Consider the following 55,536-nt stretch of genomic DNA (forward strand, 5'->3'; position numbering starts at 1 on the left):
AGGGTTGCGTTGCAGAGCACGCTGCGGCCCCAGCGTCGCGCAACAATGCGCAGTTGGGGTAATGGGTCCTGGCTTTCGCCAGGACGACGCTGGCGATGACTCGATTCAAGATTTCAAACAGTGCGGTGTCATCACCCGCGAAAGCCGAAAGCGGGTGATCCAGTATTCCAGAGGCAGCAGTGCTTGAGCAGAGAGGCCGCGGCGTACTGGATCGCCCGGTCGAGTCGGGCGATGACAGCTGCGGATGGGGACGGCAATCGGTGAGGGACGTACCGGCGAAAGGGTTCCCTCTCCCCTTGCGGGAGAGGGTTAGGGAGAGGGGTGCCACACGACGTGCTCTCTCCGTATCTGTCAAAGTGACGAGCCAACAAGTTGCGAGTGCGATGCACTCATAGATCATCGTGCCCGGGGCCACCCCTCTCCCCACCCTCTCGCACCCGCAAGTCGGGCCTGCCCGACTTGCGCAAACTTATGACGCGCAACCGGGGTAGACCCCGGTTGCGTGGGAGAGGGAGCCTGTGCAGCGTGCTCACCTTACTGTTCGCTCAGCAGGATGCGAAATCGTCCCCCTCCCCCGCTTGACCTGGCCCCTGCGGCCGCCTCCATAGAGGCGCGGTCAGACGACGCGAGGTGATTCGATGAATGCTCCTGCTGCCCGTTTCCTCAGCCCGTCCGAAGCTGCAAGGCAGCTCGGCATCTCGGCCAAAGCGCTGCGCCTCTACGAGGAGCGCGGCCTGATCGCGCCCGGCCGCACGCCGGCGGGATGGCGCGCCTATGGTCCGGTCGAGATGGCCCGCTGCGCCGAGATCGTCGAGTTGCGCGCGCTCGGCCTCAGCGTCGGCGAAGTGGCGCGGATCCTGAACGGCGACGCCGCCATCCTCGGCCGCGTGCTGGCCGCGCACGAGGCCACGCTCGAAACACGCATCCGCCAATGCGGCGACAGCATCGCCCGGGTGCGTCGGCTGCGCACCGACCTCGGCTGCGGCAAAATGCCCGCGACGCGCGACCTCATCGGTGCGGTCAGGGCGCGGCCGGCAATCGGCGTCGCATTCGACCTGCCATGGCCGTGGGGCGGCGAGCGCTTCGAGCTGCGCGATATCAAATCGCTGAACTACATCGTCGGCCCGCTCGGCAGCGGCAAGACGCGCCTCGCGCAGCGGCTCGCAGAAGCGCTGCCCGGCGCCAGCTTCGTCGGACTGGACCGTGCCGCCGACGGCGGTGCGGCCGTTCGCGCGCGGCTCGATGCCGACCCGGCGCACAAGGCGCGGGTCGAGGCGAGCCTTGTCGTCCTGCTGGCAGATGGCGCCGTGGACTCTGCCGCGCTCACCACCCTGCTCGCCGTTCTCGAGGCCGACGACGGCGCCATCCCAGTGATCGACATGCTCGAGCAAGGGCTCGATGCGGCCAGCCAGGAGGCGGTGATCGCGCATCTGCGCCGTCGTGGACCGGAGGCGCGGCCGCTGTTCTTCCTGACGCGCTCCAGCGCGATCCTGGATCTCGACGCCGTCGGCGACGATGAAGCGATCATCCTGTGCCCGGCCAATCACAGCCTGCCGATCTGCGTCCGGCCCATTCCCGGCGCGGCGGGCTATGAAGCGGTTGCGACCTGCCTCGCCTCGCCGGAGGTGCGCGCGCGCACCGAAGGCATGGTAGCGTGGCTGCCATCCTGACTTCTCGTATTGGTTGTATTATCATTACATGACAATGCACGACGCAGGTCAGATGCACTTCGGAAAAGTGTGCTATAAGCACACGCGATGACCGAGCTTCCCCGTACCCAGGCCTTGCGTTGCTTCATCACGGTTGCCCGTGAGGGCACTGTATCGCGCGCTGCAGCGATGCTGAAACTGACCCAGCCGGCGGTCAGCCTGCAACTCAAGGCGCTCGAGGAAAGCACCGGACTGCAGCTGTTCAACCGCACACCCAGCGGCTTCACGCTAACCGAGGCCGGCGCCGCGCTGCTGCCGCTGGCGCACCGGGCGGTGGCGGCGGCATCCGACTTCAAGGCGATGGCGGATTCGCTGAACGAGGCGCAGCGCGGCACGCTGCGCGTCGGCACCATCCTCGACCCGGAATTCACCCGGCTCGGACCGTTCGTGCGCAGCCTTGCGATGTCCTCGCAACGCACCGAGGTCTTCCTGCGCCATGGCGTCAGCGACGACGTGCTGGCGCAGATCGGCAGGGGCGAACTCGACGTCGGTTATTATGTCGACGCCACGCCGCAGGAGCAGCTCATCCATCACAGCTTCACTGAACGGACCATTGCCGACGGCCGCTACCAGCTGGCGCCGCTGCTCTGCTACGACTACCGCGTGATCGCGCCGATCGGCTGGCGGGACCGCGTCATCGGCAAGGGCTGGGCGGAGCTCGCCGAGCTGCCCTGGCTCGCAACACCGCCGCATTCCGGTCACCGGCGGCTGCTCGACGACATTTTCCGGCCGCTCGGCGCCTTGCCAAAGCGCGTCGGCTACACCGACCAGGAAGAGGCAATGATCGACTTCGTCGAATCCGGCCTCTGCCTCAGCCTCGCGCGCGACAGCGTGCTGGCGCCGCGGATGGCGCGCCCGCATCAGTTCGTGGTCGCCGACAAGGTGAAGCTGACCTGCGATCTCTCCTTCGTCAGCCTCGCCGCCCGCCGCCAGGAGCCGGTGATCGCCCACGCCTTCGCCAGCGTGCGCGCGGTGTGGAATATCAAGCCGGCGATCGCCGGTGCCGGACCGACGCGGACGCGGAAGGTCGCGAAGAACGTGTAGGCGTCGCAGCGCCGCGACCCAAACCGCACGACCTAGAGACAAACCGGAAAAAGCTTTCCCGTTACGGACGCGACCTTTCCATCTGCCGTCTGGTCGATCGTAATGAAGTATCGCTCGTTACAGGGTCCCGCATGGCGACTCCACAGAAGTTCGGCCGAGTTCGGTCGATCCGGCGGTGCCATCTGAAAGCCCGCTTCGATGGCTTGGGCAATCGCGCCTTTCGCATCGGAGCCGACCGGAAATGCCTTTTCTGCAAATTGAGAGAAGGCGCGCTTCAACTCGTCGTAAGAAACTCGGCCTTTTGGAAGGTCCTTCTCCATGAAGGCTGGATAAGCCTCATATCGCGTCAATTGGTAAGCAAATAAATATGTACCGGCACCGATCAAAACGACCACAGCGCCGAACAATGCGCCCAGAACAATCAGAACGCGCCTCAACGAAGCATCTCCCCTCCATCCCGTGATGCAGGCTAGCACACATCCAACTGCGTAAAATTGCCATTCGGTGCGAGTTCGCTGCGGTGTGACCACGCTCAGGATACAATCAGCAACGTGGCGACCGCTCATGGGTCGGGCAAGACCTAGGCGGCAACGACCAGCGGACGCGTCATGTCCGCCATCGCGGGCACCAGCGACGGCGCCTCGCAATCCTGCAGGGACAGTTCATCCATGAGCTCTCGCAGCCTCGGCGGCAGATCGGCGTAATCGCCGCGCAGCACATAGCGCAGTCTCTCGCCAATCTCGTCGCAGATGGCGCGCGCGTGCTCGGGCGCGATCGAATGAGGTTCACGCATCGGCATCGACTGCGTGGACGTGGACTGCTTGCAAAGGCCGCGAGCCGTTAGACGGCATTTCCGCGTACGCGGATCCCGCATGCGCACATGCGATCAAAGCCAGGATCCGAACGATGCTGAACATGGTTCGTACTCCCTTTTCCCGTCCATCAGTAGCAGGAGGTCGTTGCCGCCCGATTAGGGAAACTGGTTCTCACGGCCTTTAGGGAAGTGGTAAACGCGACGTTTCAGGACGGGTTTGCAACGCGGCAATTCCGGCGATCGATCCGGCGCCCCAATCGAGTGTCCCCAATCAGGGGGACAGACGCATCCGGCGGAATCGATATGATGCGCACCCGGACACCGGTCGGCTATCATCGTCCGCACATTGAACAAAAAGACCTTGCTGGGAGGATTTGCAATGAAGCTGGCTGTGGCCGGACTCTGGCTACTCGCGGGCGCGATGCTGGTTGCGCCGGATGCACGTGCCGACATCAAGGTCGGTGTCGTGGTGTCGGGATCCGGACCGGGCTCGGCGCTCGGCCAGCCGCAGATGCGCACCATCGCTGCGCTGCCGAAGGAGATCGGCGGCGAGAAGGTCACCTATATTGCGCTCGACGACGAGTCCGATCCGACCAAAGGCACGCAGAACGCCCGCCGCCTCGTGATCCAGGACGGCGTCGACATCCTGATCGGCTCCTCGCTCACCCCCGTGACCATGCCGATGCTCGACGTCGCCTTCGAGGCGAAGACGCCGATCATCTCGCTCGCCGCGGCGACCGCGATCGTGCAGCCGATGGACGAGCGCCGCCGCTGGGCATTCAAGGTGGTGCCCAACGACGATCTGATGGCGGCGGCGATCCTGAAATACATCGCGAAGTCCGGCATCAAGACGCTCGGCTATATCGGCGTCTCCGACGGCTACGGCGAAGGCTACTACAAGGAGGTGTCGCGGCTGGCCCCTCAGCTCGGGATTACCGTCACGACCCATGAGGTCTATGCGCGCTCGGACACCAGCGCGATGGGCCAGGCGCTGAAGGTGATCGCGACCAACCCGGACGCGGTGTTCATCGCCTCCGCCGGCACGCCGGCCGTGCTGCCGCAGGAAGCGCTGCGCAGCAGAGGTTATGCCGGCAAGATCTTCCAGACCCACGGCGTCGCGTCGGAGGAATTCATCAAGCTCGGCGGCGCTAATGTCGAGGGCGCTGTCTTCACCGGCGAGGCCTTCACCATCGCCGACGATCTGCCGGCGAGCGATCCGTTCCGCCAGGCGCGCGACGAGTTCGTATCGGCCTACGAGAAGGCCAACGGGCAAAAGCCGAACATCTTCGGCGCGCATCTGTGGGACGCGGTCACGCTGTTCAAGCGGGCGGCGGCGAACGCGCTGAAGACCGCAAAGCCCGGCACGCCGGAATTCCGCGCCGCGCTGCGCGACGAGCTGGAGCGCGGCAAGGACGTCTATCTGAACAACGGCCTTTCGACCATGAGCCCGACCGACCACAACGGCTATGACGAGCGCTCCGCGTTCCTGATCAAGGTCGAGGGCGGCAAATTCCGGCTGGTGAAGTAGCGGTTCGGCCGTCAGCTACTGCTGGAATGGCATCGGAGGTTCACCTCTCCCTTGGGAGAGGTCGATTTGCGCAGCAAATCGGGTGAGGGGTTGCGGTCTATCGAGAGACTAAGAGCCCTCACCCGGATTGCTTCGCAATCCGACCTCTCCCCGACGGGGAGAGGTGAATCGAAACCGCGGCAAGCCGACGCAACCAAATCAACCGCTTTAGTCGCCGCCCCATCGCCACCGCGGCGGCTCGCCCTTCCACCAGCACACGGCGGTGAGCAGGACGCCCAGCACGACGACACAGCCGATGAAGCGAGCCGGCGCGTGCGGGAGGGTGATCGCGGCGGCGACGACGACCAGCGCCACGAAGCCTACGAGAACCGCCCAGCCCTGCCAGTTGTTCGGAGGTCCCCAGCCCCAGCCGTAGCGCTTGGCGGGAAACCAGTATCTGTCGTCACGCGGCATGGGATTGCTCCAGCGTCGAAACCCCTTCGCCTCACGTCTTGCCCGATGCGCACACGCCCTTCAGCGCCTGCCATTCGGCGGCCGACAGCAGTGGCTTGCCGATCGTCAGAGTGTCGGCGTCCGCCCTGCCCATGCGTTCGAGACGGTCCTCGGTCAACGGATGGCTGGCGACGAGCGAGAGCCCCTTGCCGCCTTCCTTGCCGGTGACGCGGAACATCAGTTCGCCCATCGGCTTCGCCGGGCGGCCGAGCTTGTGCATGGTCTCGATCGCGAACGTATCGGCGTTGGTCTCGGCGTCGCGCGAATAGGACGAGGTCACCAGCGAGCGCGAGGCGAAGATCAGCGCGCCGGAGCCGGTGATGTCGCCGAACAACAGGCCGATCAGGAACGAGGTGCCGCCATTGTGGATCAGCTCGCGCATGCTGTCGCGCTGGCGGAGATGGCCGAGCTCATGGGCCAGGACGCCGGCGATCTCGTCGGGACTCTCGGCCTTCTCCAGCAGTCCCTCGAACAGATAGACCTTGCCGCCCGGCAGCGCGAAGGCGTTCGGCACCGGCGTTGCCAGCACGCCCGACTGCACCGAATTGTCGAGGCCAGCGGTTTCCCGCAGCTTGCCGACCAGCTTCTCGAAAGCCGCTTGTCCGGCCGCGTTGCTGCACGGCTTGCCGTCGAACACCACCTTGACCTGCGCTTCGGCGACATCGCCGAGGCGGCGCTCGAATGAGTCCGGCACCAGCGGCGTCAGCCGCTCGGCGGCGAGCGGCACGCCGAACAGCACCACCAGCACGATCGACACCGCGGCCGCGAGCGACCAGCCGACGATGCCGGCGACGCCCTTGCGGTTCGGCCGGTCCTGCTCGAGCCTGTCGCAGCGCGCGACCAGCGCGGCGATCAGTTGCGCGTCGCGGATCTCGAGCCGCGCCAACGGCGGCGCCGTCAGGCAGCTCAGCCGCAGCAGGCCGGACGGGCTGTCGGCACGGCGGATGTCGGCAAAGGCCCAGCGCGCAAGCAGTTCGCCGTCTTGCCTGATCTCCAGCGCATCGGACAGTCGGAGCGCGACGGCGCGGCGGCGGCTCGATGCGCCATCGAAGAACACCGCGCCCGGGACCGGCGACGCCGCGGAATTGGCCTGGTCGAGATCGGATTCCATGACGCTAGAATCCCGCGACGTCGAGGCCGTCGGCAAAACCTTCGCCGAGCGCATTGGCAAGATCGCCGCGCGCGGTGACGTTGGCGGCGGCGCCGATGTTGTGCACGATGGTCGTCGACAGCACCCGGACCCAGAGATCGCGCATCAGATAGACCCGCATCACGACGTTCATCGCGAGCGCAAGGGCGAGATAGCCGATGCCGAGCAGGACCATCAGCGGAATGCTCTTGGCGAACGCCTCGGTCTTGAAGAAGGTCTCGATCGAGGAGCCGTCGATGCTGGCCGCCAGGAAGATGCAGAGCACGAGATAGGCCAGGAACACGGTGCCGAGCAGCATTGCCCAGCCGATCACCTTCCAGTACAGGCCGATCAGCGCGCTGCGCGGCATGGTGGACTCCAGCCTGACCTCGCCGAAGCGGATGCCCGACAGCCACCAGCGCCACTCGATCGCCTTGAACGCGGCATAGGCGAACGGGCCGAAGATCGTCACCATCGCGAACGGCATCAACAGCCAGAGCCACCAGCCGCGCTTGAAGAATTCCCAGCCGCGGCCCTCGAACGAGCCTTGCAGATCGCCGTAATAGGAATGCTGCATCTTGTAGCGTTCGAGCGCGGCCTCGCGCCACGGCAGCGCAAAGCCAAACGTGATCACGACCAGGAAGCCCCACAGCGAGGCCTTCAGCGCATAGATCCAGCCCGAGCCGCTCATCCAGAAGCGGACGCCGCGCCACACCGTGCGGGTCAGCCGGTAGCGCCGCGCGCGGTAGATCGCGAACTGACCGAACACATAGAAGAAGGCGACCAGCGGAAACGAGGAGAAAGTCTGGCCGTGCTCGGCCTCGATGGCGAGCAGGGCGTAGCCGAGATAGACCGGCACCAGGATCGCGAGCGCGACCAGAAAGCCGATCAGGAGCTCCTTGCCGCGGCCGGTATATTCAGCCCCATCGCCGTCGATCAGGGTGTTCGACCAGAGGTGACGGCGGATGTCGGTGGTGAGCCAGAACCGGTAGAAGCCGACCGTGACGAGCTCGAGCCCGGCGCCGCGCGCGACCAGGCGGAAGAACTCCTTCCGGTTGCCTGAAAACGCCACCGGCATCGGCGGCGGAACCGGTTGCGGCGGCGGCTGCGGTGGCCCCGGCGGGGTCCAGCTCATGTCGTTCACGGAACAGCTCCAGGACAAGACAATCTCTGCGCACAAAAGCACAGGTTTGTCGCTGCGAGTGTGATCCAGGTTTCACACGGGGTCGAGAGCCGGGGGCGGTTTTTGGCCGGGCGCGGTTGGCTATGCCTTAACAGGGCTGCCGGAAACGGCGCGGTCTTTCCTGCCCCATTGCCGGTCGAGCGTGAGCTTCGAACCCGGGGAGGCAATCGCATGACTTACGAATCAGGCGATGAAGGAACGCGCCGCCGCACGCGAGGGAAGATGGCGATGAACAAGTGGATGTTGTCGGCATGGATGTTGGCGCTCACGGCAGCTCCCGCTGCGGCCGCCGATATACGCCTCGACTCCTACCGCAATCCGAAGAGCGAGAACTATCGCATCTTCAATTATATGTACCTGGATGGCGCAAGGGGCGGCATGATGGCTTCCAATGCCTGGCTCAAACGCCATGGCGGCCAGATGCTGTTCTGCATGCCCGGCGACCTCGCACTGACCACCGAGCAAACCGAAGCGATCATGCTCAAGTCAGCCGAGAAGCGGGCGGCGAAAGGCGATGTGGCGATCGCTTCGCTGCTGCTGTGGGGCATGCAGGACACCTACCCCTGCGAAAAACCCGACGGCGAAAAGCCCGCCGGCCAATAGCCGCCCCGCACCGATCGCACGACACCATCAGACCAAATCAAACGGCGTTTCAAACGGGCGTGATCACCGCCATGCCCCTCCGTCACCGCGAAAGGCCCGGATTCGGCCGCTTTGGCCGGCTACCAATGCGGCCAAATGCGCGCTGAGGCCCCTTGCGCAAACCGCGGAATGAGAATGTAATTCGGTAAAACATAGCGCGCCGGCGATGCCCCGGCTGCTGCAACGGTTGAGGAGCCGCTCATGCACGGGACCATCGATCTCGTCGATACCACCCATCTGGACGCCGCACGCGAACGCGCCAACACGCTTGCGCTGTCGGACTACGATCCCGGCCATCCCGAGCTGTTCAAGACCGATACCTTCTGGCCGTATTTCGACCGGCTGCGCCGCGAGGATCCGGTGCATTATTGCAAGGACTCGATGTTCGGTCCGTACTGGTCGATCACCCGCTACAACGACATCATGGACATCGAGACCAACCATTCGGTGTTCTCCTCGGCCGCCTCGCTCGGCGGCATCACCATCCGCGACGTGCCGCCGGATCTGCGCCGCGAGAGCTTCATCGCGATGGACCAGCCGCGCCACTCGGCGCAGCGCAAGACCGTGGCGCCGATGTTCACGCCGACGCATCTCGACGAGCTCGCCATCAACATCCGCAAGCGCTCGACCGAATGCCTCGACAATCTGCCGCGCGGCGAGGTGTTCGACTGGGTCGACAAGGTCTCGATCGAACTGACGACGCAGATGCTCGCGGTGCTGTTCGACTTCCCCTGGGAAGACCGCCGCAAGCTGACGCGCTGGTCCGACGTCGCGACCACCCTGCCCGGCGCCGGCGGCCTGGTCGCCACCGAGGACGAGCGGCAGGCCGAGTTGATGGAATGCGCCGGCTATTTCGCGCGGCTCTGGAAGGAGCGCTCCGGCCAGCCGCCGAAGAGCGATCTGCTCTCGATGATGGCGCACAGCGACGCCACGCGGAACATGGATCCGAAGAACTTCCTCGGCAATCTGATCCTGTTGATCGTCGGCGGCAACGACACCACGCGCAACACCCTGTCCGGCAGCATCTACGCACTCAGCAAGCATCCGGAGCAGTACCGCAAGCTCAAGGAAAATCCCGCGCTGATCGACAGTTTCGTGCCCGAGGTGATCCGCTGGCAGACCCCGCTCGCGCATATGCGGCGCACCGCGCTCGCCGACTTCGAATTCCGTGGCCGCCAGATCAAGAAGGGCGACAAGGTCGTGATGTGGTACGTCTCGGGCAACCGCGACGAGGAGGCGATCGAGAAGCCCTACGAGTTCCTGATTGATCGCGCCCGGCCGCGCACCCACATCTCGTTCGGCTTCGGCATCCACCGCTGCGTCGGCCTGCGCCTCGCCGAGCTGCAGCTCAAGATCATCTGGGAGGAGATCCTCAAGCGCTTCGACACCATCGAGGTGGTCGAGGAGCCGCAGCGGGTGTATTCCAGCTTCATCAAGGGCTACGAGACGCTGCCCGTGCGCATTGCCGCCTGACGCGTGACGAAATCAGCAAGTTGAGTTTGAACTGTGACCACGACGAGACTGTACTCCCTCTCCCGCTTGCGGGGGAGGGCTGGGGTGGGGGTGCCACCGCAGAAACAGTCTCTGAGTGGAGAAAGCCCCCACCCGCCGCGCTCTTCGAGCGCAGCGACCTCCCCCGCAAGCGGGAGAGGTAAGAACCGCCGCCGGAGCCAATGAAGATGAACGTCCAGACCGCCATCCGTGCCGACCGGGCCGAGCTGCTGCGCCAGGCGCGCGAGGAAGCCTATGCGACGCCATTGAAGGATTTCCATCCCGGCGCGCCGCGGCTATTCCAGAACGACACGCTGTGGCCGTGGTTCGAGCGGCTGCGCAAGGAAGAGCCGGTACATTACTGCACCAATGCGCCGATCGAGCCGTATTGGTCCGTGGTGAAGTACAATGACATCATGCATGTCGACACCAGCCACGGCATCTTCTCCTCGGATTCCACGCTCGGCGGCATCTCGATCCGCGACGTCCCGCCCGGCTACGACTATCCGAGCTTCATCGCGATGGACCAGCCGAAGCACGCTCACCAGCGCAAGACCGTGTCGCCGATGTTCACGCCCGATCATCTCGACGAGCTGGCGAAGCTGATCCGCCAGCGCTCGGCCAGCGTGCTCGACAATCTGCCGCGCAACGAGACCTTCAATTTCGTCGAGCGCGTCTCGATCGAATTGACCACCCAGATGCTGGCGACGCTGTTCGACTTCCCTTGGGAGGAGCGGCGCAAGCTGACGCGCTGGTCCGACGTCTCCACCGCGCTGCCGAAGAGCGGCATCGTCGACTCGCCGGAACAGCGCCGGCAGGAGATGGACGAGTGCTACGCCTATTTCTCGAAGCTCTGGAACGAGCGCGTCAACTCAGCCCCACGCAACGATCTGCTGTCGATGATGGCGCATAGCGATGCCACGCGGCACATGGATCCCGACAATCTGATGGGCAACATCATCCTGCTGATCGTCGGCGGCAACGACACCACCCGCAACACCATGAGCGGCTCGGTGCTGGCGCTGCACGAGCATCCGGACCAGTTCAGGAAGCTGAAGGAGAACCCCGAGCTGATCGACACCATGGTGCCGGAGGTGATCCGCTGGCAGACGCCGCTGGCGCATATGCGGCGCACCGCCCTCCAGGACACCGAGATCGGCGGCAAGACGATCAGGAAGGGCGACCGCGTCGTGATGTGGTACGTCTCCGGCAACCGTGACGACGAGGTGATCGACCGTCCCGACGAGTTCATCATCGATCGCGCCCGGCCGCGCATCCATCTGTCGTTCGGCTTCGGCATCCACCGCTGCGTCGGCATGCGGCTCGCCGAACTGCAGCTCAAGATCGTCTGGCAGGAGATGCTGAAGCGCTTCGACCGCATCGAGGTGGTCGGCGAGCCGAAGCGGGTCTATTCCAGCTTCGTCCGCGGCATCGAGAACCTGCCGGTTCGGATCCCGGGCTGAATAATCCTTGGCTGCAATTGCGATCGGCCCTATGTCTTGCCGCGTCTTGCAGCTTGGGCCGGTTGACGAACCATGAACCGAAAAGAACGGCGCGCGGCCGGTAAGCAGCGGGACGCGTCCGGAAAGAGCGCACCTGGCTTCGGCTCGGCGGGCGTCAGCATTGCCGACCTCACCGCCGAGGCCAGCCGCTTCTACGGGACGCGCCGCTTCAACGAAGCGCAAGAGATCTGCCGGGACATTCTTGCGCGCGAGCCTGCCCATGTGCAGAGCCTGAACCTGCTCGGCCTGATGGCGCAGGCATCCGGCGATCATCGGGCAGCCGTGAAAACCTTCGCGAAGGCAATCGCTGCGGACGAGGTGAACGCCGCCTGCCACTACAACGCCGGCAATTCATATCAGGCACTGGGCAATCGCGGCAAAGCCGCCGCGCATTTCAGCAAGGCGCTCGCGCTCGGCATGGACGCAAAGGCCGTCGGCTTCATCCTGCAAAGTCCGACCGTCACTCGCTATGTCGGGCGGATTGCCGGCAGGTGGCCGCTACCGGTGACGAACGCCGAATTGTTCGGCACCGAGAGCCTGGCCCCGCTTGCCGCCGACCTGTTCCTGCGCTGCGCGATGGAAGCGACGACGCTGGCGAGCATGCAGCTCGAAGTGCTGCTCGGACATGCACGGGCGGAGCTGCTGCGGCTCGCGAGCGAGCAGGTGCAGCATGAAGCCGACGATGATATCGTTGGCTTTGCATGCGCGCTCGCCCGGCAATGCTTCATCAACGAATATGCGCATGCACAGACCGAGGCGGAAGCCGAACGTGCGGATGCACTGCGCGAACGATTGCTGCAGGAGCTGGCATCCGGCGCCACGATCACGCCGCTCACGCTGGCTGTCGTCGCCGCTTACTTCCCGCTTCATGCCCTGCCGGCAGCGGACGCGCTGCTGCGCCGGGACTGGCCTGCGGCCACAACCGGCCTGTTGCGGGTGCAGCTTCGCGAACCGCGCGAAGAGATGGACGAGCGCCGCGCCATTGCGACGCTCACCCCGATCAAGAACGACGTATCGGTCGAGGTGATGCGCCAGTACGAGGAAAACCCCTATCCGCGCTGGACCGTGAACCCGCTGACGGCATTCGTCGCCGATCGGACGCGGGGAAAGACGGTCGCGACCGCGGAACAGCAGGCTGAGCAGGATATCCTGATCGCCGGTTGCGGCACCGGCTCGCACGCGATCCAGATCGCGCAGGTCTATCCGAATGCACGCCTGCTCGCGGTCGACATCAGCATGACCAGCCTCGCCTATGCGCGCCGCAAGACGCACGAGCTGGGCTTGCGCAACATCGAATACGCACAGGCGGACATCCTGGAATTGGGCGCGATCGGCCGCAGCTTCGAGAGCATCGAGTCGGTCGGCGTGCTGCACCATCTCGCCGAACCTTTTGCCGGCTGGCGCGTGCTGGTCTCGCTGCTGCGGCCCGGCGGCACGATGCGCATCGGGCTGTACAGCGAGCTGGCGCGCCGCGTCATTGTGGAAGCGCGCGCCCGCATCGCAGCGCGCAATTATCGCGCCACCGCCGACGACATCAGGCGGTGCCGGCGGGAGATATTCCGCGAGGCGGAGCAATGGAGACCGCTGATCGGCGCCAAGGACTTCTACAGCATGAGCGGCTGCCGCGACCTGCTGTTCAACGTCATGGAGCACCGCCTCACGATTCCGGAGATCGCGGCGTTCCTGAACGAGCATGGCCTGTCGTTCGGGGGGTTCGAGCCGTTCGACGATCCGGCGGTGCTGGAAAAATTCCGCAAGCAGTTTGCGGGCGCGGCCGACGAGACCAATCTGGAGCAATGGCACCGCTTCGAGATCGATCACCCCGAGACGTTCTGGGACATGTACGTCTTCACGGCGCACAAACGCGCGCACTGACGGCAATGTGCTAGTGGCCGTGCTGGCCCTTGTTGGTCGGCAGCGGGCAATTGGTGCAGACCCGGTCGTCGCACATCCGGCAGATCGTGAAGCGATCCATCTCGGAGGTATCCTGCCTTGCCAGCAGCTCGCGGATCAGCGTTGCGAGCTGCTTCCGTTCGGCCGATGACAGCACATCCAGCAGCGACGTGACGGCCGATATCCGCGATGCCAGCAGCTCGTTGCGGGACGCGGCGCCTGACGGCGTCAGGTGCAAGGCGACCTCGCGGCCGTCCTTGCCGGCCCGGCGCTCGACCAGCCGATCCGACACCAGGCGATCGACCAGCCGGACCGTTCCGGAATGCGACAGGCCGAGGATCCGCCTCAGCTTGTCGTTGGTCATGCCCTGGCCATAGCCGATCACGATCAGCGCCGCGGGCGTCTCGCCGCCGCGGCCGACGACCTCGCGCGCACCCTGCTCGATGCGATCCATGACGGCGAGCGACAGCGCGCCCAGCAGATTGGCGATTCCGTTTTCCATGCCGTCAACAATATGTGCGCTGCGCACAAAAAACAACTTGACCAGATATGTGCGCCGCGCACATATTTAGCCGGCAGAGCGACAACGATAAAAAATAGAGCGCAGCGATGACGACCCGAAGCACCGCATTGGCAAGGCCTGACGCCAGCAGCGAACCCGCCCTGAAATACGTGCAGGCCAACGGCGTGCGGTTTGGCTATCTCGAACAGGGCAGCGGACCGCTGGTCATGTTCATGCACGGCTTTCCCGACAACGCCTGGTCATATCGAAAGCAACTGCAGGCGTTCGCGGATGCCGGGTATCGCGCGGTCGCGCCGTTCCTGCGCGGCTATGCGCCGACCGAGATTCCGGCTGACGGCATCTTCGATCCGATCGCACTGGGCCAGGATCTCGAAGCGCTGATCGCCGCGCTGAGCGACGACGGACAGGCCTGCGTCGTCGGCATGGATTGGGGCGGCACATCGACCTTCCAGGCGCTGGCCACGGCGCCGTCGGCGATCAAGGCGGCGGTGGTCATGAACACCGCGCACCCGATCACAATCCCGAGCCTCAGAAGCGATCCCGATGCCGTTCGATCGGTCTTCCATGTCTATTTCTTTACGGTGCCCGGCGCTCACGCGGCGGTCAACATCGAGGGACTTCCCTTCGTCGACTACCTTTGGAAGCTGTGGTCGCCAACCCTGGAGAACGACGAGCATCTCCGCTCGGTCAAGGCGACGCTCAGCTCTCCCGGCACCATGAAGGCGGCGCTGAAATACTACAACGGCCTGGTCGATGCGGGAGTTGCGGGCCGGCTGCCGATCAACGACATGCATACGCCGACACTGACGATCTATGGCGGCAACGACCCGACAGCGCGCTATTCGATCAAGGAAGAGCCGCTGTTCAAGGGGCCACATCGGCGCGTCGTCCTGCCCGATGTCGGGCACTTCCCGCACCTCGAGCGTGAGGCCGAGGTCACCAGTCTGATCATGGACTGGTTCACGACCCACGCCGCCGCCTGAGCAGGCGCGCCGCAATCAGCGGCTACGCCAACCAAAACGTTTTTCGCATTTGAAGAGGAGTGCTCGCAATGGACGCTACGACACAGCAACACCACGCCGAAACGTTTCGCAGTCTGCACAAACAGGGCGATCCGCTCGTCCTGTTCAACGCCTGGGACGTCGCCACCGCCAAGGCCATCGCGAAGAGTTCGCCTGCGGTGGCGACGAGCAGCGGCGCGGTCGCATCCGCGCTCGGCTATGCCGACGGAGAAAACGCCCCGCTCGACATGGTGGAAGGTCTGGTCGCGCGGATGACCGCTTCGGTGCCAGTTCCGGTATCGATCGATCTGGAGGCAGGATATGGCGACACGCCGGACGCTGCCGCGCATTCAGCGGCGAGGATCCTGAAGGCCGGCGCGATCGGCATCAATCTCGAGGACGGACTTGTCGGCGGAAAACGGCAACTCGTCGATCCCGCGCAGCATGCCGCGAAGATCACGGCCATGCGGAGTGCCGCGCAAAAACTCGGAATTGATCTCTTCATCAATGCGCGAACGGAACCGTTTCTGCTGAAGTTCGGCTCGCCGGAGCAATGCCTGGATGAGGCGGCACGGCGCGCGCAGATCTATGCCGATGCCGGCGCCGACGGAATTTTCGTGCCTGGGCTGACCGACCTCGCGCTGATCGAGAAGTTCGTGCAACTGACGCCGCTCCCGGTCAACATCATGGTGACGCAGGGGGTGCCCGAAATCGGCGATCTCGCCCGCGTCGGTGTGCGCAGGATCAGCCTCGGGCCCTGGCCGATGATGGCGGCGATGCGCGTGATCGGACAGGCCGCCGCAACGGTCGCTGCCAGCAAGCAATACGGCACGTTTCTGCGGCCTGAGATTTGACCGCGACGGCACCATTCTGATCTCGCAACGCCGGGATATACAATTCCGGCATAGCTGCGCGAAAAAGATGCGACGGGAGCCAAATCTCTTCCTGCGCTAAGCCCTTCGGTATGAGGACGCGCCACTGCGCGTCCCGTACCGAGGCCATCATGGACCAGATTGCCGTACACCAGGACAGCGCGACCAGCACCGACTGGCCGGTTGCGATCTACCGCACGCTGAAGAGTTTCGGCGTGGCGCAGGTGTCCTACGTTCCCGATGCCGGTCATTCCAAGCTGATCAAGCTGTCGCATGCCGATGCCGGCATTAAGACCACGGTTCTGACCACCGAGGAGGAAGGCGTGGCGATGGCCGCCGGCGCCTGGCTCGGCGGCGACCGCGCGGTGCTGTTGATGCAATCGAGCGGCGTCGGCAATTGCGTCAACATGCTGTCGCTGATGGCGAGCTGCCGCTTTCCGCTGCTGACCTTGGTGACGATGCGCGGCGAATGGGCCGAATTCAATCCCTGGCAGATCCCGATGGGCCGGGCGACGCCGCAGGCGTTCGAGATCATGGGCACGACGGTGCTGCGCCTCGAGAACCCCGACGACGCCGAGGAAGTGATCTCGGCCGCCGCCTCGCTCGCCTATGACGGCGACCAGCAGGTCGCGGTCTTGATCTCGCAGCGGATGATCGGCCGCAAGAAGTGGACCAAGGAGACGCACTGATGTCAGCAACCGGCACTCTCGATCGCCGCGCCGCCGTGAAGGCATTGCTTGCCGACCGCGGCGACCTGCTCGTGATCTCCGGGCTCGGCTCTTCCTCTTACGACGTGTTCGATGCCGGTGAGCATCCCGGCAATTTCTATCTCTGGGGCGCGATGGGCGGCGCGGCGATGGTCGGGCTCGGCCTTGCGCTGGCGCAGCCGAAACGGCCGGTGCTGGTCGTCACCGGCGACGGCGAGCAGCTGATGGGCATCGGCAGCCTTCTGACGGTCGCAACCAAGCAGCCCGGCAATCTCTCGATCGCAGTGCTCGACAACGGCCATTTCGGCGAGACCGGCATGCAGCCCAGTCACTCCGGCCTCGGCGCAAAGCTCGAAGTGATCGCGAGCGGCGCGGGCATCGGCAATGTCTCCGATATCGCCGACATGGCCGGCATCGAGAATTTCCGTGCCGGCCTGCGCGATCTCGGCGGCGGCCCACGGCTCGCGCGCATTCGGATCGCCGCCGGCGAAGTGGAGCGCGCGCTGCCGCCACGTGACGGCACCTACCTCAAGAATCGCTTCCGCGGCCATCTCGGCTTCAAGGTCAGCTGAAAGCGGACAATGTATCCACCGTCATTGCGAGGAGCGATAGCGACGAAGCAATCCATCTCTCCGCGCGTGTGGACGAATGGATTGCTTCGCGGAGTCTGTCATCCGGCGGCGCTACGCGCCGACCGGGTGGCTCGCAATGACGGAAATGAGTGCAACCGCGCTCAGGCGAGCTGGATATCCCAGAGCCCCTCGGCGCGGCAGGCGGCGACCTCGTCGCGCAGCAATCTTGCGATCAGCGTGATGGCGTTGGAGCCGGGATGCTCGACCGGCGAAGCCAGCGTCAGTTCGCGCCGCGGCGCGGGACGTGCGATCGGCGCGGTCTCCAGCCGGCCCTCCGCGACCTCGCCGCGCACCGAGGACGGCGGCAGCATGGTGTATCCGAGCCCCTCCTCGACCAAACTCGTCAGCACCCGAAACGAATCCGCCTCGAGCTTGACGTCGAGCGTGACCTTCTTCTTCGCCGCCGCATGCTCGATCATGGCGCGGAGCCCGTGCGAATGACTGGGCAGCACCAGGCGCTGCCGCAGCAGCCAGCCGATATCGACCTGCTTCTTCTGCTTCAGCCCGCTGCCACGCGGGCCGACCGCGACGATCGAGTCGCGGCCGAGGCTCTGCACCGCCAGATGCAGGTCGACCGACGGGCCGTAGATCACCGCAAGGTCCATCTCACCGCGATGCAGCCATTCGATCAGATGGCCGCTGTAGCTTTCGACGATGCAGAGCGAGATACCGGGATAACGTTCCACCGTGCGCCGCGCCAGCCGCGCCGAGATCACGCAGCTCACCGTCGGCACCAGCCCGAGCACGACGCGCCCGGACGGCGCGCCACCGGCGGACTGGATGTCGTCGCGGATCTGGTCGATCTGCCGCACGATACCGCCGGTGCGCGCCAGCAGCAGCCGGCCGGCATCGGTCAGCACCATGCCGCGGCCGTTGCGCGTGAACAATTCGGTGCGCAGCTCGTGCTCCAACAGCTTGATCTGCCGGCTCAGCGCCGGCTGCGCGACCCGCAAGGTGTCGGATGCCTTGCTCAGACTCCCGAGTTCCGCGACGCACGCAAAGGTCCTAAGCTGGCGGAAATCCATACTTGCCAATCCTGGAAGGCAGGTTCATACGCTATAACAAAACAGCATAGGGAGTTTACCAGGGCCCCACAACAGCGGGCGTTTGACCTGCAATCTTGTTTTGACGCGTTTTCTTCACGCGAACCGATCCCCACTCCGCTCGAAAACGCTCTGGTGCAACCTCGCGACAAGAAGAACCAATGACCACACACGATCAGCACACCGACGACCACTCAGACATCCGCGACGCCGTCGCAAAACTCTGCGCGCAGTTTCCCGGCGAATACTGGCGCAAGCTCGATCGCCAGATGGCCTATCCGAAGGAGTTCGTCGATGCGCTGACGGAGGCCGGCTATCTCTCGGTGCTGATCCCCGAGGAGTATGGCGGCGCCGGCCTGAAGCTTTCGGCAGCGGCGGCGATCCTGGAAGAGATCCAGCGCGCCGGCTGCAATGGCGGCGGCTGCCACGCCCAGATGTACACGATGGGCACCGTGCTGCGGCACGGCAACGACGCGCAGAAGGCGAAGTATCTGCCGAAGGTCGCGACCGGCGAGCTGCGGCTGCAGGCGTTCGGCGTCACCGAGCCGACCAGCGGTACCGATACCTCGTCGCTGAAGACCTTCGCCCGCCGCGAGGGCGACCATTACGTCGTCAACGGCCAGAAGATCTGGACCAGCCGCGCCGAATATTCCGACCTGATGATCCTGCTGGCGCGCACCACGCCGAAGGAGCAGTCCAAGAAGCGCACCGACGGGCTCTCGGTGTTCATCGTCGACATGCGCGAGGTGAAGGGCAAGGGGCTGGAGATCCGCCCGATCCGCACCATGATGAACCATGCCACGACCGAAGTGTTCTTCACCGACATGAAGGTGCCGGCGGAGAATCTGATCGGCGAGGAGGGCAAGGGTTTCCGCTACATCCTCTCGGGCATGAATGCCGAGCGCATCCTGATCGCGGCCGAATGCGTCGGCGATGCCAAATGGTTCATCGCCAAGGCGACCAACTACGCCAAGGAGCGCAGCGTGTTCGGCCGGCCGATCGGCCAGAACCAGGGCATCCAGTTCCCGATTGCCAAAGCCTACGCCTCGATGCGCGCGGCCGAGCTGATGGTCAAGGAAGCCACCCGCAAATATGAGGCCGGGCTCGACTGCGGCGCCGAGGCCAACATGGCCAAGATGCTGGCGGCGGATGCCTCCTGGGAAGCGGCCAACGCCTGCGTGCAGACCCATGGCGGCTTCGGCTTCGCCGAGGAATACGACGTCGAGCGCAAGTTCCGCGAGACCCGGCTCTACCAGGTGGCGCCGATCTCGACCAATCTGATCCTCTCCTTCGTCGCCGAGCACGTGCTCGGCATGCCCCGCTCCTACTGAGTTCTCAGATCATGCTGCCGCTTGAGGGATTGACCGTCATCGCCGTCGAACAGGCGGTTGCCGCGCCGTTCTGCTCGTCACGCCTCGCCGATGCCGGCGCCCATGTCATCAAGATCGAGCGGCCCGAGGGCGATTTCGCCCGCGGCTACGACGCCGCGGCGAAGGGCCAGAGCAGCTATTTCGTCTGGCTCAACCGCGGCAAGGATTCCGCGGTGGTCGACCTCGCCACCAGGGAAGGCCGCGCAGAACTGGAGCGGCTGATCGCGAGCGCCGACGTGCTGTTGCAGAATTTGAAGCCCGGCTCGATGGACAAGCTCGGCTTCTCGCGCGAGCGGCTGCGCAAGGACTATCCGAAGCTGATCATGTGCACGATCACGGGCTATGGCGACACCGGCCCCTATGCTGATCGCAAGGCCTATGACCTGCTGATCCAGGCCGAGAGCGGCCTCGCCTCGATCACCGGCGGGCCCGAGGGCGCCTCGCGCGTCGGCATGTCGATCGTCGACGTCGCGACCGGCGCCACCGCGCACGCGTCCATTCTCGAGGCGCTGATCGGGCGCAGCCGCACCGGCGAGGGTGCCGACATCCGGATATCGATGTTCGACGTGATGGCCGACTGGCTCACCGTGCCGCTGCTCAATGCCGAGGACGGCAAGTCGCCCAAGCGCATCGGCCTCGCCCATCCCTCGATCGCGCCCTACGGCGTGTTCCGCTCCAAGGACGGCAAGGAGATCCTGATCTCGATCCAGAGCGAGCGCGAATGGAAGACGCTGTGCGCCAAGGTGCTGGGTCAGCCTGGCCTGCCCGACGATCCGCGCTTTGCCAACATGGTCGAGCGCGTGCGCAACCGCACCGTGACCGACCAGATCGTCAGCGACAGTTTTGGCAGGCTGACGCGCGAGGAATTACTGGCGAAGCTTGCCGAGGCCGACATCGCCTTTGCCGAGGTCAACAGCATGGACGATCTCGCCAGGCATCCGCATCTGCGCCGCATCGAGGTCGACACGCCGAACGGCAAGGTCAGCTATCCGGCGCCGGGCGCGATCGTGGTCGGCGAGGACAGGCACTACGGCAAGGTGCCGGCGATCGGCGAGCGCATCAAACGTTCCTAAGCTGTAATGAGATTGCCTCAAATACCAACGACGAATGAGCTGCGCCCCCTCTCCCGCTTGCGGGGGAGGGTTGGGGTGGGGGCTCTCTCCACGAATCCCACCGTGGAGAGACCCCCCACCCGGCGCTGCGCGCCGACCTCCCCCGCAAGCGGGAGAGGTGCACCGAGCCTGCCGGCAGGCTAACTAAGACACCTCTCACTTCGGGCAACACAGTCATGACCGACAAACTCGACCTCGATCATCTCCGCCAATGGATCGGCAAGACCACCGAGGCCTCCGACGTCGTCACCAAATATCTTGTCATGGGGCTGCGCGCGACGCTGTTCCAGGAGATCGGCGAGCCGAAGGCGGGCGATGCCGCGCCGTGGACCACGCATTGGTGCCTGGCGCAGCCGGTGTTTCCGATGTCGCAGCTCGGCCCCGACGGTCATCCGACCCGTGGCGGCTTCCTGCCCCCGGTGCCGTTGCCGCGCCGGATGTGGGCCGGCGGCGAGCTTGAATTCTTGGATAGCTTGCGCATCGGCGATGAAGCCAAGCGCACCTCCAGGATTGCCGACGTCACGGTGAAATCGGGCTCGACCGGCACGCTGTGCTTCGTCTCGGTCAACCATGAGATCACAACCTCGCGCGGGCTTGCCGTCCGCGAGCGGCAGGACATCGTCTATCGCGAGATGACGAGCACACCGACGGCAGCGCCGGCCAAGGCGCCGCCGCCCCCGGTCGCGCAGCATCGCGAGAGCCACGTCTCCGACCCGGTGCTGCTGTTTCGTTATTCGGCGCTGACCTTCAACGGCCACCGCATCCATTATGATCGCGACTACGTCACGAAGGTCGAGGGCTATCCGGGGTTGATCTTCCACGGCCCGCTGCAGGCCTCCTTCATCGTCGAGCTCGCCGCGAAACTCCGTGGCGGCAAACCGCCGAAGAAGCTCACCTACCGCGGCGTGCAGCCGCTGTTCGAGGGCAGCGAGTTCTCGGTCAACGCCAACGACAAGGACGGCGGCATGGAGTTGTGGACCGCGAACGCCGAGGGCCAGCCGACCATGAAGGGCACGGCGAGCTGGTAAGGGACGCACGCCGCTATTCTAATCCCTTGCGAAACCGGCAACAGCCTTGACGATCGGCGAGCGCCAGTTGGCGCTCGTCGTCAGCATCCAGCATTCATAGCGGAAATCCGCGTCCAACGGCAGCTCGACCAGTTCGCCGCGCGCGATCTCCTGCTCGAAGACGAAGCGCGGACCACGGGCGACATGATGGCTTTCGAGCGCCATCCGCTTGATGAGATCGTAATCGTCGGACAGGAACGATTCGAGGTTTTGCCGTTGCTGATCCCCCGACACATCGAGCCAGGCCCGAAAGTCGGGCGTGAGGCCGGCGCTCGCCAGCGACAGCAGTGCGATGTCGGCAGCCGATAGCGGTGCGTGCTTCAGCGCCGGATGGTCCGGGCGCGCCACGACGATGTAACGATCTTCGAACACCTTGACGCGGATGAAATCGTCCTGCGACGTCGCAAGCTGGTGATTACAGAACACCAGATCGAAGGTCCCGGCGCGCAGGGCTCGCATCATCAAGTTCGGCCCGGCATAGCGGGTGACGAATTGCAGCCGGGGAAAGGCCTGCGCCGCATTGCGCAGCACTTTCGGCAGCGGGTGCAACCGCGTCGCAGGCCCGACGCCGATCTTGAGCATTCCCGCTTCGCCCTTTGCCATCTGCTCCAGTTCATGGCCGAGCGTGGCCACGTTCTGCAGCAATGTCGCGGCTTGATCGGCGACGAACTTCCCGAAGGTGGTCGGACGGGCGCTGCTATTGGTCCGCTCGAACAGCTGGATTCCGAGCTTGGCCTCGAGACGGCCGATGCTCTTGCTCAGGGTCGGCTGCGCGATGCCCAGCGCCTTCGCGGCCCCGCTGAAACTTCCGGCACGGCAAATCGCGACAATCTGTTCGAGGTGACGCAAATCCATGCCGCAACCATAGCAGAGGCACGCGGCCAAAGCGCGATGACGATTTAGCCCGATCGCGTCGCGTTTGCGGCTTGCCCCGGCGGTTTGGTCCTGATCAGCATGGCGACCAGTGCGCTCAGCAGGAGTGAGGCTCCGCCGGCGGCGAGAGCCAGCGAGAAGTTGCCGGTATGCGTCTTCACCACACCGAAGAAATAAGGGCCGACCGCGCCGCCGAGATTACCGAACCCGTTGATCAGGCCGATCCCGACGCCCGCGACGGTGGCCGGCAACACTTCGCCCGGCAAGGTCCAGAACGGACCGAAGCGGCCGAGGAATGCACCAGTGGCGAGCGACAGGCAGATCACCGTGACCCAGCTGCCGCCGCCCGTGACCTGCAGGACCAGCAGCGGGACGCCCGCCAGCGCAGTCGCCGCGATCATGTGCCATTTGCGCTCGCGCCGTCGGTCCGAGCTGCTCGCGACCGCGAGCATCATGACGATACCGAGCAACGAGGGGACGGATGCGAACAATCCGACGATCCCGATCGGCAGCCCGGTCTCTTTCAGCACGGTCGGGAACCAGAAATTGACGCCCCATTCGGCCATTAAGGCGAGGAAATTATAGAGAGCGAGCAGCAGTACGCTCGGATGCCAAAGCGTCGAGAGCCAATGGCCCGAGATCTTCTCCACCGTCTCATCGCGCTCGGCCGTGAGCTTTGCCGCCAAATCCACGCGCTCGTGTTCCGGCAACCATCCGGCATCGTCAGGACGATCCTCGATCGCCCACCACCAGACCAGCGACCAGAGCACGCCCGGGATCGCCTCGATCACGAACATCAGGCGCCAATGCGAATAGGTCAGAATCAATCCGGAGATCGGCCCCGCGATCATTGGACCGATCGGGAAGGTGAGGAGGAACAGCGCGTTGGCGCGGGCGCGCTCCGCGCGTGTGAACCAGTTGCGGATCAGCACCAGCGTGCAGGTCAACACGCCGCCTTCGGACAGTCCGAGCGCGAAGCGATTGACGGCCAGCTCGAGCGGCGTTTGCACCAGCGCCGTCGTCAGCGAGATCGAGCTCCACAGCAGCAGCAGGCAAAGCAGGACCCGTTTCGGGCTCCAGGTCGAGGCCAGCCGGCCCGCCGGGATCTGCAGGATGATGTAGCCCCAGAAGAACAACCCGTTCGCAAAACCGAGACCCGAGGGAGTAAGCCCCAGATCGTCCCTGACGAACGGCGCCGCCATCGACAGATTGACGCGATCGACGAAGGCGAGCAGGTACATCACGAAGGCCACGCCGAGGATCCGGACCCAGCGATTGCGCGTTGCCTTGCCGAGAGCGCTCATGCCGTCGGAGCGCGGTGATGCAATGGCCGTGACAACCAGGGGACTTGGCCGGTTGAAACCAGAGGCCGGGCTTTCCCTCACGAGATCAGCCCGCTGGGGACCGGTGTGTACAGCTTCTTGGTCGGCAGGTTTGCCATCACCTGCTCGGGACCGCCCTTGCTCTCGATCAGGAGCCGTTGCGCCTCGTTGGCGCGCCGGTCTTCCGCCTCGGGATCCACGATGCGGCGGAGCTCGGCATCGAGCTCCTTCACGATGTCGGCATATTCGGGCTGTGCGGCCAGGTTGGTGCTTTCCTCCGGGTCGGCTTCCAGATCGAACAATTCCGGCGCGAACCGCACATAGGTGATGAATTTGAACCGGCCCTTGCGCAGCATGTAGGACGCCGACGGTGAGCCGGCCGCATGATATTCGCTGAACGCGATGCGGTCGCGGTCTTCACCCTTGTTGGCGATATCGAACAATGAATGACCGGGGACGCCGTCCGCAGTTGCGGAGAGCCCGACACCGTCGAGCACGGTCGGATAGGCGTCGACGAGCGAAACCGGCGTCGCCGACAGCTTGTTGACCGGCACGCCCTCGCCGGCAACGATCATAGGAATGGCGACCGCCTCCTGGTAGTGGTTCGACTTACCCCAGAACCCGCGCTTGCCCGCGTTCTCACCATGGTCGGAGGTGTAAAGGATACGCGTGGAATCGCGCAGGCCAGCCGCGTCGAGCGCATCCAGCACACGGCCGACCTGGGCATCCATGAAGCTGACGAGGCCAAGATAGGCCGCCAGCGCCCTGCGCTGGTCTTGCGGGTTGGGTGCGCCACCCGCCAGCAGATCCGTCAGCCAGGGATGCGGCTGATATCCGGAGGCAGGCCCGTAGGTGGGATCGGGCATCTGATCGACCGGATAGAGGTCGAAGAACTCCTTCGGCGCCACCAACGGATAATGCGGCGTCACGAAGGATACGAACAACACCCAGGGCTTTTGCGAACCGGCGGCGTCGCGGAGCCATTGCGCGGCGATCTCGGCGACGCGGCGGTCATACTGGGTATATTCGCTTTCGCCGACATCGGCGGCCTCCGCAATCGCGGAGCGCTTGCGCGGTGGGGACACGAAATCCGGGAACTGCTTGCGGATCGACAGCTGGATCATGCCGACACCGCCGGTGATGTGCATCGGAATATGCTGCTTGTCGAAGCCGGTCGGATCCTCCTCGAGCCGGTAGTGCAGCTTGCCGACGGATTCGACGCGCACACCGGCGTTCTGCAGCCTGTGCCCCCAGCTCGGCACCCTGCCGTCATACGCGATGGAATTGTCCCAGTATCCGATATCATGGACGTAACGGCCGGTAGCGAAACTGGCGCGTGCCGGAACGCAGATCGGACAGCTGGTATAGGCATCGACGAACCGCGTGCCACGCGCCGCGAGTGCATCGAGATTGGGGGTCTTGGCGAGCGGGTGACCGGCACACCCCATCATGCGGGCGTTATGCTCGTCGGACATCAGGATGAGCAGATTTTGGGGCTTCAAGCCCGACCTCCCTGGATTTTTGCCGCTCATGCCTGGTCAGCCTGAAGGCAGTTGTTGGCCGGACATTGCCAGAGCCGGCAACCGCGAGGTATCGACAATTCTTCACGATGATCATAGCCGCGGGCTATGGCGACGACGCGTCGCTTCCCCTACTGTGCTATGATCGATCCCTGGGTTTGCAGATCATCATGAGCCGCTTCTGGAGTTCAATCGTCCACAATTTGTCGCCCTATGTGCCGGGCGAGCAGCCGAAAATTGACAACCTCATCAAGCTCAATACCAACGAGAATCCCTACCCGCCCTCGCCGCGCGCGCTGGCCGCGATCGCAGCGACCGCGGATCGCCTGCGGCTCTATCCGGATCCGCGCGCAACCGCCCTGCGCGAGGCGATCGCGACGCGCTACGGCGTCACATCAGACGAGGTGTTCGTCGGCAACGGCTCGGACGAGGTGCTGGCCCACAGCTTCCCGGCGCTGCTGAAGCACGACGCGCCGCTGCTGTTCCCCGACATCACCTACAGCTTCTATCCGGTCTATTGCCGCCTCTATGGCGCGCGATACGAACAGGTGCCGCTCGACGCCGCGATGCGGATTGATCTCGCCGACTACCGGCGGCCGGGCAGCGCCATCCTGCTGTGCAATCCGAACGCACCGACCGGCATCGCGCTGCCGCGTGCCGCGATCGAGGCGCTGGTCACCGAGCATCCCGACCGGCTCGTGGTGGTCGACGAAGCCTATGTCGACTTCGGCGCCGAGAGCGCGGTGCCGCTGGTCGCGCGTCACGACAATCTTTTGGTGATCCAGACGCTGTCCAAGTCGCGCGCGCTGGCGGGGTTGCGGGTCGGCTTCGCCATCGGCCAGCGCCCGCTGATCGAGGCGCTGGAGCGCGTCAAGGACAGCTTCAACTCCTATCCGCTCGACTGCTTCGCGATCGCGGGCGCGGTCGCCTCGATTGAGGACGACGGATGGTTCGACGAGACCCGGCAACGCATCATCAGCAGTCGCGAGGCGCTGGTCCGCGGCCTCACCGAGCTCGGCTTCGAGGTGCTGCCGTCGCTTGCGAACTTCGTGTTCGCACGCCATGGCGGCCATCGCGGCGCGGATCTCGCCGCGAAGCTGCGCGAGCGCGGCGTCCTGGTGCGGCATTTCCAGAAGCCGCGGATCGAGGATTTCCTGCGCATCACGGTCGGAACGGACGATGAATGCGGCCGCCTGATCGAGCTGCTGCGTCAGATGGTCTGAGCCCGTTTCGGCTTACGCTGGAACCGAATGCAGGTCTGCGCGTTCCCCGCCCTGACGGAGGACGCCATGCTTAGAGACGAACAGGTCGCGGTCCTCTGCGACATTGCCCAATCCATTGCCTTTGCCGGTGACGCGCAGGGCGAAGTCGACCGGCTCATCAAGGAGGGATACGTCGCCAAGGACGGTGACCTCTACGAGCTGACGCCCAAGGCCGAGAAGGTTTTGTCCGAGCGCGGCGCCAGCCTCAACCGGGCGTGACGCCGCTCGCAACGACAGCTAGACGGCGGGCGTGCACCGCGTTGCGGTGATCTTGATGCCGAGCCCGGCGCTCTCCTCGCGGAACTGTGCGATCGATCGCGCATTGCGATGCGCCTCGAACGCGGCGTCGTCCTGGTAAACCTCGTAGATCAAGAGCTTCGACGCATCCTCGCGCGGCACCAGGATGTCGAAGTGCAGCGTGCCCGGTTCATCCCTGAGCGAGCGGGCGCCGTGCGCCGCGAGCTGCGACAACACCTGATCCCGCTTTTCCGGCGCGACCTCGACGGTGGCGATGAGTGCAAGTTTCGGCATGACGGATGTTCCTCCTCTATTCTCAGATCAGCTTGCGGAGCGGCCGAAACGCGTCCCGCACTTCCCTGCTGAAAATGTCGGGCTGCTCCCACGCCGCGAAATGCCCGCCGGCCTCGGCCTGATGGAAGTAGATCAGCTTGTGATAGGCCTTTTCCGCCCAGCTCCGCGGCGCCACGAAACTCTCGCCGGGAAACGCCGTGACCGCGGCAGGGATCGCGACATTGGCGGGTAGATAAAGGTTGGTCTTGTTCTCCCAGTACAGGCGGCCCGAGGAGATCGCGCTGTTGGTGAGCCAGTACAGCGTGATGTTGTCGAGCACGTCGTCGCGGGTCAGCGCGCCCGCGGAATGGCCGTTGACGGCATGTCCGAGCATCGCCGACGTCATCGCCGAGGCCGGCTGCGCATAGCCGTCGCCGTGATCGAGCAGCCAGGCGGCGAGGCCCGCCGGCGAATCCGCGAACGCCGCAAGGGACTGCGGGCGGGTCCCCATGATCTGCGCATAGGCCCGTCGCTTGGCGAACTGAAGCTTGATCTGCTCGAAGGCGTGCTGCTCCTCCGCCGACAGATTGTCCGGCGCGGGACCTCCGGTAGAGACGGCCTTGAACACCTCGGGCGGAACGACGCCGGGCAGATTGACGTGGATGCCGAGCAGCTCCGGCGCACCGAGCTTGGCCATTTCGTTGGAAACCGGCGAACCCCAGTCGCCGCCCTGCGCCACGAACTTGCTGTAGCCGAGCCGCTTCATCAACTGGACCCAGGCCCGTGCGATCCGCTGGGGATCCCAGCCGACCGTGGTCGGCTTGCCGGAGAAGCCGTAGCCCGGCATCGACGGGATCACGAGGTGGAACGCATCCGAGACGCTGCCGCCATGCGCGGTGGGATTGGTCAGCGGGTCGATGATCTTCATCTGCTCGATCACCGAACCCGGCCAGCCATGCGTGACGATCAGCGGCAGGGCATCGTCGTGCTTGGAGCGAACGTGAATGAAGTGAATGTCGAGCCCGTCGATTTCGGTGATGAACTGCGGCAGGGCGTTGAGCCGCGCCTCGACCTTGCGCCAGTCGTAGTCGGTCTGCCAGTAGCGGACGAGATCGCGCAGCATTGCCTGCGGAACGCCCTGCGAGTCGTCATTGACGGTCTCCTTGTCGGACCACCGGGTTGCCGCCAGGCGGCGGCGGAGATCGACGAGGTCTGCCTCGGGGATATCGATGTGGAACGGGCGGATCGCATCATCAGCGGCCGCCGCAACCGGGCGCGCCGGAAACAGGCTGGCCGCGCCGGCTGCAGCGAGACCCAGCGCCGCGCCGGTGAGGAGCTTGCGTCTGTTCTGATCGATGGCTTCCTGGTTCGATTGGCTCGCTGCGACCGTTACTGATGCCTGAAATGTCTTGGTCATTGCACTGGCTCCTTTGAACGAGATGCCGCCGGCAAAGCCGCGTGCACCTCGGTTGTCGTCAGAATGGATCGGCCGCCACGGCCGGTTGCACGCGTTGCAGTTCGGCTATTCGGGCAGCGGCTTGCCGGCCTGCTCGCGGACGATGTACTCGGCGTACCAGTCCGGCCAGTTCGCATCGTGCCCGCCGGTCCGCTTCTCGTGCTCGCCATGGGCTGCCGCTGCCCGGCGGAGCGTGGCGGCGAGATCGGCAGATGAATTGAAGTTCGTGCTGCTACCGTCGACGCGGCCCGGCAGGCGCTGCGTGACCTGCTGCAGCAGCCAGACATTGCCGTCGGGGTCGTTGAAGGTGGCAAGCGAGCCGTAACTCGGGCGTTCCGGATCCGGTCCCTTGATGCGGCCTTCCGCGCCGCGATGAAATACCTCGCTGACGTCGGCGCCACGCGCGATCAGCTCGGCGCGCGCCGCCTCGATGTCGTTGACGATCAGGAAGCGCGGCAGCCCGGCTCCCGAGCCGAGATGGATCGAGGTCGGCGAACCCGGCGGCGTGAGTTGCACGGCGCGCGAGCCGTCGGGTCTGACGAAGTCGGCATCAAGCCGCCAGCCCAGGTCCTGGTAGAAGCGCTTGGCGCGGTCGACGTCGGCGACGGGAATGACGACGACCTCGAGCTTCAGATCGACTTTGGCCGCTGCCGGCGTCGGTTCGGTGGACATGGCTCACTCCTTGGTGATGAAAGACCGGGCCATCAACGGCCCATTGCATTCGGAACGATGCCGGGCCATATTTGCTATGAAATTCATAGTAACAAGCCCGATGAAGAAATCGTGATGGCGAAAATCAAGGACAACAAGACTGACCAAACGCTGTGTCCGGTCGCCCGTGCCGAAACCGTCGTGGGCGACCGCTGGACTGTACTGGTTTTGCGCGAGCTGTTCGCGCGCAGTCATCGCTTCGAGGAAATCCAGGCGCAGACCGGCGGCACGCCGCAGATGATCACCGCACGGCTGAAAAAGCTGGAAGCGGACGGCCTGGTGACGCGGCGCGTCTACAACAAGCACCCGTTGCGCCACGAGTATCACCTCACCGAGAAGGGCGAAGCGTTCTTTCCTGTTCTAATGGCGCTGCGCGCCTGGGGCGAGGCCTGGTGCAAATCACCAAAGGAGGGACGTGCGATGAACTACACGCACGTCGTCTGCGGCAAGCCCGCCGGGCTCGGCCCGGTCTGCGAGTCCTGCGGTGAGCCGGTGCGTCGCGCCGACATGGTCGGGGAGCGACTGCCAAAATACCAGAAGGAGCGCGACGCGCGATGGGAGGCCTTCAAGGCGACCCGCTGAATTTTCCGACGCCGCCGGCGCGAGCGGACGACGCGAAAGCTCTCGCACCGTCGCAGCGCCTCAATCACGCGGGACCAAACCTACCCGCACAACACAGGAGACCACCATGCCATTCGTTCGTATCGACCTGAAGCGCGGCAAGTCCCCCGAATATCGCAAGACCCTCGGCGAGATCGTCTACAAGGCAATGCGCGAGACCATCAATGTGCCGGAGAATGACAAGTTTCAGGTCATCACCGAGCATGACCGCGGCGACCTGAACTATGCCGAGAACTATCTCGGCAATACCTACAGCGACGATCTCGTCTTCATCCAGATCACCATGAATGCCGGGCGCACGGTCGAGATGAAGAAGGCATTCTACAAGCGGATCGTGGACGACTATCAGAGCCAGTTGCAGGGACGGCCCGACGATGTCGTCATCAACCTGATCGAGGTCGTCAAAGAGAACTGGTCGTTCGGCAACGGCATCGCGCAATACGCGAGCTGATTGCGGAACAGGCATGCGCCGGACGGCGGGTCGCCTTGTCGGGCGGCTTGCCGCCGGCCGCTTGCCCCCGGCGTTGCCAGCACGCATAGTGCGGCCCGTGCACGAACAATAACAGGCAGGGAGGCAACCATGAGGACGATCGCAGCCGCGCTGTGCGCGCTCGCGCTGATCGCAACCGGTGCGCAGGCACAGACGCTCAAGGATTTCATGGCCACGGTCATGAAGAAGTGGACCGCGCCGTTCGAACCGTATGAGCTGATCGACAACATCTACTATGTCGGCACCGACGGGATCGCGGTCTATCTCATCAAGACGTCGCAAGGGCTGATCCTGATGGACACCGCGATGCAGCAGTCGACCGGCATGATCAAGGACAACATCGCCAAGCTCGGCTTCAAGGAAGGCGACATCAAGATCATCCTCAACACCCACGCCCATCTCGATCACACCGGCGGCTTTGCCGAGATCAAGAAGGAGACCGGCGCGCAGATGATCGCCGGCGAGCGCGACCAGCCCCTGCTCGAGGGCGGCTACTATCCGGGCGACGAGAGCAACGCGGACCTGGCCTTTACGCCGGTCAAGGTCGACCGCACCGTCAAGGAAGGCGACAAGGTGACGCTCGGCGACGTGACGCTGATCGCGCACACGACACCCGGCCATTCGCCCGGCTGCACCAGCTGGGAGATGACGGTGAAGGACGGCAACCAGCAGCGCAACGTGCTGTTCTTCTGCAGTGGGACCGTCGCGCTGAACCGGCTGGTCGGACGCCCGACCTATCCCGGCATCGTCGACGACTACCGCGCGACCTTCGTCAAGGTCAAGGCGATGAAGGTCGACGTGCTGCTCGGGCCGCATCCGGAGGTCTACGACATGCAGGCCAAGCGCGCGCAGATGAAGGACGGCGCGCCGAACCCGTTCGTCAAGCCGGGCGAAAACGCCACCTATGTGGCGGGGCTGGAGCAGGATTTCGACAAGCAACTCGCCAAGCAGACCGCCGCGCTGAAGGCCAATTAGCTGCACAGCGGGAACGTCATCCGTCATCCTGAGGAGCGCGCATCAGCGCGCGTCTCGAAGGATCGACGGCCACACTCGGGCCCCGCATCCTTCGAGGCTCGCTCCGCTCGCACCTCCAGCGGCAAAGGCGAAGCCTTTGCGCGGGGATGACGTGGACCATCGGGACGATTTTCAGCCGTTGCCGCGGCAACCATGGGCGCCGCGGCTTGACATCGTCAGGCAATCCATCGACAGGTGGATTGCCTTTCCGCTTTTGCCGCGCGCAATGACGGAACCAAACAAGACAGAAATGGGAGCCGCCCGATGTCGTCGCGCAAACCCGCCGCCAGCAAAGGCAAGACCGTCACCGTCAAGGACGCCACCTTCGGCCTGCTGCGCGCGTGGGGCATCAGACGCGTGTTCGGCAATCCCGGCTCGACCGAGCTGCCGTTCCTGAGCGACTGGCCCGACGACATCGATTACGTGCTCGGCCTGCAGGAGGCCTCCGTCGTCGGCATGGCCGACGGCTATGCGCTGGCGACGCGCAATGCCGGCTTCGTCAATCTGCATTCGGCGGCCGGCGTCGGCAACGCGCTCGGCAACATCTACAACGCCTACCGCAACCAGACCCCGATGGTGATCACCGCGGGCCAGCAGGCGCGCTCGATCATGCCGCTGCAGGCGTTCCTCTACGCCGAGCGCGCCTCCGAATTCCCGCGGCCCTACGTGAAATTCGCGGTCGAGCCGGCGCGCGCCGAAGACGTCCCCGCCGCGATCGCGCGCGCCTATTATGTCGCGATGCAGCCGCCCTGCGGGCCGACCTTCGTCTCGGTGCCGATCGACGACTGGGCGCATGCGACGCAGCCGCTCGACGCCCGCCAGGTCAGCCGCGAGGTTGGCCCTGAGGCGGCCGCGATGCAGGCACTGGTGGCGGCGCTCGGCGAGGCCAAGCGCCCTGCCCTCGTCGTCGGCCCCGCCGTCGATCGGGCCGAGGCAGTCGATCTCATGGTCAAGGTCGCGGAGAAGACGAAGGCCGCGGTGTGGGCCAGTCCGTTCTCGGCGCGCTGCTCGTTCCCCGAACGGCATCCGCAATTTGCCGGCTTCCTGCATGCCGCACCGGGCCAGCTTTCCGACGCGCTGCGCGAGCACGATCTTGTCGTCGTGGTCGGCGCGCCGGTCTTCACCTTCCATGTCGAGGGCCATGCCGCGATCTTCGACGGCGCGACCCCGATCTTCCAGATCACCGACGATCCCGATGCCGCCGCGATGACGCCGACCGGCCACAGCATCGTCGCGACCATGAAGCCGGCGCTGACGGCGCTGCTCGAGCTGCTGCCCGACACCAGGCGCACCGCGCCTGCGGGCCGCATCCTGCCGCCGGCACCCGCAGCCGGCGATCCGATCCCCGCCGAATACGCGCTGCACGCGCTCTCGGCCGCGATGGGACCGCATGATGCGCTGGTCGAGGAAGTGCCGTCGCATCGCCCGCTGATGCAGAAGGCGATGCCGATGCGCGGCCAGGACAGTTTCTACACCATGGCGAGCGGCGGCCTCGGCTACAGCCTGCCGGCGGCGGTCGGCATGGCGCTCGGCCGCAGCTCGGGGCGCACGGTCTGCCTGATCGGCGACGGCTCGGCGATGTATTCGATCCAGGCGCTATGGACCGCCGCGCAGCGCAAGCTGCCGCTGACGGTCGTGGTGATGAACAATTCCGGCTACGGCGCGATGCGCTCGTTCAGCCAGGTGATGCAGGTGCGCAACGTGCCGGGCCTCGATTTGCCCGGCATCGATTTCGTCAAGCTCGCCGAAGGCATGGGCTGCGACGCGGTGCGGGTGACGAAATCGGCCGAGCTTCCCGGCGCGTACAAGCGTGCCCTCTCGCATCAAGGCGCCAGCCTGATCGAGGTGATGGTGGATTCCGCGGTGCCGCTGCTCTACACGCAGAAGAGCTAGAGATAAGCGCGACTCCCACGCACTCGTAAGGAAGGCACCGGCGGATGGGTTCCCTCCCCGCTTGCGGGGGAGGGAGCACTGACGAGTGCGCTCACCTTACGAGAGCGGGTTCGTGCGGAAGCGCCGACGGCGCCGGCACCTCGCAGCCGGTGGCGCAGCAGCGGCCGGGCTGCTTCGACACCCGCTGGCCCTCGTCGACAAGGCCGCGGCCGAGCAAATTCTCGACCAGTTCGGCCTTCTCCATGATAGGATAGTTGCGCCAGATCTCGCGCTTCATCGCCTCCGGCGAGCCGCCGCCGTGCAGCGAGATCACCGAATACCAGCCGGCTTCATGCGATACGGTGAGGTCCTCGATCAGCCGCGCCACCTCGGCGCGCTGCTCGGCCGGAATATCCGGACGTCCGCCCATCACGGCGCCGAGCGATGCGCGCGTCTCCGGATTGTGGTCCTCGTCGGGCCCCGGCAACGCGACGATCAACCCGCCGGAGACGTAATGTGCGACGCGGTGCATGTCGTAGATCTTGGTCGCCAGCAGCAGCTTGCCGATGTTGGAGAACACGGCGTCCGGCATCACCGAGCCCGCCGGGTCCTTGGTGCAATAGACCGAGGACGCGACGCCGCAGGCATAGAAGCTCTCGGTGATGGTGATGAGCTCGACCATCGCCTCGCGGATATGGGCGTGCTTCTCGGCATCGAGTCCGTTGGCTTCGATCATCAACGCGCCGGCGCCGATCAGGAGATCGCCGAAGCCGGCGCGCGCGCCGATGCAGGAGTGGCGGTGATGCGTGGCATAGGACGTGGTGAGGAAACCGCCCTCCTCGGTCTCGCCGGCGAGGAAGACGCGGTCATGCGGCACGAACACGTCGTCGAACATCACGACGCCGACCGACTGGCCGTACTTCGCCGAGAATTTCGCGCTGGCATCGCCGGGCCGGCCGGCCGGCCGTGCGACGATGGTGACGCCGGGCGCATCGACCGGCACGGCGCAGCAGACCGCAAAATCCTTGTCGGCAGGCACGTGGGTGCGGCACGGCATGACCAGGAATTCGTGCATGTAGGGCGCGCCGGTCACGATCGCCTTGGTGCCGCGGATCACGATGCCGTCGGGGCGACGCTCCTTGATATGAACATAGACGTCCGGATTGGCCTGCAGGCCCGGCCGCCTGGAGCGGTCGCCCTTGGCATCGGTCATCGCGACGCCGAGCGTCAGGTCCTGGTCCTGCACCTCGTGCAGGTAGTTGAGGAAGCGCTGGCTGTAGTCGGTGCCATGGCGATCGTCGGTCAACTTCGTTGATTGATAGAGGCCGTTCAGCGCATCGTGGGTGAGATAGCGCTGGGCGCAGCCCGAGGTCCGGCACACCAGCCGCACCGCCTCGAGCTTGTACAACAGATCCTGCGAGCTCTCATTGATGTGGAGCATGCGATTGACGGTCTTGCCGGAGGTCGCCTGCCGCGCCGTCATGATCGGCGCGTGCTCGGCGAGGTGCGCGAAATCGTAGGTCACGCCGACCCCCGCCACGCCCGGCGCCAGCAACGGCTCGTCCGCGACGCTCGCCACCGCCTCGCCGTTGACGAACACCCGCGGCTTGTAGCGGCGCAGGGATTCCCGGTACTCCGCAGCCGTCATCAGCATGGCGCTTCTCCCTTGCTCATTTATTCGAACACTGTTAAATTATCTAACGCTGTCAGAATTGAGTCAAGAACGGATTCGGCCGGATGCAGATGCGCGAGAGCAGGAAGGAAGCGGTCAGCCGCCACAAGCGGGAGCTGATCCTCGATGCGGCGCGCAGCGTGTTCGCCGAAGAAGGCCTCGAGGGCGCGAGCCTGCGGGCGATCGCGACGCGGGCCGGCTACACGCCTGCGGCGCTGTACTTCCACTTCGAGTCCAAGGAAGCGATCTATGCCGAGGTGCTGCGGCAATCGCTGGCCTCGCTGGGCGAGGCCGTCAGCGCCGCGGTCGCGACGACGCGCGGCGCCAAACAGCGGCTGCATGCGGCGGGCATGGCCTTCTTCCGCTACTACGTTGAGAACCCGCGCGACCTCGATCTCGGCTTCTATCTGTTCCGCGGCGGCATGAAGCCGGCCGGTCTCGGCCATGACCGCGACCACGAGCTGAACGCCGCGCTAGAGGCCGCGCTGCATCCGATTGCGGAAGCGTCCGAGGCGCTCGGCGCATCCAGGCACAAGGCGAACACGGTCATGGTGGATTGCTTCGCGCACGCGACCGGCTTGCTGCTGTTGCTGCACACCGGCCGCATCCGAATGTTCGGCGCCTCCGCGCCCGATCTGATGGATACCTATCTGCGCGAGAAGATCGCGCAACTCGGCAAGGAGTGAGGTCATGCTGACGATCGATCCGAGAAAGTCGCTGCTGCTGATCGTCGACTTCCAGTCCCGCCTGATGCCGGCGATCGATCAGGGCACGACAGCAGTGAGGAATGCACGGCGATTGATCGACATGGCCGGGCTGGTCGATATTCCTACGGTCTTCACCGAGCAGAATGCCAAGGGCCTCGGCGCGACCATCGCCGAGCTTGCGACCACCGAGGCGCAACTGATCCACAAGATGACCTTCGACGCCGTCCGCGAGCGCGAATTCCTCGGCGCGGTCTCACCCGACAGGCACCTCGTCGTCGCCGGCTGTGAGGCGCATGTCTGCGTGCAGCAGACCGTGCTCGGCCTGCTCGACGCCGGCCGCAAGGCCTATGTCGTGCGCGATGCGCTGGGCTCGCGCCGCGCCGAAGACAAGAAAACCGCGATCCGCCGCATGGAGCGGCACGGCGCCGAGATCGTGACCACCGAGATGGTGGTGTTCGAATGGCTGGAAACCGCCGAGCATCCCCGGTTTCGCGAGGCGATCGCGCTGATCAAGTGATGAAGCTCCGCACGCACAAGTGAGGAGGCCACCGGCGATTGGGCTCCCTCCCCCCTTGTGAGTGAGGGAGGGTTGGGGAGAGGGGTACCACACGGGTGCTCTCTCGATTGTCTCAACGGCATGCGAGTGAAAATTGCGATAGCGAGCTTCGATCAATCTCGCCCGGGGCCACCCCTCACCCCACCCTCTCCCACAAGGGGAGAGGGAGCCTAACCAGGGTGCTCACCTCACGGCGACTAGCTTACGCGACACGCGCCGCGCGTCACTTCCCGTGCGCTTCCCGCATCTTGGCCTGGATCTTGGCCATGCCGCCGATCCAGCGGTCGTAGTTCTCGGTCTTCTTGCGCATGTAGCCGAGCACCTGCGGGTGCGGCAGGATCAGGAAGGTCTCCTGCTCGATGCCCTTGAGTGCGTCCTGCGCGACCTGCTCCGCGGTGAGATCGCCGTCGCCGGATTGCGGGCCCTTCGGGATCGAGCGCAGCATGTTGGTGTCGACGCCCTGCGGGCAGAGGATCGAGACCTTGATGTTGTCGGCGCGGTGCGAGATCGCGAGGTTTTCGGCAAAGCCGACCGCGGCGTGCTTGGTGGTCGAGTAGGCGGGACTGCCGACCTGGGACAAGAGCCCCGCCGCCGAGATCGTGTTGAGAAAGTAGCCCTCGCCGCGCGCCTTCATCCGCGGCACCAGATGCCGCGCGGCATAGACATGCGCCATCACATGGATCGCCCAGCTCCGCGACCACGGCTCGTCCGAGGTGCCGCCGGCATTCTTCGACAGCGGATCGAAGCCGCCGCCGATGCCGGCATTGGAGCAGAACAGCGCGATCGGACCGAACATGCGCTCGGTCTCCTCGATCACATGCAGGACGTTCTTCTCCTGCCCGACGTCGCATTTGAAGGCGGCACCGCCGACCGAGGCCGCGACCTTTTCCGCCGCCGCATGGTCGAGATCGACCACCACGACCTTGGACGCGCCCGCGGCGTGGAACGCCTCGCACAGCGCCTTGCCGATGCCATTGCCACCGCCGGTGACCACCACCACTTTCCCTGCCACCTGCATGGCCATCCTCCCGCTATCTTTGCTTGCACGTTGTCAATTTGCTTACCCAACCCTGCGCCTCCCGTCATCCCGAGGAGCGCGTAGCGCGTCTCGAAGGATGCACGGCCAGGCTGGTGGCCGTCGACCCTTCGAGACGCCGCTACGCGGCTCCTCCAGCGACAACGGCAAAGCCGTTGCGCGGGGGGTGACGGTGAGAGGGCTGAATGGGCCTAACGAGAACATGATAGCCCATCTACGGCTGATGGCGAGAACTTCAGCTCGCCAGCACGACGTCGAACACCGCCGTATAGTGGCAGGCGGCGCCGAGCAGCACGAAGCAGTGCCAGATCGCGTTCTGGAAGCGCAGCCGCCGCCAGGAGTGGAAGATCACCCCGAGGCTGTAGAGGATACCGCCCGCCAGCACGAAGCCGAGCGCCATCGTGGGCAGCGCCTTGACGACGCGGTCATAGAGCATGATGCCGCTCCAGCCCATCGCGAGGTAAAGCCCGACCGAGAGCCGGTCGAAGCGGCCGGGATAGCGCAGCTTCAGCCAGATGCCGACGATCGCCACGCACCACACGCCGACGAGCAGCGCGATCGCAAAATAGCTGTCCTTCAGTTCCACGATGAACGGCGTGTAGGTCGCGGCGATCAACAGATAGATCGCGGAATGATCGAAGCGCCGCAGCACCCATTTGGCGCGCGACACCGGCCAGAGATTATAGGTCGCCGACAGCGTCAGCATCCCGAGCAGGCCCGCGACATAGACCGACACCACGGCGACGTCGAACGGGCCGGCATAGACCGTGGTCAGCACGATCAGCGCGGTGGCGGCAACCAGCCCGAAAGCGACGCCGACGAGATGAACAACGCCGTCGGCGATCAGCTCGGCGCGGTCGTAGTTCCACAGCGCGGCGCCGGCCGCGTGGATCGAGGTCGAGGCAAGTTGCTTCAGGCGGAAGACCGTCATGCAGGCTTTCCTGTGGCCGTTTGACTATGGGTAGCGCGGGTGACGCGGCGCGTTCAATCCCCTCATCATCCCTCGCCTGCAAAGGCGCCGGAAATGTGAAGCTTGATTTTGGCCCGATAATCGCCAACTTGCGGGTGATCGCCCGCCCTTTTGGTCCCTCCTGCCGGGTTTGTCGTTAACCCTCCATGCCCCCCAGTTTCTCTGATATCGTCGAGGAAGCCCGTCTCTCGGCGCGGGCGCTGCTCGACTATGGCGAGGGTTTCTTCAACCCGACGGTGCGGCTCGGCGTCACCGGCCTGTCGCGCGCCGGCAAGACCGTGTTCATCACCGCGCTGGTGCATGGGCTGACACGCGGCGGCCGCTTCCCGGTGTTCGAGGCCTATGCCTCGGGACGGATTGCACGCGCCTATCTCGCCCCGCAGCCCGACGATGCAGTGCCGCGCTTCGCCTATGAGAACCATGTCAGGACATTGGTCGAGGAACGGACCTGGCCGAACTCGACCACCGACATCTCCGAGCTTCGCCTCGTGATCGAGTATCAGCGGCAAAATGGCGCGGACCGGCGGCTGACGCTCGACATCGTCGACTATCCCGGCGAGTGGCTGCTCGACCTGCCGCTGCTGAGCAAGAACTACGAGCAATGGTCTGCGGAGAGTCTTGCATTGTCGCGCGAGCCGCTGCGCGCACAACTCGCGGCGCCCTGGCACGCCCATCTCGCGACGCTGAAGCCCGAGGCCAAAGAAGATGAACAGGCTGCGCTCACCGAGGCAAAACTGTTCACCGACTATCTGCGCGCCTGCCGCGACGAGCGTTTCGCGATGAGCCTGCTGCCGCCAGGGCGCTTCCTGATGCCGGGCAATCTCGCCGACACGCCGGCGCTGACCTTCGCGCCGCTCGACGTGCCCATTGACGGCAGCACGCCCGATCATTCGCTATGGGCGATGATGCGGCGGCGATACGAGGCCTACAAGGACGTCGTGGTGCGGCCGTTCTTCCGCGACCACTTCGCGCGGCTCGATCGCCAGATCGTGCTGGCCGATGCGCTCGCCGCATTCAATGCCGGCCCCGAAGCCTTGCACGATCTCGAGGCCGCGCTCGCCGGCATCCTCGACTGCTTCCGGATCGGCCGCAGCACGATCCTGAGCGCGCTGTTCCGGCCGCGCATCGACCGCATCCTGTTCGCGGCGACCAAGGCCGACCATCTGCATCACCAGAGCCACGACCGGCTCGAAGCCGTGCTGCGGCGGATCGTGGCGAGGGCCGCCGAGCGCGCCGAATATGCCGGCGCCGCAATCGACGTGGTGGCGCTCGCCGCGGTGCGCGCCACGCGCGAGGCGCAGGTTCAGCGCGGCCGCGACAAGCTGCCGTCGATCCTCGGCACGCCGGCACGGGGCGAAGTCGCCAACGGCGAGACACTGGATGGCGAGACGGAGGTTGCTACCTTTCCGGGCGACCTGCCCGACAATCCCGAGGAGCTGTTCAACGGCGGATTCCGCGGGCTCTCGAGCTCGGGCGCCGAGGCCGCCGATTATCGTTTCCTGCGCTTCCGCCCGCCGAAGCTGGAACGCAGCGGCGATGCGGAGCCGGCGCTGCCTCACATCCGCCTTGACCGCGTCCTCCAGTTCCTGATCGGAGACAAACTGCAATGAACGAGAAGACGCCTCCGCGGCGGCCGGCGACGTTCAAGCTCGACGATCCCGGCGTGGTCGTGATGGATCCGGACGACAGCGGCCGCCTCATGCGCGGCACCATCCAGATCGTGCCCGAGTCCGAGCCCGCGCAGCTGCCGGTGCCGGTCGATACGCCGCTGCTGCCGGCGCGCCGCGGCTTCCGCTGGGGCACGCTGTTCTCGAGCGCGGTCGCGGGCCTCGTGGTGCTCGGCACCGGGCTCGGCGTCCTCAATTTGGTCGAGGATCTGTTCGCGCGCAATGAAGGCCTCGGCGTCCTCGGGCTCGCGCTCGCCGTCATCGCCGCGGTGGCGCTCGCGGTCGTCACCATGCGCGAGCTCGTCGGCCTCGCGCGGCTTGCCACCATCGAGAAGCTGCATCTGCGCGCCGCCGAGGTTTTGATCAGCGACGACCGGGCGGCGAGCCGAGCCGTCGTCGCCGACCTGCTCAAGCTTGCGCACCGGACCCCGCAGCTCGCCCGCGCCCGCAGCGCGCTGCAGAGTCACACCGACGACATCATCGACGGCGCCGACATGATCCGGCTTGCCGAGCGCGAGCTGATGACGCCGCTCGACGAGGAGGCCCGGCGGCTGGTGTCTTCGGCCGCGCAGCGCGTCTCGGTCGTCACCGCGGTCAGCCCGCGCGCGCTGTTCGACGTGCTGTTCGTGTTCGTGGCGTCATTGCGGATGATCCGGCAGCTGGCGCGGCTCTATGGCGGCCGGCCCGGCGCGCTCGGCATGATGCGCCTGCTGCGCCACGTGATCGCGCATCTGGCGATCACCGGCGGCATGGCCGCGAGCGACAGCCTGATCCAGCAGATGCTCGGCCACGGCATCGCGGCAAAACTCTCGCAGCGGCTCGGCGAAGGCATGCTCAACGGCCTCCTGACCGCCCGCCTCGGCCTCGCCGCGATCGACGTCACCCGCCCGCTCCCCTTCAACGCCTTGCCGCGCCCGGCGCTGACCGATCTGGCGAAGGACCTGATCCGCAAGCGGGAGGAAGAGGAATAGCTCTCTTCGCCTCGCCCCGCTTGCGGGGAGAGGCCGGAATTTTCGCGAAGCGCAAATTCCGGGTGAGGGGGAGTCTCCGCGAGTCCAACTCTCACCGTCCTCAAACTCCCTCTCATCCCGACCTTCTCCCCGCACGCGGGGAGAAGGAGAAGGCCAGCACGCGCCAGCGGAAGAAGGTGGTGTCCGGCGGCGGCGAGAGATCAGGGGTCCAGCCTGAGATTTTCTCCAGCGCATAGGTGTCCATCACCATGCCGCGCCAGCTTCGCGTCACGTGCTCCAGCGGCTGCCGCACCGCTGATGTTTCCTTCCACAGCGGCAGATTGTTCTCCGGCTCGCGCCCGACATAGACGCCGACGTGATCGCGGATCCGGCTCATGCCGGGATCGGCGAAGCCCTGAAAGCGGCCGCGCTCGTTGATCTCGATCACCGGCACCCGCCCGCGCAGCATCCAGCGCAGCATCGCATAGGTGCGGTAATCCGTGGTCGCGACCCAGGTCGCACCGGTCGCCTCGACCTGCGCCAGCGTGCGCGCAGCCACCGCATCGTAGCCTGCCTCGGTGCCGATCGGATCGGTACGGCCGATCAGATTCCACGGCGCGAACATGTAATAGAGAAACACGCAGACGACGAACACGATGCCGGTGGAAATCGCAGTCCGCGCCCAATACACCGTCGATTTGACGAGCCCGACCGACCAGCCCTCGAACGGCATCCGTGTCACGTTGACAGCAACCGCCGCAAAGCCCGCCGGCCACAGAAACATCGGCCAGGTGTCGCCGACCCGCAAGGTCAGCGACTTCCAGAGGAAATAGATGAACGGCACCAGCACCGCGGTCGCCAGCAGGATCGCGACCGGCTCGCGCCTGAGATAGCCGCGCCATGCCGTCAGCCCTGCTGCGAACAGCGTCACCGGCAGCAGCACGAAGCCGACCAGGCCGAACTGCATACCGACGAATTCGCCGAGAGTGCGGAAGGTGAGATCGCGCTCGACGGTGGCGCGCACCGCCTGGAAGCGGAACGAGGCCCAATCATGCTCCGCATTCCAGATCAGCACCGGCGAGAACACGATGATCGCGATCAGCGCGGCGAGATAGGGATACGGGCTGCGCAGCCAGCGCCATCGCCAGTCCGGCACCAGCGCGAAGGCGAGCACCGCCGGCGCGAACATCACCGCGGTGAATTTCGACAGCAGCGACAGCCCGGCGAACAGCCCCGCGGCGAGCCACCAACGTCCGTCATTGCTTTGCGCGAGCCGCACCAGCGACCACAGCATCGCCACCGAAAACGGGATCAGCGCCGTATCGGGCGCGACCTTGGCCATTAACAACCCGTAATAAAGCGCCGCTTCCGGCAGCAGCAGCGCCAGCATCACCGCGCGGATATTGTTCGATGTCACACGGCGGACGATGTCGGCGAGCAGGAGTTGGGTGGCCAGCATCGCCACGATGCCACTGATCCGGACACCGAGATTGCTATCGCCGAGAACAGCGGTGCCGAAGCGAATGAACCAGGCGACCATCGGCGGATGGTCGAGGAACGACAGCACGTTTTCCTTCGACCAGGTCCAGTAATAGGCCTCGTCGGTGCGCAGGTCGAGCGCATGGGCATAGACCAGCCGCATCGCGGTCATGGCAACGATCACGGCGATGACGCCGCGCCAATCCGGCGCGCGCGAACGGGCCGGTTTAACACCGATGTTATCGGAAGGGGCTATCGTCACGGCGCGCTTTTTGTTCGACTCTTAACGGAGTGTCAACGTTCCGCACGGCCCGCGATCCGGCTTGCCCGGGCCCGTGGTGGTATTCAGCGCGGGAATTAAACACTAGACTTGCCGATCATGAATCACATGGCCTCCCCTTCGCGCGAGCACCTGCAGGACATGGCCCGCGGCATCGGCCAGCGGCAGGTCCGCCTGGTCACGGGGGCGATCATGTTCGCCTACCTGATCAGCCATTTCCTGAACCATGCGCTCGGCAATATCTCGACCGAAGCGCTGGCGATCGGGGTGCACTACCACACCAGGTTCTGGCAATTCCTGCCGGTCGCCATCGTGTTCTACTCCGCCTGCCTGGTGCATGCCGCGCTCGGTATCTGGGCGCTGTTTGAGCGACGCGAGTTCCGCTGGAAGGCGATCGAGCCGCTGCAGCTCACGCTCGGCCTCAGCGTCCCGATGCTGATCGTCGCGCACGTCGTCGGCGTCCGGCTCGGCCAGACCCTGTACGGGCACGAGAAGCTCTATCCGCAGGAGCTCTACACGTTCTTCATCGTGTCGCCGAACCGGCTGTGGACGATGCTGGCGGTGCTGGTGATTGCCTGGGTGCATGGCTGCATCGGCCTGTATTTCTGGTTGCGGATGCGCGCGTTCTTCAAGCGCGCGGCGCCCTTCCTGCTCGCGACAGCCGTGCTGATCCCGACGCTGGCGATGCTCGGCATCTATCAGGCCGGCCGCGCCACGATCGCCGACTACCAGGATCCCGACTGGCGGCGCGAGGAGTTGTCGGTCCAGAAGCTCGGCACGGCGGCGCAAGGGGCCATGCTCGAGAGGATCACCGATGACCTGACGATCGGCTATCTCGGCCTGCTCGGCCTCGTGCTGCTGGCGCGCGGGGCGCGGACCCTGCTGGAACGCCGCGGCGGCATGATCGCGCTATCCTATGGCAACGGCCGCACGCTGCGGGTGCCGAAGGGGCTGAGCGTGCTGGAAGCCAGCCTGCGCTACAACGTGCCGCATGCCAGCGTCTGCGGCGGCCGCGCGCGCTGCTCGACCTGCCGCATCCGCATCATCGGCGATCACGCCGCGCTGCCCGAGCCGTCGCCGCGAGAGGCCTTCGTGCTGCACCGGGTCGGCACCGACGATCCGTCGATCCGGCTGGCCTGCCAGTTGCGGCCGACCGGCGACCTGACCTTCTTCCAGCTGTTCCTGCCGAGCACGACGTCGGCGAACGCGCATGCCAGCAATCCGACGCGGGTCGGCCAGGAGCGTTATCTCGTGAGCATGTTCGTCGACATGCGCGGCTCGACGCAGCTTGCCGAGAAGCGGCTGCCGTTCGACACCGTGTTCATCGTCAACCGCTTCCTCGGCGCGGTGTCGCAAGCGGTGCTGGAAGCCGGCGGGCGGCCGAACCAGTTCATCGGCGACGGCATGCTGGCACTGTTCGGGCTCTCGACCGACCGGCACGAGGCCTGCCGCCAGGCGCTGCGCGCCGCGGCATTGATCGCCGCCAATATCGACGAGCTGAACCAGTTTCTGAGCCACGATTTGCGCGAGCCGATCCGCTTCGGCATCGGCATCCATGGCGGCGAGGTGATCGTCGGCGATATCGGCTATCGCGACCACATGGTGTTCACCGCGCTCGGCGACGCCGTCAACGTCGCGGCGCGGCTGCAGGACATGACGAAGGCGCTGGCCTGCGAGGCCGTCATTTCCGACGAGGTGCGCGTCACCGCGGGCCTCGCCGTCGATGCCCTGCCGGCACAGGAGGTTGCGATCCGCGGCCGCAACGAGCCGATGACCGTGCGCACCGTCGAGGCGACGCGGGTGCTGTCCGCGCTGGTCGACGACCGGCGCGCGGTCGCCGCCTGACCGGTTCATCTCCCCCTCATCCAATGTGACCTGCCGCACATCCAGCGGAGCGTTCAGCCACGATGCTCGAACGCGTCCCGTGCCGGATGCGACTGACTGGCGATGGGTAACACTGCAACCGCGCCGCGACAGAGCTCAACGCGCATCTGAAGGAGACGACCATGCTTCGCAAAGTCACGCTTGCTCTGGCCACTGCCGCAACCCTCGGCGCCGCCGCGCTGGCGCCCACCTCCGCGTCCGCCAAGCCGTTCTTCTGGCATCCGTACCACCATCACTTCTGGGGTGGCCCCGGCATCTCCGTTGGCTTCGTCGACTCCGGCTGCTACGTCACCCGCCTGGTGATGACGCCCTACGGTTATCGCTATCGCACCGTAAACGTCTGCTACTGATCGAACCAACTACCTGGAATCGAAATGCCCCGGTCGCCTGATGCGGCCGGGGCTTTTCGTTGTTGCGACGCACCGCGGCGAAAGCTCAATTGACTTGGGGTTGTCAGGTGCGACATTTGTCGCTGCGCGCATTCCATGATGCGAAGGCGCGCAAGGCAATCTGAGCCTGGTGATGACCAGCTCGGGACAGAACAGCTTCGGAGGAAGCGGAATGCTCGATCGACGAGACTTGATGAAGCGCGCCGTGCTGGCCGCTTTGGTGACGGGGCTGGGATCAAGGGGCGCGTTCGCCCTCGACACCGTGACACTGCCCTTCGACAACGGCGAACGGCCGCTGGTGCGCTACCCGCAGAAGCGCCCGATGATCGGCCTGACCAGCCGGCCGCCGCAGCTCGAAACCCCGTTTGCGATCTTCAACGACGGCCCCCTGACCCCGAACAACGCGTTCTTCGTCCGCTATCACCTCGCCGGCATCCCCTACGACCTCGATCCGGACAAGTTCACGCTCGAGATCAAGGGCAAGGTCGACAAGCCGCTGAAGCTGTCGCTGAAGGACATCCGCAAGCTGAAGGCCACCGAGCTCGTCGCCGTCAACCAGTGCTCCGGCAACAGCCGCGGCTTCTTTAATCCGCGAGTCGCCGGCGGCCAACTCGCCAACGGCGCGATGGGCTGCGCGCGCTGGCACGGCGTGCCGCTGAAGACCGTGCTCGACATGGCCGGCGTGCAGGCCGGCGCCAAGCAGGTCACCTTCAACGGCATGGACGGCCCGGTCATGGAGACGACGCCCGACTTCGTCAAGGCGCTCGACATTGATCATGCGCGCGACGGCGAGGTGATGCTGGCCTGGGGCATGAACGGCGAGGACCTGCCGTTCCTCAACGGCTTCCCGCTCCGCCTCGTGGTGCCCGGCTATTACGGCACCTATTGGGTGAAGCACCTCAACGAGATCACCGTGATCGACAGTGTGTTCGACGGCTTCTGGATGAAGTCCGCCTACCGGATTCCGGATACGCCGAACAACGCGATCGAACCCGGCACCGCACCGAAGGCGACGATCCCGATCAACCGCTTCACGGTGCGCTCGTTCATCACCAGCGTTGCCGACGGCGCGAAGCTGAAGGCCGGCCGCACCACGCTGCGCGGCATCGCCTTCGACGGCGGCAAGGGCATCAAGGAGGTCGTGGTCTCGACCGACGGCGGCAAGAGCTGGACACCGGCGAAGCTCGGCAAGGATCTCGGCAAATACGCCTTCCGCGAATGGAAGCTGAAGGTCGCGCTTCCCCCCGGCGCCTCGGAGCTGAAGGTGCGCGCCACCAACAATGCCGGCGACACCCAGCCGATGGATCCACTGTGGAATCCGGCGGGCTATCTGCGCAACGTCGTCGAAACCGTGCGCGTCACCGCGGCGTGAGGAGAAGCATCATGACCAGCAAGCTGCTTGCCTCCCTCGTCGCGATCGCCACGCTGTCGATCGGCGCTGCGATCGCCGCGCCCGTCAACTACACGCTTCCCGAGGAGACCGCGGCGTTCAAGCCGGGTCCAAACCTCGACGTGGTGCAGAACAATTGCTCCGGCTGCCACTCGGCGGACTACATCAAGACCCAGCCGCAGGGCGAGAAGTTCAAGAAGGATTTCTGGCAGGCCGAGGTGACCAGGATGATCAAGGTCTACGGTGCGCCGATCGACCAGGCCGACGTCGGCAAGATCGTCGAGTATCTCTCCGCGACCTATTGAGACGGGGCCGACCAATCCCCGCGCGCCCGTCTCAAGGCAGCGCGCGTGGGGGCCATTGATCCAATTCGGGTCAGTGGAATCAGGTCTTTTGCACTGCATCAATTGACCACGAAACAGGCAATCCGGCGCCAAAACCCTGCAAAGCGGGTTGTTTCCGGGCAAAAACACACCGTGGTTTGATCTACCCAGCTTTTTTCAAACTGCTATCCTGTGCGGCGCGGACAAGCCGGTTTGTGCGGGGACCGGCAGGTCTGTTTTCGATTGATTCCGCGGAGACGACTGGAATGCCCAAAGGTACAGTGAAGTGGTTCAACCCGACCAAGGGTTATGGATTCATCCAGCCCGCAACGGGCGGCAAGGACATTTTCGTGCATATTTCAGCAGTTCAGAAGGCTGGTCTTCAGAGCCTCAACGAAGGCCAGTCGGTTGAATACGAAGAGATCGCCAATCGCGGCAAGACGTCAGCCGAGAACCTCAAGGTCTAGCGCTCCGCGCGAGATCCAGCGGCACACTCTCGGATACCATCCGGGAGTGAGGGCCGATCCAACATCACATGCGTGACGTTCGGCGGAGCGGGCACGATGCCCGCGCGCCACGGTATTGTACTTTTTTCCGGCCGCCTTCGATCGCGTGCCGACGCTTATCCTTTGCGCCGGGAAGACGCGCGGCTGGCGCGTCACAGACAGGTGCCGCCCTGCCCGGTGCCGCACGGCACCCGCTTCGACAATTGGTCGATCTTGCGCTTCGACTCCGCTTGCGCCAGCACGTCGAACACGCTCGACGGTGCGAGCTGCGTCGCCTTGCGGAAGTCCTCGGTCGCCTTGTCGGGTTGGTTGAGCGCCTCATGCGCCTTGGCGCGGGCGAACAGCCCCTCCACCGTCTCCTTCTGCGCAATCGCCCGGTCGAGATCCTCGACCGCCTTGTCGTAGTTGCGCAGCGCCGACCAGGTGATGCCGCGCAATGTCAGCGCCGGCTGATAATCGGGCCGCGCAGCGAGGACGAAGTTGAGATCCTTCATCGCGTCATCCGGCTTCTTCAGCCCGAGATAGGCCCGCGCGCGCAGCACATGCGGGAAGGCATCGTTGGGCGCCCGCGTGATGATCTGGTCGAAGGCGGCGATGGCGCGGTCGTACTGGGACGACGTCAGCATCGCGAGCCCGCGGCCGAGCTGGGCGGTCGGATTGTTGGGGCTGCGCTCCAGCACGTTGTTGATATCGACCAGTCCTTCATCGGCACGGCCCTTGAGCATCAGCGCAAGGCCGCGCCACGATCTGGCGATCAGATTGGTCGGCACCAGCGCCAGCGCCTGATCGAAATCCAGCAGCGCCTTGTCGAGCTGGTTGAGGCCGAAATAGGCGAGGCCGCGTTCGGTGAAGGCGAGCGTCTCCTTGGCATTGAGCGAGATCGAGTGGTCGTAGTCGGAAAGCGCGTCCTGCACCTTGCCGGTGCCGGCCTTGACCAGGCCGCGCGCCAGGTAAGCCAGCGAACTGTTCGGATCGAGGGTGATGGCGCGACCGGCATCAGTCATGGCCTCGTCGAACCGCCGCATGCCGGCGGCATTGAGCGCGCGGAAGGCCAGCAGTTGCGGATCGTTCGGCTTGAGCTTGAGCAATTCGGTGAGATCGTTGCGCGCGTCCGCCATCCGGCCGAGCCGTGAATAGGCCAGCGCGCGCACCCGCAGCGCAGCCTCGTTGCGGGGATCGCCGCTCAGCACCTTGCTGAGATCGGCGATCGCACCTGTGTAGTTGCCCTGTGTGACGAATTGCTTGGCCTGCTCGACCTGCTGGTTGGCCGCGGCCGCCGTCGGCGCGGCCGGAGCCGGCGTCGCCGGCGATTGCGGGGCCGCACCGGCCTTGGCCAGCTCGGCCTGCATCGCGAGCGCCTGCTGGCGCTGCTGCTGGATCTCCTTGTTGTCGGGAAGAAACGTCAACAGCCGGTCGAAATCGCCGATGGCCCTGACGTAGTCGCCCTTGGCGCTGTAGAGCTGGGCGCGGGCGAAATAGGCATTGCGTTCGGTCTGCGGCGCCTGCGCGATTGCGCGCGAGAAATCCTCGATCGCGTGATCGATGTCGCCCTTGCGACGATAAGCCTGGCCGCGCCAGTAGAACGCGTTCGGCGCGCTTGCATTGACCGCGATCGCGGTATTGGCGTCGGCCAGCGCCGCATCGGGCTGGCCGGATTCGACATAGGCCCGCGCGCGTCCGACATGGGCGGCGGGAATATCCTGCCGCAGCGTGATCGCCTCGCCGTAATCGGAGATCGCATCGGTCCAGGCGTGCTGGTCGGCGCGCAGATTGCCGCGCGCCAGGAAGCCGAACGGATTCTTCGGCTCGAGCTCGATCGCGCGATCGAAATCGGCGCGCGCCTGATCGAGGCTGCCGTTGCGCTGCCGAAGATAGCCGCGCGCGATCAGCGCGGGCACGAATTGCGGGTTCAGCTGCAACGCCGCATCGGTATCGCTCAAGGCCCGATCGATCTTGTTGCGAGCGATGTAGAACCGCGAGCGGCCGGTAAACGCCTTGGTCCGATCCTCGGTGGAGCGCGCGGCATCGTTGACGATGCCCGAACACGCAGCCTCGGCCTTTTCCGTCGGTGGGCCGCCGCAATCCTCGACATCCCCCGCGCGGGCCGGGGCGGCGAGCGCAGGCCACAACAACAGCGCAAGCGCAGGCAATAATGGGAAACGAACACCGCCGATCGCGGCATCGATGCAGGTCGAACGTGAACGCATGTCGTAGCCTCGGGTTGACCGAATGCTGCCCGTCTTAATACGTCAGTTGGTTCTTATGGTGATGCGGCGCGGAACGCTGATTCGAACCCTTGGAGTTCGGTTCCAGCGTCAATGACGCGGATCGCCTTCCCTACAATGAATGCGGATGGAACACCACGGAACGCCCGCTGCAGAAACGATTAGCCGTTCAATCTTCCGTCACCCACTGCGCGACGGTCATGACATCGGGCGGTTGCAGATAGCCGCGCGGCCAGAGATCGACGGCCCATTCTACCTTGGTGGCACGTTCAAGCAGAACGGCGGTGTTGTGCGGCGTCTGCACCAGCGAAAATCCGCGGTAGTGCGGATTCCCGACATCGTGGAACTTGAACAGGTTCCAGGTCTGCATCACCAGCATCAGGCTGGTCGTGTTGCGGGTCGTGTCCCAGCAGTCGTAATTGTGCTGATCGTCGTTGGCGCGGAAGTCCGCTTTCGCGACGCGCTTGTTGGTGCCGAGGATCGGGCCCATGCGGCGGTCGAACCAGATCACGGCCTTTTGCACGGCCGCGCGTTCGGCGGCGGCGTTGGCATGGCCGGTGGCCATGATCCGGGTCAGGGCGGCTCTGTCGGCCGCGCTGAAGTCGAGCATCTCGCGGCGCCGGCAGACGAAGCCGTAGCAGACCGTCATTGTCGAGGCCGACGGCGGATAGATCGACACCGATGTGTAGAGCTGCATGATGCCGGAGCTGAGCTCGGCCGCAGGGGCCGGCGTCGTCGCGAACAGGGACAAGATCGCTGCGCATAACGCGCCGGCAACCCCGGTTCGCGTCGCACGTATCGGCTTATTGGCATCGTCCATGTCGCGGCCCCCAACTGGGGGGAGAATTATCGCGGGTGCGCCGCGATGCCAAGACATCCGGCGCATGGCTGTGGATCAGATCAGCCGACCGGCAACGGCGCGTCGCGCTTGACTTCTTCCATCACCGCGTAGGTTCGCGTCTCGCGCACGCCCGGCAGCGCCAGCAGCGTTTCGCCGAGAAACCGGCGATAGGCGGTCATGTTGGCGACGCGCGCCTTGACCAGATAGTCGAAGCCGCCGGCCACCATGTGACATTCCAGCACTTCCGGCGCGGTCTGCACCGCCTTGGCGAAGCGCTCGAACACATCGGGCGTGGTCTTGTCGAGCAGCACCTCGACAAACACCAAGAGGCCAAGGCCGAGCCGGTGAGGATTGAGCCGCGCGCCATAGCCTTCGACGAAGCCGTCGCGCTGCAGCCGCTTCAGCCGTTCGCCGACCGAGGTCGGCGACAGGCCGATCCGCTCGGCCAGCTCCACATTGGCAATCCGGCCATCCCCTTGCAGGATCGAGAGGATTTTACGGTCTGTCTTGTCGATATCTGTCATATCCACGGCAAAAACTGAAATACTCCAGATTTTATAAGGCAAATCTGCTAATTTGTCTATCGAACTACGGTCCACGGGCGCGTAGGTGTTCCCGTGCAACCCCGTTCGAGGAACTGCCCGAGGAACCGCCATGCCAGACCCGCTCCCGCCCCCGTTCAGCGCGCCCTACGCCCCCGATGACACGGCGATCGCCGGCCGCCTGCGCCAGGACGCCAGGCTGGGCGCGGACCAGGAGGCCAGGGTCGACCGCACCGCGACGCGCCTGATCGAGGCGATGCGGGCCAATGACGATCCGCTCGGCGGGGTCGAGGACATGCTGCGGGAGTTCGCGCTGTCGACCAAGGAAGGGCTGGCGCTGATGGTGCTGGCGGAGGCGCTGCTGCGGGTGCCCGACGCGCGCACCGCCGACCAGTTCATCGAGGACAAGCTCGGCCAGGGCGACTTCGTCAATCACGAGACCAAATCCAGCGCATTCCTGGTCAACGCCTCGGCCTGGGCGCTCGGCATGTCGGCGCGCGTGATCCAGCCCGGTGAAACACCGCAAGGCACGATCGGCCGGCTGACCAAGCGGCTCGGCGCGCCGGCAGTGCGCGCCGCGACGCGGCAGGCGATGCGGCTGATGGGCAGCCATTTCGTGCTCGGCGAAACCATCGAGGCGGCGCTGTCGCGGGCGCAATCGCACACCGCGCGCGGCTCGCGCTATTCCTTCGACATGCTCGGCGAGGGCGCGCGCACCGCCGACGATGCCCGCCGCTATTTCGAATCCTACGCCCGTGCGATCGAGGCGATCGGCAAGGCGGCCGGCGATCAGCGCCTGCCCGACCGGCCCGGCATCTCGGTCAAGCTCTCCGCGCTGCATCCGCGGTTCGAGGCGGTCAGCCACGCGCGGGTGATGAGCGAACTGGTGCCGCAGCTGATCGATCTGGCGCGCCGCGCCAAGGCGTACGACCTCAACTTCACCGTCGATGCCGAGGAGGCCGACCGGCTCGAACTGTCGCTCGACGTCATCGCCGCGGCCTTCGCCGACCCGTCGCTCGCCGGCTGGAGCGGCTTCGGGCTTGCGATCCAGGCCTATCAGAAGCGCGCCACCGAGGTGATTGATTATATCGATGCCCTGACGCGAGCGCTCGACCGCAAGATGATGGTGCGCCTCGTCAAGGGCGCCTATTGGGACACCGAGATCAAGCGCGCGCAGGAGCGCGGGCTCGACGGCTACCCGGTGTTCACGCGCAAGGCGATGACCGACCTGAACTACGTCGCCTGCGCGCGCAAGCTGCTGGCGCTGCGGCCGCGGCTGTTCCCGCAATTCGCCACCCACAACGCGCTGACGGTCGCGACCATCCTCGAACTGTCGGACGATCCCGCGAGCTTCGAATTCCAGCGGCTGCATGGCATGGGCGAGGCGCTCTACGCCCAGCTCGGCCAGGATCACCCGGACATCGCCCACCGCACCTATGCGCCGGTCGGCAGCCACCGCGACCTGCTCGCCTATCTGGTGCGGCGGCTGCTCGAGAACGGCGCCAACTCGTCATTCGTGGCGCTGGCCGCAGACAATCGCGTCTCGATCGTGGACCTGTTGCGCCGCCCTGCCGACATCATCGGCGGCGACAACAATGCAGCGCATTCCGGAATCCCGCTGCCGGCCGACCTCTATCGGCCGCAGCGCCAGAATTCGCACGGCATCGAATTCGGCGAACGAAAGGCGCTCGATGCGCTGACATCTGCGATAACAGCCGAAACCAAGGCGGCGTCTGGTGCGGTCGCGACGTCGACAATCGAGCAGGCGAATGCCGCCGTCGCCGCGGCGCGCGGTGGCTTCAAGGCCTGGAACGCGACGCCGGCCACACAACGCGCGGCCATGCTGGACAAGGCGGCCGATCTGCTCGAGCAGCGCCGTGCGCACTTCCTCGCGCTGCTGCAGAGCGAAGGTGGCAAGACGCTCGACGACGCACTGTCCGAGGTGCGCGAGGCGATCGACTTCTGCCGTTACTATGCGGCACTCGGCAAAAAACTGTTCGGCGAAGGCGAGACGATGCCTGGCCCGACCGGCGAGAGCAACGTGCTGGAGCTGCACGGCCGCGGCGCCTTCGTCGCGATCTCGCCGTGGAATTTCCCGCTCGCGATCTTCCTCGGCCAGGTGACGGCGGCGTTGATGGCCGGCAATGCGGTGATCGCAAAGCCGGCCGAGCAGACCCCGCGCATCGCGGCCGAAGCCGTCGCCCTGCTGCATGAGGCAGGCGTGCCGAGATCGGCGCTGTATCTGGTCCAGGGCGACGGCGCCGCCGGTGCCGCGCTGGTCGGCCATCCCGCCATCGCCGGCGTGGTCTTCACCGGCTCGACCGAGGTGGCGCGCGCGATCAACCGGACGCTCGCCGCCAAGGACGGCCCGATCGTGCCGCTGATCGCCGAGACCGGCGGCATCAATGCGATGATCGTCGACGCCACCGCGCTGCCCGAGCAGGTCGCCGACGACGTCGTGACTTCGGCGTTCCGCTCCGCCGGCCAGCGCTGCTCGGCGCTGCGGCTGCTGTTCGTGCAGGACGACGTCGCCGACCGCATGATCGAGATGATCGCGGGCGCCGCGCGCGAATTGAAGATCGGCGATCCCTCGCAGCCATCGACGCATATCGGACCTGTCATCGATGCGGAAGCCAAGCAACGGCTCGACGCGCATATCGCGCGGATGAAGAAGGAGGCGCGGGTGCATCTCGCCGGCGAGGCGCCGGCCGGCACGTTTGTTGCGCCGCATATCTTCGAGCTGTCGTCGGCAAGCCAGCTCACCGAGGAGGTGTTCGGCCCGATCCTGCATGTCGTGCGCTACCGCGCCGAGCGGCTCGGCGACGTGCTGGCCGCGATCGAGGCGACCGGCTTCGGACTGACGCTCGGCATTCATTCCCGCATCGACGACACCATCGAGCACGTCATCGACCGCCTCCAGGTCGGCAACATCTATGTCAACCGCAACATGATCGGCGCCGTCGTCGGCGTACAGCCGTTCGGCGGCAGCGGCCTCTCCGGCACCGGCCCCAAGGCCGGCGGCCCGCATTACCTTGCGCGCTTCGCCACCGAGCAGACGATCACAATCAACACCGCCGCCGCCGGCGGCAACGCCGCGCTGATGGCGGGGGTGGAGTAGTCGGACACGTCATTGCGAGGAGCGAAGCGACGAAGCAATCCATCCATCCCCGAGATGAGGTATGGATTGCTTCGCTCCGCTCGCAATGACGGTCAACAACCCGTTGCATCATCGCCCCGAGATGGGTCAAATGGCCGCTCAACGGGATCATCGCACACGATAATTCCAGCTACCGGAAAAACACCAACAAGCGCCACGGGAGCGACGGCACGATGGAAAAAGGCATTTTTGACGGGCTCAAGGTCCTGGACTGCGCGAGCTTCATCGCGGCGCCCGCGGCCGCCACCGTGCTGTCCGACTTCGGCGCCGACGTCATCAAGATCGAGCCGCCCGGCGCCGGCGACCCCTACCGCAATCTGCCCAATTTGCCCGGCTATCCCGCAAGCGAGCATAATTTCGCGTGGATGCTGGAGGCCCGCAACAAGAAGAGCCTCGCGCTCGACCTCACCAAGCCGGACGCACGCGAGGTGCTCTACAAGCTGGTCGCTGAAGCCGACGTCTTCATCACCAACATGCCGCCGCAGGTGCGCCAGAAGCTCGGCATCACCCACGATCATCTCGCCCATCTCAACGACCGGCTGATCTACGCCTCCTTCACCGGCTATGGCGAGAAGGGCGAAGAGGCCAACAAGCCCGGCTTCGACTCCAATGCCTATTGGGCCCGCTCCGGCCTGATGGATCTGGTGCGCGCCGACGAGGACACCACGCCGGCGCGCTCGGTCGCCGGCATGGGCGACCATCCCTGCGCGATGGCGTTCTACGGCGCGATCGTCACCGCGCTGTTCAAGCGCGAGAAGACCGGCAAGGGCTCGCACGTCTCGACCAATCTGATGGCCAACGGCGTCTGGGCCAACGGCGTGCTGGCGCAGGCCAAGCTCGCCGGCGCCAAGTTCAAGAAGCGCAAGCCGCGCGAAGAGGCGCTCAACGCCGTCACCAACCACTATAAATGCAAGGATGGCCGCTGGCTGATCCTGTCGCTGCTCAACGAGGACCGGCAGTGGCCGACCTTGGCGCGCTGCATGGGCCGCGAGGACCTCGTCGCCGATGCCCGCTTCGCCACCAAGGCGGACCGCCATGCGCGCTCGGTCGAGCTGATCAAGATCTTCGACGAGGTGTTCGCCGGCAAGGATCTCGCCGAATGGCGCAAGATCCTCGACGGCAATGGCCTCGTATTCGGCGTCGTCGGCATCCTCGACGACATCCCGAACGACAAGCAGATGATCGAGAACGAGGTGCTGGTGCGCTTCGAGAACGACACCATGCTGACCGTCAACAGCCCGATCTTCATCGACGGCGCCAAGAAGGTGCAGCCGCGCAAGCCGCCCGAGGTCGGCGAGCACTCCGACGAGATCCTGCGCCAGGCCGGCTACGACGAGGCCACGATCCAGCAGCTGCGCGCGTCCGGCGCAGTGGCGTAACGGATCGATCTCCGTCGAGCGTCACTTCAGCGCTTCATCCAGGCCCAGACGATGGCCACCACGATGATGCCGATGATGACCGCGAGCCCGATCGCCCAGCTGCTGACGCGGACGGCGCTCACCGCCTGACGCTCGGCCTCGTTGGCCGCGATCTCGCGGTTACGCTGCTTGTTGTCCT

At 65.4% G+C, this 55,536-nt stretch carries 53 protein-coding genes (1 of these 53 only partly in view); 32 read left to right on the forward strand and 21 right to left on the reverse strand.

Annotated features, from left to right (window positions below; all coding sequences use genetic code 11):
* From QDT69_RS35060 to QDT69_RS35070, 3 genes are all read left to right on the forward strand, one after another.
* Window positions 1-187 (forward strand): hypothetical protein (locus QDT69_RS35060; protein WP_279711035.1); only part of this gene is annotated, 187 nt, incomplete at its 5' end.
* Window positions 188-638: 451 nt separating this feature from the next.
* Entirely contained in the window at window positions 639-1,670 is a 1,032-nt protein-coding gene (locus tag QDT69_RS35065) for a MerR family transcriptional regulator (protein WP_279711036.1), read from the forward strand.
* Window positions 1,671-1,757: 87 nt separating this feature from the next.
* A complete protein-coding gene (locus tag QDT69_RS35070) occupies window positions 1,758-2,753 on the forward strand; it encodes a LysR family transcriptional regulator (RefSeq protein WP_279711037.1) in 996 nt (331 codons plus the stop codon).
* Between the two features lie 32 nt (window positions 2,754-2,785).
* On the opposite strand, the gene QDT69_RS35075 is transcribed toward QDT69_RS35070, so the two are convergent.
* Together QDT69_RS35075 and QDT69_RS35080 are read right to left on the reverse strand one after the other, a co-directional pair.
* On the reverse strand, window positions 2,786-3,190 hold the full coding sequence (locus QDT69_RS35075; protein WP_279711038.1) for a hypothetical protein: 405 nt from the start codon (window positions 3,188-3,190) through the stop codon (window positions 2,786-2,788).
* Between the two features lie 143 nt (window positions 3,191-3,333).
* Window positions 3,334-3,546 carry a hypothetical protein gene (locus tag QDT69_RS35080; protein WP_279711039.1) on the reverse strand — a complete coding sequence of 71 codons (213 nt, stop codon included), beginning with the start codon at window positions 3,544-3,546 and terminating at the stop codon, window positions 3,334-3,336.
* 400 nt (window positions 3,547-3,946) lie between these two features.
* Between QDT69_RS35080 and QDT69_RS35085 the strand changes: the two genes are divergently transcribed.
* The gene (locus QDT69_RS35085) at window positions 3,947-5,095 is read left to right on the forward strand and encodes an ABC transporter substrate-binding protein (protein WP_279711040.1); all 1,149 of its coding nucleotides are present in this window, start codon (window positions 3,947-3,949) and stop codon (window positions 5,093-5,095) included.
* Window positions 5,096-5,302: 207 nt separating this feature from the next.
* Here the strand turns inward: QDT69_RS35085 and QDT69_RS35090 are convergent, their stop codons facing one another.
* From QDT69_RS35090 to QDT69_RS35100, 3 genes are read right to left on the reverse strand one after another with little or no spacing between them, the layout of a single operon-like run.
* Window positions 5,303-5,548 (reverse strand): hypothetical protein, encoded by a 246-nt coding sequence (locus QDT69_RS35090; RefSeq protein WP_279711041.1) that lies wholly within the window; start codon window positions 5,546-5,548, stop codon window positions 5,303-5,305.
* A 31-nt stretch (window positions 5,549-5,579) separates the two neighbouring features.
* Window positions 5,580-6,698: a M48 family metallopeptidase gene (locus QDT69_RS35095; protein ID WP_279711042.1), complete on the reverse strand. Its 1,119-nt coding sequence runs from the start codon at window positions 6,696-6,698 to the stop codon at window positions 5,580-5,582.
* A gap of 4 nt (window positions 6,699-6,702) precedes the next feature.
* Window positions 6,703-7,851, reverse strand: a complete 1,149-nt coding sequence (locus QDT69_RS35100; RefSeq protein WP_279711094.1) for a DUF898 family protein — start codon at window positions 7,849-7,851, stop codon at window positions 6,703-6,705.
* Window positions 7,852-8,121: 270 nt separating this feature from the next.
* Between QDT69_RS35100 and QDT69_RS35105 the strand changes: the two genes are divergently transcribed.
* From QDT69_RS35105 to QDT69_RS35120, 4 genes are all read left to right on the forward strand, one after another.
* Entirely contained in the window at window positions 8,122-8,502 is a 381-nt protein-coding gene (locus tag QDT69_RS35105) for a hypothetical protein (RefSeq protein WP_279711043.1), read from the forward strand.
* Window positions 8,503-8,742: 240 nt separating this feature from the next.
* Window positions 8,743-10,014, forward strand: coding sequence for a cytochrome P450 (locus QDT69_RS35110; RefSeq protein ID WP_279711044.1), 1,272 nt, complete (start codon window positions 8,743-8,745; stop codon window positions 10,012-10,014).
* A gap of 206 nt (window positions 10,015-10,220) precedes the next feature.
* Window positions 10,221-11,495 (forward strand): cytochrome P450, encoded by a 1,275-nt coding sequence (locus QDT69_RS35115; RefSeq protein WP_279711045.1) that lies wholly within the window; start codon window positions 10,221-10,223, stop codon window positions 11,493-11,495.
* Between the two features lie 72 nt (window positions 11,496-11,567).
* Window positions 11,568-13,409, forward strand: coding sequence for a class I SAM-dependent methyltransferase (locus QDT69_RS35120; RefSeq protein ID WP_279711046.1), 1,842 nt, complete (start codon window positions 11,568-11,570; stop codon window positions 13,407-13,409).
* A gap of 10 nt (window positions 13,410-13,419) precedes the next feature.
* Here QDT69_RS35120 and QDT69_RS35125 read toward each other — a convergent pair whose 3' ends face one another.
* Window positions 13,420-13,929, reverse strand: coding sequence for a MarR family transcriptional regulator (locus tag QDT69_RS35125; protein ID WP_279711047.1), 510 nt, complete (start codon window positions 13,927-13,929; stop codon window positions 13,420-13,422).
* Between the two features lie 107 nt (window positions 13,930-14,036).
* Between QDT69_RS35125 and QDT69_RS35130 the strand changes: the two genes are divergently transcribed.
* The 4 genes from QDT69_RS35130 (at window position 14,037) to QDT69_RS35145 (ending at window position 17,102) form a co-directional block, all read left to right on the forward strand.
* Window positions 14,037-14,933 carry an alpha/beta hydrolase gene (locus QDT69_RS35130; protein ID WP_279711048.1) on the forward strand — a complete coding sequence of 299 codons (897 nt, stop codon included), beginning with the start codon at window positions 14,037-14,039 and terminating at the stop codon, window positions 14,931-14,933.
* A 68-nt stretch (window positions 14,934-15,001) separates the two neighbouring features.
* Entirely contained in the window at window positions 15,002-15,805 is an 804-nt protein-coding gene (locus QDT69_RS35135) for an isocitrate lyase/phosphoenolpyruvate mutase family protein (RefSeq protein ID WP_279711049.1), read from the forward strand.
* A 149-nt stretch (window positions 15,806-15,954) separates the two neighbouring features.
* A complete protein-coding gene (locus QDT69_RS35140; protein WP_279711050.1) occupies window positions 15,955-16,512 on the forward strand; it encodes a thiamine pyrophosphate-binding protein in 558 nt (185 codons plus the stop codon).
* On the forward strand, window positions 16,512-17,102 hold the full coding sequence (locus tag QDT69_RS35145; RefSeq protein WP_279711051.1) for a thiamine pyrophosphate-dependent enzyme: 591 nt from the start codon (window positions 16,512-16,514) through the stop codon (window positions 17,100-17,102). The genes QDT69_RS35140 and QDT69_RS35145 overlap by 1 nt, the downstream gene beginning before the upstream one ends.
* A gap of 161 nt (window positions 17,103-17,263) precedes the next feature.
* On the opposite strand, the gene QDT69_RS35150 is transcribed toward QDT69_RS35145, so the two are convergent.
* Window positions 17,264-18,187, reverse strand: coding sequence for a LysR substrate-binding domain-containing protein (locus tag QDT69_RS35150; protein ID WP_050423797.1), 924 nt, complete (start codon window positions 18,185-18,187; stop codon window positions 17,264-17,266).
* 179 nt (window positions 18,188-18,366) lie between these two features.
* Between QDT69_RS35150 and QDT69_RS35155 the strand changes: the two genes are divergently transcribed.
* The 3 genes from QDT69_RS35155 to QDT69_RS35165 all read left to right on the forward strand — a co-directional run bounded on the left by QDT69_RS35155 (window position 18,367) and on the right by QDT69_RS35165 (window position 21,715).
* Complete coding sequence (locus tag QDT69_RS35155) at window positions 18,367-19,536, forward strand: acyl-CoA/acyl-ACP dehydrogenase (RefSeq protein WP_279711052.1); 1,170 nt, start codon at window positions 18,367-18,369, stop codon at window positions 19,534-19,536.
* Between the two features lie 11 nt (window positions 19,537-19,547).
* Window positions 19,548-20,648 (forward strand): CaiB/BaiF CoA-transferase family protein, encoded by a 1,101-nt coding sequence (locus QDT69_RS35160; RefSeq protein WP_279711053.1) that lies wholly within the window; start codon window positions 19,548-19,550, stop codon window positions 20,646-20,648.
* A 215-nt stretch (window positions 20,649-20,863) separates the two neighbouring features.
* Window positions 20,864-21,715 (forward strand): MaoC family dehydratase N-terminal domain-containing protein, encoded by an 852-nt coding sequence (locus tag QDT69_RS35165; RefSeq protein WP_279711054.1) that lies wholly within the window; start codon window positions 20,864-20,866, stop codon window positions 21,713-21,715.
* 18 nt (window positions 21,716-21,733) lie between these two features.
* On the opposite strand, the gene QDT69_RS35170 is transcribed toward QDT69_RS35165, so the two are convergent.
* The 3 genes from QDT69_RS35170 to QDT69_RS35180 all read right to left on the reverse strand — a co-directional run bounded on the left by QDT69_RS35170 (window position 21,734) and on the right by QDT69_RS35180 (window position 25,451).
* Entirely contained in the window at window positions 21,734-22,609 is an 876-nt protein-coding gene (locus QDT69_RS35170) for a LysR family transcriptional regulator (protein ID WP_279711055.1), read from the reverse strand.
* Between the two features lie 44 nt (window positions 22,610-22,653).
* On the reverse strand, window positions 22,654-23,931 hold the full coding sequence (locus QDT69_RS35175) for an MFS transporter (protein ID WP_279711056.1): 1,278 nt from the start codon (window positions 23,929-23,931) through the stop codon (window positions 22,654-22,656).
* Between the two features lie 77 nt (window positions 23,932-24,008).
* Window positions 24,009-25,451 (reverse strand): sulfatase-like hydrolase/transferase, encoded by a 1,443-nt coding sequence (locus QDT69_RS35180; protein ID WP_279711057.1) that lies wholly within the window; start codon window positions 25,449-25,451, stop codon window positions 24,009-24,011.
* Between the two features lie 188 nt (window positions 25,452-25,639).
* Between QDT69_RS35180 and hisC the strand changes: the two genes are divergently transcribed.
* Together hisC and QDT69_RS35190 are read left to right on the forward strand one after the other, a co-directional pair.
* A complete protein-coding gene (gene hisC / locus QDT69_RS35185) occupies window positions 25,640-26,692 on the forward strand; it encodes a histidinol-phosphate transaminase (RefSeq protein WP_279711058.1) in 1,053 nt (350 codons plus the stop codon).
* Window positions 26,693-26,758: 66 nt separating this feature from the next.
* The gene (locus QDT69_RS35190) at window positions 26,759-26,950 is read left to right on the forward strand and encodes a hypothetical protein (RefSeq protein WP_279711059.1); all 192 of its coding nucleotides are present in this window, start codon (window positions 26,759-26,761) and stop codon (window positions 26,948-26,950) included.
* Window positions 26,951-26,968: 18 nt separating this feature from the next.
* Here the strand turns inward: QDT69_RS35190 and QDT69_RS35195 are convergent, their stop codons facing one another.
* The 3 genes from QDT69_RS35195 to QDT69_RS35205 form a co-directional block, all read right to left on the reverse strand.
* The gene (locus QDT69_RS35195; RefSeq protein WP_279711061.1) at window positions 26,969-27,262 is read right to left on the reverse strand and encodes an antibiotic biosynthesis monooxygenase; all 294 of its coding nucleotides are present in this window, start codon (window positions 27,260-27,262) and stop codon (window positions 26,969-26,971) included.
* A gap of 22 nt (window positions 27,263-27,284) precedes the next feature.
* Window positions 27,285-28,658: an epoxide hydrolase family protein gene (locus tag QDT69_RS35200; protein WP_279711062.1), complete on the reverse strand. Its 1,374-nt coding sequence runs from the start codon at window positions 28,656-28,658 to the stop codon at window positions 27,285-27,287.
* Window positions 28,659-28,763: 105 nt separating this feature from the next.
* Entirely contained in the window at window positions 28,764-29,369 is a 606-nt protein-coding gene (locus QDT69_RS35205; protein WP_279711063.1) for a VOC family protein, read from the reverse strand.
* 114 nt (window positions 29,370-29,483) lie between these two features.
* Here QDT69_RS35205 and QDT69_RS35210 point away from each other — a divergent pair, with 114 nt between their 5' ends.
* From QDT69_RS35210 to mdlC, 4 genes are all read left to right on the forward strand, one after another.
* Window positions 29,484-29,990 carry a helix-turn-helix domain-containing protein gene (locus QDT69_RS35210; protein ID WP_279711064.1) on the forward strand — a complete coding sequence of 169 codons (507 nt, stop codon included), beginning with the start codon at window positions 29,484-29,486 and terminating at the stop codon, window positions 29,988-29,990.
* A 106-nt stretch (window positions 29,991-30,096) separates the two neighbouring features.
* Entirely contained in the window at window positions 30,097-30,480 is a 384-nt protein-coding gene (locus QDT69_RS35215; protein WP_279711065.1) for a tautomerase family protein, read from the forward strand.
* A 129-nt stretch (window positions 30,481-30,609) separates the two neighbouring features.
* Window positions 30,610-31,494: a BJP family subclass B3 metallo-beta-lactamase gene (blaBJP, locus tag QDT69_RS35220; protein WP_279711066.1), complete on the forward strand. Its 885-nt coding sequence runs from the start codon at window positions 30,610-30,612 to the stop codon at window positions 31,492-31,494.
* Window positions 31,495-31,797: 303 nt separating this feature from the next.
* Entirely contained in the window at window positions 31,798-33,426 is a 1,629-nt protein-coding gene (gene mdlC, locus QDT69_RS35225; protein WP_279711067.1) for a benzoylformate decarboxylase, read from the forward strand.
* Window positions 33,427-33,517: 91 nt separating this feature from the next.
* Here mdlC and QDT69_RS35230 read toward each other — a convergent pair whose 3' ends face one another.
* On the reverse strand, window positions 33,518-35,059 hold the full coding sequence (locus QDT69_RS35230) for a 4-hydroxyphenylacetate 3-hydroxylase N-terminal domain-containing protein (RefSeq protein ID WP_279711068.1): 1,542 nt from the start codon (window positions 35,057-35,059) through the stop codon (window positions 33,518-33,520).
* 89 nt (window positions 35,060-35,148) lie between these two features.
* On the opposite strand from QDT69_RS35230, the gene QDT69_RS35235 reads away from it, so the two are divergent.
* Window positions 35,149-35,763 carry a helix-turn-helix domain containing protein gene (locus QDT69_RS35235; protein ID WP_279711070.1) on the forward strand — a complete coding sequence of 205 codons (615 nt, stop codon included), beginning with the start codon at window positions 35,149-35,151 and terminating at the stop codon, window positions 35,761-35,763.
* Window positions 35,764-35,767: 4 nt separating this feature from the next.
* Window positions 35,768-36,301, forward strand: a complete 534-nt coding sequence (locus tag QDT69_RS35240; RefSeq protein WP_279711071.1) for an isochorismatase family protein — start codon at window positions 35,768-35,770, stop codon at window positions 36,299-36,301.
* Window positions 36,302-36,563: 262 nt separating this feature from the next.
* On the opposite strand, the gene QDT69_RS35245 is transcribed toward QDT69_RS35240, so the two are convergent.
* Both QDT69_RS35245 and QDT69_RS35250 read right to left on the reverse strand, forming a co-directional pair.
* The gene (locus QDT69_RS35245) at window positions 36,564-37,358 is read right to left on the reverse strand and encodes an SDR family NAD(P)-dependent oxidoreductase (RefSeq protein ID WP_279711072.1); all 795 of its coding nucleotides are present in this window, start codon (window positions 37,356-37,358) and stop codon (window positions 36,564-36,566) included.
* Between the two features lie 253 nt (window positions 37,359-37,611).
* The gene (locus QDT69_RS35250; protein ID WP_279711073.1) at window positions 37,612-38,307 is read right to left on the reverse strand and encodes a hemolysin III family protein; all 696 of its coding nucleotides are present in this window, start codon (window positions 38,305-38,307) and stop codon (window positions 37,612-37,614) included.
* Window positions 38,308-38,492: 185 nt separating this feature from the next.
* On the opposite strand from QDT69_RS35250, the gene QDT69_RS35255 reads away from it, so the two are divergent.
* Together QDT69_RS35255 and QDT69_RS35260 are read left to right on the forward strand one after the other, a co-directional pair.
* Window positions 38,493-39,956, forward strand: coding sequence for a YcjX family protein (locus QDT69_RS35255; RefSeq protein WP_279711074.1), 1,464 nt, complete (start codon window positions 38,493-38,495; stop codon window positions 39,954-39,956).
* The gene (locus QDT69_RS35260) at window positions 39,953-40,984 is read left to right on the forward strand and encodes a TIGR01620 family protein (protein WP_279711075.1); all 1,032 of its coding nucleotides are present in this window, start codon (window positions 39,953-39,955) and stop codon (window positions 40,982-40,984) included. The genes QDT69_RS35255 and QDT69_RS35260 overlap by 4 nt, the downstream gene beginning before the upstream one ends.
* A gap of 112 nt (window positions 40,985-41,096) precedes the next feature.
* Here QDT69_RS35260 and QDT69_RS35265 read toward each other — a convergent pair whose 3' ends face one another.
* Window positions 41,097-42,614 (reverse strand): glycosyltransferase family 39 protein, encoded by a 1,518-nt coding sequence (locus tag QDT69_RS35265; protein ID WP_279711095.1) that lies wholly within the window; start codon window positions 42,612-42,614, stop codon window positions 41,097-41,099.
* Between the two features lie 216 nt (window positions 42,615-42,830).
* On the opposite strand from QDT69_RS35265, the gene QDT69_RS35270 reads away from it, so the two are divergent.
* The 5 genes from QDT69_RS35270 (at window position 42,831) to QDT69_RS35290 (ending at window position 47,175) form a co-directional block, all read left to right on the forward strand.
* Complete coding sequence (locus QDT69_RS35270; protein WP_279711076.1) at window positions 42,831-44,567, forward strand: adenylate/guanylate cyclase domain-containing protein; 1,737 nt, start codon at window positions 42,831-42,833, stop codon at window positions 44,565-44,567.
* Between the two features lie 161 nt (window positions 44,568-44,728).
* Window positions 44,729-44,956: a hypothetical protein gene (locus tag QDT69_RS35275; protein ID WP_021079752.1), complete on the forward strand. Its 228-nt coding sequence runs from the start codon at window positions 44,729-44,731 to the stop codon at window positions 44,954-44,956.
* 211 nt (window positions 44,957-45,167) lie between these two features.
* The gene (locus QDT69_RS35280; RefSeq protein ID WP_279711077.1) at window positions 45,168-46,367 is read left to right on the forward strand and encodes a molybdopterin-dependent oxidoreductase; all 1,200 of its coding nucleotides are present in this window, start codon (window positions 45,168-45,170) and stop codon (window positions 46,365-46,367) included.
* A gap of 11 nt (window positions 46,368-46,378) precedes the next feature.
* The gene (locus tag QDT69_RS35285) at window positions 46,379-46,690 is read left to right on the forward strand and encodes a cytochrome c (RefSeq protein WP_279711078.1); all 312 of its coding nucleotides are present in this window, start codon (window positions 46,379-46,381) and stop codon (window positions 46,688-46,690) included.
* 284 nt (window positions 46,691-46,974) lie between these two features.
* Window positions 46,975-47,175, forward strand: a complete 201-nt coding sequence (locus QDT69_RS35290; RefSeq protein ID WP_021079749.1) for a cold-shock protein — start codon at window positions 46,975-46,977, stop codon at window positions 47,173-47,175.
* Window positions 47,176-47,366: 191 nt separating this feature from the next.
* Here the strand turns inward: QDT69_RS35290 and QDT69_RS35295 are convergent, their stop codons facing one another.
* From QDT69_RS35295 to QDT69_RS35305, 3 genes are all read right to left on the reverse strand, one after another.
* Window positions 47,367-49,421, reverse strand: coding sequence for a tetratricopeptide repeat protein (locus QDT69_RS35295; RefSeq protein ID WP_279711079.1), 2,055 nt, complete (start codon window positions 49,419-49,421; stop codon window positions 47,367-47,369).
* A 187-nt stretch (window positions 49,422-49,608) separates the two neighbouring features.
* On the reverse strand, window positions 49,609-50,259 hold the full coding sequence (locus QDT69_RS35300; protein ID WP_279711080.1) for a hypothetical protein: 651 nt from the start codon (window positions 50,257-50,259) through the stop codon (window positions 49,609-49,611).
* A gap of 80 nt (window positions 50,260-50,339) precedes the next feature.
* Window positions 50,340-50,804, reverse strand: a complete 465-nt coding sequence (locus QDT69_RS35305; RefSeq protein WP_279711096.1) for an Lrp/AsnC ligand binding domain-containing protein — start codon at window positions 50,802-50,804, stop codon at window positions 50,340-50,342.
* 130 nt (window positions 50,805-50,934) lie between these two features.
* Between QDT69_RS35305 and putA the strand changes: the two genes are divergently transcribed.
* Window positions 50,935-53,940 carry a bifunctional proline dehydrogenase/L-glutamate gamma-semialdehyde dehydrogenase PutA gene (gene putA / locus QDT69_RS35310; RefSeq protein WP_279711081.1) on the forward strand — a complete coding sequence of 1,002 codons (3,006 nt, stop codon included), beginning with the start codon at window positions 50,935-50,937 and terminating at the stop codon, window positions 53,938-53,940.
* A gap of 212 nt (window positions 53,941-54,152) precedes the next feature.
* Complete coding sequence (locus QDT69_RS35315; protein ID WP_279711082.1) at window positions 54,153-55,358, forward strand: CoA transferase; 1,206 nt, start codon at window positions 54,153-54,155, stop codon at window positions 55,356-55,358.
* A 26-nt stretch (window positions 55,359-55,384) separates the two neighbouring features.
* Here the strand turns inward: QDT69_RS35315 and QDT69_RS35320 are convergent, their stop codons facing one another.
* A protein-coding gene (locus QDT69_RS35320) for a hypothetical protein (RefSeq protein WP_021079743.1) crosses the window boundary here: on the reverse strand, window positions 55,385-55,536 show its 3' portion. It continues 13 nt past the right edge of the window; only the last 152 of its 165 coding nucleotides appear in the window; its start codon lies beyond the right edge, outside the window; it ends in the stop codon at window positions 55,385-55,387.

Origin of the sequence: Bradyrhizobium sp. CER78 (genome assembly GCF_029846235.1) — a bacterium.
GTDB lineage: Bacteria > Pseudomonadota > Alphaproteobacteria > Rhizobiales > Xanthobacteraceae > Bradyrhizobium.

What these genes read in the sequence shown, in the direction of transcription:
- QDT69_RS35170 (WP_279711055.1), bottom strand. Translation starts at nt 22,609, where the DNA reads ATGGATTTGCGTCACCTCGAACAGATTGTCGCGATTTGCCGTGCCGGA.
- QDT69_RS35095 (WP_279711042.1), bottom strand. Translation starts at nt 6,698, where the DNA reads ATGGAATCCGATCTCGACCAGGCCAATTCCGCGGCGTCGCCGGTCCCG.
- QDT69_RS35110 (WP_279711044.1), top strand. Translation starts at nt 8,743, where the DNA reads ATGCACGGGACCATCGATCTCGTCGATACCACCCATCTGGACGCCGCA.
- QDT69_RS35210 (WP_279711064.1), top strand. Translation starts at nt 29,484, where the DNA reads ATGGCGAAAATCAAGGACAACAAGACTGACCAAACGCTGTGTCCGGTC.
- QDT69_RS35255 (WP_279711074.1), top strand. Translation starts at nt 38,493, where the DNA reads ATGCCCCCCAGTTTCTCTGATATCGTCGAGGAAGCCCGTCTCTCGGCG.
- QDT69_RS35100 (WP_279711094.1), bottom strand. Translation starts at nt 7,851, where the DNA reads ATGAGCTGGACCCCGCCGGGGCCACCGCAGCCGCCGCCGCAACCGGTT.
- QDT69_RS35150 (WP_050423797.1), bottom strand. Translation starts at nt 18,187, where the DNA reads ATGGATTTCCGCCAGCTTAGGACCTTTGCGTGCGTCGCGGAACTCGGG.
- QDT69_RS35305 (WP_279711096.1), bottom strand. Translation starts at nt 50,804, where the DNA reads ATGACAGATATCGACAAGACAGACCGTAAAATCCTCTCGATCCTGCAA.
- QDT69_RS35175 (WP_279711056.1), bottom strand. Translation starts at nt 23,931, where the DNA reads ATGAGCGCTCTCGGCAAGGCAACGCGCAATCGCTGGGTCCGGATCCTC.
- QDT69_RS35195 (WP_279711061.1), bottom strand. Translation starts at nt 27,262, where the DNA reads ATGCCGAAACTTGCACTCATCGCCACCGTCGAGGTCGCGCCGGAAAAG.
- QDT69_RS35145 (WP_279711051.1), top strand. Translation starts at nt 16,512, where the DNA reads ATGTCAGCAACCGGCACTCTCGATCGCCGCGCCGCCGTGAAGGCATTG.
- QDT69_RS35275 (WP_021079752.1), top strand. Translation starts at nt 44,729, where the DNA reads ATGCTTCGCAAAGTCACGCTTGCTCTGGCCACTGCCGCAACCCTCGGC.
- QDT69_RS35120 (WP_279711046.1), top strand. Translation starts at nt 11,568, where the DNA reads ATGAACCGAAAAGAACGGCGCGCGGCCGGTAAGCAGCGGGACGCGTCC.
- putA (WP_279711081.1), top strand. Translation starts at nt 50,935, where the DNA reads ATGCCAGACCCGCTCCCGCCCCCGTTCAGCGCGCCCTACGCCCCCGAT.
- QDT69_RS35260 (WP_279711075.1), top strand. Translation starts at nt 39,953, where the DNA reads ATGAACGAGAAGACGCCTCCGCGGCGGCCGGCGACGTTCAAGCTCGAC.
- QDT69_RS35295 (WP_279711079.1), bottom strand. Translation starts at nt 49,421, where the DNA reads ATGCGTTCACGTTCGACCTGCATCGATGCCGCGATCGGCGGTGTTCGT.
- QDT69_RS35200 (WP_279711062.1), bottom strand. Translation starts at nt 28,658, where the DNA reads ATGACCAAGACATTTCAGGCATCAGTAACGGTCGCAGCGAGCCAATCG.
- QDT69_RS35315 (WP_279711082.1), top strand. Translation starts at nt 54,153, where the DNA reads ATGGAAAAAGGCATTTTTGACGGGCTCAAGGTCCTGGACTGCGCGAGC.
- QDT69_RS35125 (WP_279711047.1), bottom strand. Translation starts at nt 13,929, where the DNA reads ATGGAAAACGGAATCGCCAATCTGCTGGGCGCGCTGTCGCTCGCCGTC.
- QDT69_RS35135 (WP_279711049.1), top strand. Translation starts at nt 15,002, where the DNA reads ATGGACGCTACGACACAGCAACACCACGCCGAAACGTTTCGCAGTCTG.
- QDT69_RS35245 (WP_279711072.1), bottom strand. Translation starts at nt 37,358, where the DNA reads ATGCAGGTGGCAGGGAAAGTGGTGGTGGTCACCGGCGGTGGCAATGGC.
- QDT69_RS35300 (WP_279711080.1), bottom strand. Translation starts at nt 50,259, where the DNA reads ATGGACGATGCCAATAAGCCGATACGTGCGACGCGAACCGGGGTTGCC.
- QDT69_RS35165 (WP_279711054.1), top strand. Translation starts at nt 20,864, where the DNA reads ATGACCGACAAACTCGACCTCGATCATCTCCGCCAATGGATCGGCAAG.
- QDT69_RS35155 (WP_279711052.1), top strand. Translation starts at nt 18,367, where the DNA reads ATGACCACACACGATCAGCACACCGACGACCACTCAGACATCCGCGAC.
- QDT69_RS35290 (WP_021079749.1), top strand. Translation starts at nt 46,975, where the DNA reads ATGCCCAAAGGTACAGTGAAGTGGTTCAACCCGACCAAGGGTTATGGA.
- QDT69_RS35140 (WP_279711050.1), top strand. Translation starts at nt 15,955, where the DNA reads ATGGACCAGATTGCCGTACACCAGGACAGCGCGACCAGCACCGACTGG.
- QDT69_RS35285 (WP_279711078.1), top strand. Translation starts at nt 46,379, where the DNA reads ATGACCAGCAAGCTGCTTGCCTCCCTCGTCGCGATCGCCACGCTGTCG.
- QDT69_RS35080 (WP_279711039.1), bottom strand. Translation starts at nt 3,546, where the DNA reads ATGCGTGAACCTCATTCGATCGCGCCCGAGCACGCGCGCGCCATCTGC.
- QDT69_RS35090 (WP_279711041.1), bottom strand. Translation starts at nt 5,548, where the DNA reads ATGCCGCGTGACGACAGATACTGGTTTCCCGCCAAGCGCTACGGCTGG.
- QDT69_RS35190 (WP_279711059.1), top strand. Translation starts at nt 26,759, where the DNA reads ATGCTTAGAGACGAACAGGTCGCGGTCCTCTGCGACATTGCCCAATCC.
- QDT69_RS35270 (WP_279711076.1), top strand. Translation starts at nt 42,831, where the DNA reads ATGGCCTCCCCTTCGCGCGAGCACCTGCAGGACATGGCCCGCGGCATC.
- QDT69_RS35215 (WP_279711065.1), top strand. Translation starts at nt 30,097, where the DNA reads ATGCCATTCGTTCGTATCGACCTGAAGCGCGGCAAGTCCCCCGAATAT.
- mdlC (WP_279711067.1), top strand. Translation starts at nt 31,798, where the DNA reads ATGTCGTCGCGCAAACCCGCCGCCAGCAAAGGCAAGACCGTCACCGTC.
- QDT69_RS35160 (WP_279711053.1), top strand. Translation starts at nt 19,548, where the DNA reads ATGCTGCCGCTTGAGGGATTGACCGTCATCGCCGTCGAACAGGCGGTT.
- QDT69_RS35280 (WP_279711077.1), top strand. Translation starts at nt 45,168, where the DNA reads ATGCTCGATCGACGAGACTTGATGAAGCGCGCCGTGCTGGCCGCTTTG.
- QDT69_RS35115 (WP_279711045.1), top strand. Translation starts at nt 10,221, where the DNA reads ATGAACGTCCAGACCGCCATCCGTGCCGACCGGGCCGAGCTGCTGCGC.
- QDT69_RS35085 (WP_279711040.1), top strand. Translation starts at nt 3,947, where the DNA reads ATGAAGCTGGCTGTGGCCGGACTCTGGCTACTCGCGGGCGCGATGCTG.
- QDT69_RS35070 (WP_279711037.1), top strand. Translation starts at nt 1,758, where the DNA reads ATGACCGAGCTTCCCCGTACCCAGGCCTTGCGTTGCTTCATCACGGTT.
- QDT69_RS35130 (WP_279711048.1), top strand. Translation starts at nt 14,037, where the DNA reads ATGACGACCCGAAGCACCGCATTGGCAAGGCCTGACGCCAGCAGCGAA.
- QDT69_RS35065 (WP_279711036.1), top strand. Translation starts at nt 639, where the DNA reads ATGAATGCTCCTGCTGCCCGTTTCCTCAGCCCGTCCGAAGCTGCAAGG.
- QDT69_RS35235 (WP_279711070.1), top strand. Translation starts at nt 35,149, where the DNA reads ATGCGCGAGAGCAGGAAGGAAGCGGTCAGCCGCCACAAGCGGGAGCTG.
- QDT69_RS35240 (WP_279711071.1), top strand. Translation starts at nt 35,768, where the DNA reads ATGCTGACGATCGATCCGAGAAAGTCGCTGCTGCTGATCGTCGACTTC.
- QDT69_RS35230 (WP_279711068.1), bottom strand. Translation starts at nt 35,059, where the DNA reads ATGCTGATGACGGCTGCGGAGTACCGGGAATCCCTGCGCCGCTACAAG.
- QDT69_RS35105 (WP_279711043.1), top strand. Translation starts at nt 8,122, where the DNA reads ATGGCGATGAACAAGTGGATGTTGTCGGCATGGATGTTGGCGCTCACG.
- QDT69_RS35250 (WP_279711073.1), bottom strand. Translation starts at nt 38,307, where the DNA reads ATGACGGTCTTCCGCCTGAAGCAACTTGCCTCGACCTCGATCCACGCG.
- hisC (WP_279711058.1), top strand. Translation starts at nt 25,640, where the DNA reads ATGAGCCGCTTCTGGAGTTCAATCGTCCACAATTTGTCGCCCTATGTG.
- QDT69_RS35265 (WP_279711095.1), bottom strand. Translation starts at nt 42,614, where the DNA reads ATGACCGCGATGCGGCTGGTCTATGCCCATGCGCTCGACCTGCGCACC.
- blaBJP (WP_279711066.1), top strand. Translation starts at nt 30,610, where the DNA reads ATGAGGACGATCGCAGCCGCGCTGTGCGCGCTCGCGCTGATCGCAACC.
- QDT69_RS35205 (WP_279711063.1), bottom strand. Translation starts at nt 29,369, where the DNA reads ATGTCCACCGAACCGACGCCGGCAGCGGCCAAAGTCGATCTGAAGCTC.